Genomic DNA, 57391 nt, shown 5'->3' on the forward strand with positions numbered 1-57391 from the left:
TATGAAATCTCAAAGAGATCATATTGAAGGTGCCCTTATGCTCGGCGCAACACCGAAAGAAGCAACTGCTCCCCTCATAAGGGACGCTTTTGATTCTGCTATTTTACCAACAATCAATTCCATGGTCGGTATGGGAATTATAAGCTTACCCGGTATGATGACCGGTCAAATATTATCCGGTGTATCACCGTTTACAGCAATTCAATATCAAATTGCTATCATACTCGGTATTTCAGGGAGTACTGCTTTCGCTGTCATTATCTTCTTACAGCTTGGATATAAAACATTCTTTAATAAGCGCTGTCAGTTGAAAGAAATTGACTATGATGCGAGGTGAATCGTGCGTAGTTCACGGCGAATGAAATTATATTAACGATTTTTTCAAGATATCTATCATAACTTACAATATATCAACGATTTTTCAAATATATCTATCATAACTCACAATATATCAACGATTTTGTACGAAATATCGATTTACCGACAAAAAGTGACATAATAAAAAGAGGAGGCGAATAGCCTCCTCTTTTTATTTGTCTTACGCCTTCTTAACGAACTGTGATTTTAACTTCATAGCTCCGAAACCGTCGATTTTACAATCAATATCATGATCCCCATCAACTAGACGAATACTCTTTACTTTCGTACCAATCTTCACAACTGAAGAAGTACCCTTTACTTTTAAATCTTTAATTACAGTAACAGCATCACCATCTTGAAGAACGTTTCCGTTTGCATCTTTTACAACTTTTGCACCATCATTATTTTCAGCTTCTGCTTCTTTGCCCCACTCATGAGCACATTCTGGACATACGAAAAGAACGCCATCCTCATACGTATATTCTGAATTACATTTTGGACAATTTGGTAAAGTAGCCATAAATTCATTTCCTCCGTTCATTATTTATACGTAAAAATCAAATTTGATGTTTACATGTCGATAAATAAAATTTGTATAGCATTTCTTTATAGTGCCATAGTCTTACGTTATTGACAAGCCTACCTCAAATTCTCATTTTTTATTGTATTTTACAAAATTTCAATTCGTATGGTGTTTACAATAAAAAAGAAGAACCTTCACAAGATTCTTCTTTTCAAAATGAATGAGTTCTCACTAGAACCCCCAACCATTCTCTTCAATATAAAATTGATACTCTTCTAACTCTTCTTCACTTAACTTCTTATTATTCTCATATACTTCTTGCCATTCAAAGTAACCTTCACTGAAATAAACAGCGAATTTAATTTTCACGTTTTTCTTCTCTGTATAGTCATAACCAGTAAACTCTACTACGTCATACTCTTTTTCTTTCTTCACGAACTTCCAAGTTGGATTATCAGTCATAACCTCTAAAGTAAATCCTTCATCACTTGAACGAACAACATTTTTAATATTCGGCTCAGTTGGTAAAAGAGAAAGTCCGAACATAGCTCCACCAAACACTATCCCAACTATAACTTGTAAACCAATCATACCAGCAGCACTAGCGCCGCCCTTTGATTGTAAGTAATACGCCTTCTTGTGATCCGGCATATCTTCTTCCTTATGTAAAACTCGAATAGCATGCTTATAATATAAACGGTTTCCTTGCCATCCAGTAAATATCATCACTCCTAATTGAAGAACTAAACTAACTGTTAAATAAATCCCATCTGAAATATCTATAAAAGGAGTTACAACGATACTAGGTACCGCCAATAACGTAAGTATAATAAACAACTTATACATTTTACGATAAGCTAACCAAAAAGTTGGGAAGAAAAATGCTACCCAATTCCACGTATTCCCTTGTGCTGGATTTTCTACTTTTCCCCATTTAAAGTCATAATACGCCGTATTCTTTTGAACAATCTTATGTAACTCTTGTGGAGAAATTGTTTCTTGTAAAACAGTGTCTTTCACGTACATCATCCTTTTCTTATTTCTATATACAGGTATTGTATATGTACAAAAAGAAGGAATCTAACAAAAAGTACATATATTTCATAAAAACGAGCGGAATCGAATATATTCCGACAATTATCCGTTTATTATTTCATTTTACTTTAAAATATATTAAAATACTTATGAATTATACGTTTAATACACTAAGTTAAATGTTTTGTATGTTCACAAAAAAAGATGCCCCAAAATCATTTGGACACATCCTACTCCTATTATATAAATTACTATTATGGTATGGTCTAACCTAAAATCTCGACTTAAAAGACTTCACAAATTAACTTTCTACTATTTAAAACATACTTCCACTTACACAACTAATAAATAATCTATCATTAATTTCCTCAATTGATACAATAAAATCTACTTCAACTATATTTTTAGGCAGTTTCATTATTCTTAAATTCCATCTTTTTTTCATATTCATCTAAGAAAATTGTAGCATCATCATATTTAAAAAACTCGACCCAAGCGTCAAAAAACTGACAAATCGGGTCTATTATGTCTGTTTTTTCTTGAAACAAAATACGCTCATCTATACTAAGTATTATTTCTCCAGTATTTTCTATCGGCAGTTTATGTAGTTCCATTTGAAAATTTTTCATGATTCCTCCACTTCTTGATTATATTGAAATACTATTTTTATTTATTCCACACTACCCTTCACTTTCTCAATAACATCTTCTATACGTTCCGCTATACATTCTATCTCCCAATCACCCTCACCGTGCAAAGCTGTATAAACCGGGCATTTTTCATCATTACTATCTACAAAGATTGGATCACCGAGATACGAATCTATTCCAATTACAATCCATCCCTCTTTCCAATCTCCTTCTTCATTCCCGGTTAAGCTTTGCCCTTCTTCATCAAAGCTATAACCAAGTTGTCCTTCTTCTATTTCTTCACTATTAAACAATTCTATCGTCATAGGTTCAGATTCATACTCTAGCTCAATTTCATTATCCTCAGCACGATCTACATATTCTAAAAGTTGTTTAATTTTATTATGGTTAATCATGATATCTTCTCCATTCTCTCTTAAAATAATCTAGCTTTAGTCATACTATAATATATAAAATAAAGTTCATAAAACTACTATTTCAGGTGATTAAATATGAAGTGCATAGTTTGGACAGAAGATGTTTTTTCACAAAACTTCACTACGTTCCATATTGCATAATGTTTCACATGAAACTATCGACATTCCGGATTACCTTTCTACCATTTGCGACTGGTTTCAAACGTGGGCTTCTTATGAAAATTTAACAAAAATAAATATACATTCCATTACTCCGTTACTAGCCGTCGTTCCAATATTATAAGAAAAAGCGTTTCTGCTTCTTACCTGTTCTTCTTTCTACAAATTAAAACAGTACAAACAAGCTAATCTCTACTTACAGCAATATTTACATTGCTCTGTGCATCTTAATAACGAGGAAAAAGAAAAAGTACTCTTTCATGAAGTTGATATGTATATGAAAAAACTAGTAGAAAGCACAATGTAAATGTACATTGTGCTTTCTACTAGTCCTTTATCAAACTTTTTATATTTCCTCCTACAACTACCAAGTAATATTCATTTCTTCAAATGACGCTTTACTCACTTCTAACCTTTCACTATCACCCGTCCCAATCATTGCTACTTCCTCTTTAGACAACTTAATTTTCTCGTTTGGATTTTGGATTTTTCTCTCATACACGAATTGTAAAAGTTCTATTTGTTCCGCTGTCAGTTCATACTCTTCTTCCAGTCTTTCAATTGCTAATTCCGTATCAAGTAATGGAATTTCTAATAAAAATCCACCGTGCTCTTCCATCTCTTCAAATGGATCAATTGAATACGCACCGCTATCCTCAATCCAAAATGCAGTTGTAATAAAAGGAACTGTTTCGCCTTCTACTTCTTCTAATACGTATTGAAGTGCTTCCTCTTTCGCAATGTCTATTACTTCCAAAGGTGCCCCTTCAAAATAATTTGCCGCATCAATCCACTCTTCAATTCTCTCGCTATTCACATCTTGCAGACATACGATCGCATAATCCGGATGAAACGTAATTGTCCCTCTTCCGCCTTGACTATCTTGCATATTATAGTTAAACCCATCCCATGAACTTTCATGCGAGAAATCAGGAGCATGTGCTACAAAAATTGCATCTGCAATCGACTTTAAGATACAACCTTTCCATAGTTGTTCTTTATTTATATGTAATTTATATTTACTCATCTGCTTTCCTCGCCTACATATTTTTTTATATTATCTTTCGAATTCTCATTCCGTGTAAAGTATTTTTTCATTATATAACAATAGTAAAGGCATCCTTCATACAAAGGATGCTTTTACTATTTTCTCTACCATTTCCCCCTACACTCCTCAATTAAACTAAGCAAATATCTCTTCATCATATCAGCCCTTCTCCAAATAGAAAGTTTCTTCTTCTCCTTTGGATCATACCTCATTCGCTCTACTTCTTTTAATAAAGGCTCCCATTCTTTCGCTGAGCGTTCTAACAAGTATTGCAATCCTCTATCTTTTGAAACAATTGTTTTATGATCTAACGTATATAAAATACGCCCCATCGTAACGACAGCTGATTCTATCCATTCTTCTATGAAAAACAAATAAGGACGCTTCGCTTTTTCACTCCAGTAATGTTCTACGTTATATTTCATTGTATTTACTACATCATCCCACTTTATTTGAAATGGAAGGTCTTCTACTTCTTTCCCGATAACTGTAATGCCTTGATTTTTTAATGTCCACCATGTGACCGCATTAATATCCCAATGACCTATATCAGCCTTACCATCTGCACAATACACGTACTCATTTATTTCATGATTGTATTTCCCTAAGTCAGCAAGCGGAATATACATACCGTCCATTCTTTTACCTAGCGTACTTTCACTCATTTTCTTATGCAGCTCTACAAGTTGTTGTTTTTCAGCTTCATTCACGGAATCATTTAGTACTGCAACAAAATCAACATCGCTCGTTTCTATATGAAATGCACCTAGCGCGATAGAGCCGTAAACATATACCCCGACTATTTTTCCATCTAAAAAAATTTCTTTTAACCCTACTATGTACTGCTCCATTAACTGCTTTACTTCTGCTGGTAAAGCTTGTTTTATTCCATTCTCCACATCTATCCCTCCATTAAAAAAAGCCTTCGCAAATTCGCAAAGGCTTCCTGCTTTATAAATATTTCTCGATTTCCTCGTAAACATCCTTCAAACGAGGATTTCCTTCTCCAACAATCTCTCCATTCACAAGAACGACTGGATAAAATAAATCTTCTTCTACTACGCGCTCTGCGAATGCTTTTTTATCTTCATCTTCTTGTTCTTGTTGAAAATCAATATACTCGAAATTAAATTTATTTTCTTGTCCTTCATATTTACGACCAATCGCCGCTTGTAACCACTCAAACGTTTCTGTTGAAGATGGCATTCCGACGCAGCTCGCACAAATTACTTTCGTCCCATACACTTGCACATTAACCATTTCTTCTCCCCCACTTCTTGTTCTAACAGTATATTCAGATGTCTTAGTACATAAGCACATCATTTTACAAACTTATTCCATACCCCTATACTGAAAAAACACGTTGTACACATGATAAAATATTTCGACAATAAAACAAGAACAGAAAAAATAGATTTTCCCCTCTATCTTGATTATAATAAAACTGATGAAAGGAGTCGATAAAAATGGAAAACCCACATATGCAAGAACAAGTACTAGAAGTACTAGATAAATTACGTCCGTTCTTACTTCGCGATGGCGGAGACGTTGAATTAGTAGACATTGAAGAAGGTATCGTAAAATTACGCCTTATGGGTGCATGCGGAAGCTGCCCAAGTTCTACAATCACACTAAAAGCTGGTATCGAGCGCGCGTTACTTGAAGAAGTACCAGGCGTTATTGAAGTAGAGCAAGTATTTTAATTAAAAGCGGAAACGGCTCGTTCAAAATGTACCTCGGCGGAAGAAGCGAAGCCACCGAACATTTTAGCCGCTGGAGCTAGATATTAATTAAAAGCAGAAGCGGCTCGTTCAGAATCGCTTCCTAGAAAGAGACCCCAATGGGTCTCTTTTTTTATTCAAATAACACTTCTACTTTAACATCATAAAACAAAATTGGAAATCCTTCTCAAAAAATGCGATAATTAATACTATATAGTGAATCGTTCACACATATAAAGTGAAACTATAATCAGTGGGTGTTTACGGGCATCCCGATTCCCACAAATAGCGGGATGAAGTAAAAAACATAGGGGGACGACACATGCCAAAAATGGGGAACACTTTTTTAACAATTCAAGAACTAGAAGAGAAAAAAGAATATTTATTAGGCCTTTCGTCCGTTATACCAACATGGAATACAAGCTATCAATTTTTATTTAAAGAAATCCAGCAAGAATTATTGAGTAAAGTAAATGAAAAAATCGAAAGAAATCAATTCATTTTAAATATATGTGCAGATCAACAAGTAGGAGCATAATGTATTACATACAATTGCGGTATAAAAAAGAGACCTCAATCGGTCTCTTTTTTATACTTTTAAGATAGCCAATCTAATTTTCTAATCCCTAACTTATCAATTGGCAAACGAAGTGATCCATAAAAATTCCTCATAAATTGCTCAGAGCGGTTCACATCATGTAAAATAGCTTCTAAGCGATCTCTATATATACTTTTTTGTTCTTCGTTCCCAGTTTGATAATATCGTTCGACCGTTTCAAAATAGTGGAGCGGGAACAGGAGCCTTGCAAATAATAAGCGCCAACCAAATGAGGATAGCGAATAATTGCGTTCATAATCTGTAACAAATTGAACGATTGTTTGCTCCCAGTCTTTCTTCTTTTCAATCATCATATAGCGAATCAATTCTGCTATATCTCGAGTGGGATGATCATACACCCACTCAAAAGGAAGTTTTAGACGCTTCGTTTGATGCCATAATAAAGGTGTAAATCGCTCCTGGCAAATTGTTGCCGCATCGGTCATTTGTGGCGTATCATCCATCTCTGTATCGACAACATACTGAATTGCATTTTCCGCAACTCCTAAATAATACGGGAAGGATTCGATAAACAATTGATCGAATACGTCTGTAGGGTGGTTCATCACTTGTGATTGCCAAAATTTTTCTAATTGATCGAGCCTTTTTTCCCATAACGCTTTCCATTCACCAATGCGGCTTAATTGCTCAATTTCTTCTGGAAAGAATGCACCTCGTTTATGGAATATAGAAAGCTCACTTCCTAATGACATAGCATGTCGTTCTAACGTGCGCATACCTTTTAATAAGCAGTAATTTTGTTCTTCTATCTCACTTACATAGTAGCCGTGTATAGTCGGAACGAAAGTCGCTACAGTCATATCCCCTTGCTGGTTCATATAGTCACTGAGCTTTTTCATCTCTACAAGTACTTCTTCCTCCATTTCTCCAATTGGAACAAGTACATAAATTTTGTTGCGAATCCAAAAGCTTTTATAGGGGCCAAGGGGGATTAATTCTTTAACATGCATGTGATAATGCTCATAAATATGCTGAATCATCGCAGTCGCCACCTATGGTTTTTCTTTATATATATGAGCTTGTGCTCGCCTTTCATTCCTATGCACATGATAAAGCAACGAAACGTATACAAATACTAAAAAGAAAAAAAGGTGATAAACATGAAAGAATCAAATCAACTACAAGAAAGAGCATTACAACTATTACAAGAACGCGGTGTAACAATTGACGATATTGCTGAACTTGTTCATTTTCTTCAAAAAAAATATCATCCAAATTTAGAGATGTCAGAATGCCGTTATAACGTTGAGCGTGTATTATCAAAACGTGAAGTACAAAACGCACTAATTACTGGTATCGAACTCGATGTCCTTGCTGAAAAAGGAATGTTAAGTGCGCCGTTACAAGATATCGTAAAACGTGATGAAGGCTTATACGGAATTGATGAAGTTATCGCACTTTCTATCGTTAACGTGTACGGCTCTATCGGTTTCACGAACTTTGGATATATCGATAAATTAAAACCTGGTATTTTAGAATACTTAAATGATAAATCAACTGGCAAAGTGCATACATTCCTTGATGATATCGTTGGCGGAATCGCTGCCGCTGCTTCAAGCCGTTTAGCGCACCGAGCTGATCACTCGGAATAATAATAATGCTTTCTAGACCGTCAGTTTTATGCTGACGGTCTTTCATATTCCATGAGCATAAATTCTCTTCCGCGGCTCAAAAAGATAGGTCCTTGCTGAAAACCTATATTTTTATATAGCGTAATTGCTCTTGTATTAAATGTTGCTACACTTAATCGAAACATTTTTGCATTAAACTCTTTCGTGGCAAACGCTATTCCAGCTTTGAAAAATTCTTTCCCCATTCCTTTCCCTGTTAACGCCGGCTTCATACCAAGTCCGATATCAATCAGATTTTCTCCACCATATAAATTAGCATCTCTTCCCCCTGGTACTTGTGCATTTTCCCCAAAACAAAAATAGCCGATGAACTCTCCTTGATCGTCACAACAGCCATAATACGTTCCATCTAATAGCTCTTCTATCACTTCTTTCTCGCCTGAAAAACTATATAAATTATATGGTTCCTCGTACGTCCATGTATTTATCTCATTTGCTTCTTCTACCGTTAACTTATGTATATCCATCCTTCTCTCTCCTTATCAATTGTTCTATATACTCATTCATTCTCCGCACCTTATTTCCCTCTAATTGAAATATGCAGAATTGCATGCACACAAACATTACACAAATGGTACAATTTATTTGAATCGCTGTTGCTACACTTCTTGATTAAAGAAAAGGCGTTAAAACGGAAATTAGCGTCTTATCGAACTCAAGCAATTGACACATTTTGTCATCATAAAAGACACTCGAAAGAGTGTCTTTTTTCTATATTTCATAAGGACTTACTCATTCCCCAAAATAAACGCATAAAATAATGTAACTCTTTACACGCATGAATCCCTTTCTAAAAGTTGTGAAGTACGTTACGGGAGATTCAAAATAAAAAGCACTCTGACTAGAGTGCTTTTCACTTTAAAACAAGGAGGTTACATATATGGATAGTACTCTCGTATTTAACTTCGGTATTGGTATTGTCATCATTTTATTTGTCTTCTTTGTTCTTTGTATGAGCGGGGTATAGCAATCTTTTATGCCGATAATTCCTTTAAAGTATCACTTAATTTGAACTTTCTTAATTGTAATGAAGCAATCATCGCTGCCCCTGCTCCAAGCACCACACTAGCAAAAGCTAATATGCAAACTTGATTATACGGAATAATAATAACCGTTAACTCTAAGCTTGATAACACGATATTGCTAAACAAAATCCCACCAAAAATGCCGATACAACCAGCTATCGCTCCAAGTAAAGTTCCCTCTAATAAAACGATCCGTCTCATTTGCTTCGGAATAGCTCCTACCGCACGAATCATACTAATTTCAGCACGTCTTTCATGTAAACTTGAGACAATCGCATTCATTAACCCTATACCAGAAATAATGAAAACAATTACAACTAACAAGCGAATTAACATCATCATTTGCGATAATAACTGCTCTTGTTCTTTCAATAAATCATAACTGTTTATAACTTCTACATTCTCTTTATTCTTTGTAATTTCTTTTACTTGCTTCTTAATCGCTTCAAATGATTGATTAGAATTAGTCATAATTTGAATTGCTTCATATCCTTGTACGTGAAACTTATCGCGAGCCCATTGTTCATTTACGAAAACATCTGATCCTCTTAACCTTAATCCTTGCTCAATAATCGAAACGACTTTAATCGTTTGTTTTTCTTTTCCCTTTCCTTGTACTTCAAACGTATCATGCAACTGAAGCCCTAATTTTTTAGCCGTTTCCTTCGTAATGACTCCCTCACCATCTTGTAATGGCTTATTTAAATCTTTTCCTTCAATCACCTTCGCTCTCGTTACTTTTTGATACGCGACAATATCATTTCCCACAACTTCCATCAAATCAGGTTCAAAATCATTTTTCCTCGCATGTTCATACCACTCTTGATTCGCTTTTATAAAGTCATAATTCACAAGCTTTGCTGTAAAGTCTGTAGCATTCCCAACACTCGCCTCTACACCGTCAATTTTTCTAACCTTCTCCATCCAACTAAACGGTAATGTTTCTATTCCTTGCGACTCTACCGGAATTCTTACTACTAAGTCCGCTGGTAAATGTTTTTGTAATCCTTTTTTCATACCTTCATACATAGAATTTACATACATCGTTCCAACAAGTGCTAACATAAAACCAAATGCTAATATAGCAACGGACACAGCCGCCTTATTTCGATAACGAATGACATTTCGGCTACTAATCGTCGTTTCAATTCGTAATATCATTTGAAGTGGTTTTGCAATCACTGGTGCTATCATCCGAATAAATAACGGAATCGCAAATAACAAACCGACCGCAAATAACAGCGCACCTATCGCACTTGGATTAAAACCGATATACCGCTCTAATACGTTACCCGTTAGTCCAATAACAGTACCAATAATTAAAATGCTACCACTAAAAGCACTCCACCTTTTTTCTTTTTTCTCATTACTAGGCAGACCTGGCCTAAGCGCTTGAACTGGTGGAATCTTTCTAACCATGAAGGCTGGTATAATAGCCCCTATAATAGACATAACAATTCCTAGTAAAAACGTAATGAGTAAAATCTCGCCTGAAATCGAGAATGATTCTTTCCCTGCCCCCTCAATATTCACCCATTTATTAATAAATGATGCAGCGATTGTTTGCGTACCTGCTCCAAGAATAACTCCTGCTAGCGATCCGATTGCCCCAATACATAAAGCCTCTAATAAGACGACTAATATAATTTGATTTGGATTACTACCGAGTGCACGTAATAATGCCCATTGCTTAAATCGACTTCTGACAGATAAGAAGAAACTTCCCATTATTAAAAGAGCTACAACAAATAAGGCAATACCACCTAAACTAAAAATTAATGGCTTCATTACATTTAGTCGTTCAAATGCCTTATCTACATAAGTACGTTGGTCCACCTTTATATTTTCTATCTTCTTATTTACATCAAGAGCAATCGCTCTCTTCACATTTACATCGGCTGTTTTCACTTGAACGAGATTGAACTGATTTAGTAGATTTAATTCTTTTTGAAGCCAATGGATGGGAAAATAAGCCCCATGCCCCATTGCCGCCATTAACGGTGGATTTAAAATACCGACGACTTTCACAGTCTTTTCTCCATGCTGTGGGAATGGCAGTTTAATTGTATCTCCCACCCGTATATTTTCACGGTCTGTATACCCTTTTGTTAGTGCTACTTCAGCCCCTTCTTTCGGATATCGACCTTCAAATATTTTATAAGAATGTATTTCTGGAGAATCTTGCTCAACACCCCAATAGGACGGTTTCCCCGATAACTCTTTATAGTGTGGGAAAGGATATGGTATAAGTACTTTTGATATTTTTTCAGCATTTTCTAAGCCATCTATTCCTTTTAAACTTTCATTATTTAAATACATATCATTTTTTATATAGCCAAATTGTAAATTATAATCTCCATACCGACTTACTACTTGTTCCTTCACACTTTGCTCTACTGATTGATTGCCTAGCAATAACATCGTCGCTAACATAACACCTAAAGCTGCACCGAGGGCAATCAACATATTTCGCAACCAATTTTGTTTCATCGATTTTACCGCATACTTAATTACCCATCGCATCACCTTTACCTCCTACTTTAAAGTGACGATTCATAATCTCTTGAATGTGGATAACTTGTTGCGGGATATTTCGAAATTTCCATCCTTTACTTTCAGCATGCTCATGAATCACCTCACCATCTAATAAGAAAACGACTTTATCAGCATGGGCCGCTACGAACGGATCGTGCGTTACAATGACAGCTGTTTGCCCTAATTCATCACATGCATTGCGAAGTGCCGCAATAATATTTTTGCTGTTTTCTGAATCTAACGCCCCTGTTGGCTCATCAGCTAATATAATAGCTGGCTCATTTGCAAAGGCTCTTGCTATCGCAACCCTTTGCTGTTGCCCACCTGATAACTGTGCTGGTAAATGCTTTTCTTTTCCTTTCAATCCAACGAGCTCTAATAAACGATTTGCTGTCACCGTTGCCTTCTTTTGTGAAACATTATCTAATAATAAAGGCAACCCTACATTTTCCTCCGCATTAAACACTGGAATTAAATTAAACTGTTGAAAAATAAAACCGATTTTATGCCTTCTAAATAAAGCGAGCTCTTTTTCTTTTAATGTTGAAATCTCCGTACCATCAACTCGAATACTACCTACTGATGGAATATCTAATCCACCTAACAGCTGAAGTAAGGTCGTTTTCCCCGATCCACTTGCCCCCATAATACAAACAAAATCTCCTTTTTGAATTTGAAGATTAATATCTTTTAAGATCTTTACTTTACTATCTCCAATATCAAACGATTTTTCTAACCCTTCAATTTCAATAATATTCATCCCGATATCCCCTTCTCTCTCTATTTACCAATCTATATATTCTATTCAAAAATGCAAAATCCCTACTTTTTTGTATTTTTTTGTCACATACTAACATTTATATTAACCGGCATTAAGTGCCCGATTAGTGTAAGCAAATAATCAGTGCGGGATGGATAGCCCCCACCGATTAAAATTTCACTCTATTTCTCACGTCAGAAAAGTTGACTCTCGCAACGAAAGTAACCATAATAGTTACACGAATATATAAAAACTATTCAAATATCCACAAGTAGGAGGAAGAACAATGAAACATGTAATCGTTTATGCACACCCGAATACAGAAAGCTTTAACCATGCAATTTTAGAAACTGTAAAAAGTGAATTAGAAGGAAAAGGTCATGAAGTACGCGTTCGTGATTTATATGAATTAAACTTCAATCCAGTATTAGGTGCTTCCGATTTCATCTCATTTTCCCAAGGAAACACACCAGAAGATATTAAAGAAGAACAAAAGCATATCACTTGGGCTGATAGTATTACATTCATTTACCCAGTTTGGTGGGCAGGTCTTCCTGCTATTTTAAAAGGATACGTTGACCGTGTATTTAGCCACGGCTTCGCTTATGCTTACGGTGAGAATGGTATTGAAAAATTATTAAGCAGTAAAAAAGGATTGTTATTATCTACGATGGGAAATTCGGAAGAAGTATACACAGCAGGCGGTATGTTTGATGCAATGAAAAAAACAGCAGATGTTGGTATTTTTGAATTTACAGGCATTGAAACACTTGAGCATACATTCTATACAAGTGTTCCTTCTGTGGATGACAGTGTGCGTAAACAATATCTTGAAGAGGTTAAAGATGTTGTGAATCGTGCATTTTAATAAAAAAACTCCGGCTTTAACAACCGGAGTTTTTCATTTCATCATTAATTTCGGAATATACCTTTGAAGAATGCTTTCTAATTCATTCATATCTTCCTGTCTAATAAGTAAATTCACATTGTCATTCATTTTTTCTCGCCCTCGATATAAAAATATATTTTCTTTTGGATTTTCCCATGTTGATGTTTTATAGCCTTTCAATTCTTCGTATGAATAAAAGTTTAATCCGTCTACTACACCTTTTTCATATATTTTTACACTTTTAATAAGATGGGTCGCTATTAAAGTCATAAAACAACTTGCTACAGCATAACTACCTGACTGAATGAGAAACTGTTCAAGTGTGCCAATATCACCACTTACGTATTGAGCATATATATACATACATTGTCCGATAAAGTACGCTGGTCCAAGTAAGGCAATCCAACGTCGTTTCACCCGAGGATATGCTGCAATAAGCTTTCCCGCGCTTTTTTTCATTTCATTTATTTTATATATCTTCCATAGAATAAAAAACAAAACACATAATGTAAAAACAAACATAATACATGACATCCAGTACATTCTTATTCTCTCCCCCTTACATCATTACATTTAAATTTTACATTTTATATACTTATAGTACATATGCAATTATGCATAAAAAAACAGGTAACCTCTTCCGGTTACCTGCATTTCATTACATCTTCTCAATCCACTCCGTCAAGTTATGCACAACTTGCGTCGGTTGAACTTCGTATTCTGTTAACTTCTCCACAGTTGTGACTCCAGTGTGGACAAGAAGGGTATGCATACCAGCATTTACTCCCGCTAAAATGTCCGTATCGTAGTTATCCCCAACCATTAATGCCTCATCTTTTCCTATGCCAAGCACTTTTAACGCTTGTTCCATAATGATTGATTCTGGTTTTCCGATAAAGATTGGCTCCACACCTGTTGATACTGTAACAACTGATGTTAATGAACCGTTACCTGGTAATAATCCACGCTCAGTTGGAATAGCAATATCTCCATTTGTAGAAATAAACGTTGCACCATTACGTACAGCAAGACATGCTTTTGCTAATTTTTCATATGTGATGTCACGATCTAAACCAACAACAACGAAATCAGGGTTTTCATCCACAAGTTCAAATCCTTTTTCCACAAGAGCATCATGTAAGCCTTCTTCACCAATCATGTATACAGTTGCATCTTGTTTACGTTCATAAATGAAATTCGCTGTCGCCATACTCGTTGTGAATACTTGCTCTGCTTTCGCTGGAATATCGAAACGAACAAGTTTTTCTGCAACTTGTTCTGGTTTACGAGTTGAGTTATTCGTAACGAATAAATACGGAATGCCACGCTCTCCTAATGCTTTCACGAAGTCGCTTGCTTCTTCAATTTGTTCTTCACCACGATACATCGTACCGTCTAAGTCAATTAGATAACCTTTATACATCTATTATGTCTCTCCTTCTATGCTAGAGTTCTCATCTATCATACCACTCTTATATTACCCCCTTTTCCAAAAGAAAAAAACGCTTTACCTTAAAGCGCCCCAGAACGTTCATTTTTTCTCTTTTACTTGGTAAGAACAACTACAATCACCCTCGCACATGTTTGCTAGCGTATTTACATCTGCATTCGCAAATAAACGCTTATACATCTCTTTTTCATCTGCACATACTTGCGGGAATCTCTCTGCAATTTCCTTTAACGGACAGTTTTGCTTTTCAATTACGAAAGAGTTCTCTCCATCTCTCTTTATTTGAACCATATAACCATTTTTCTCTTGCATTGCTGCTACCTCTTGCACTTTATATGCTAAGTTCTTTTGATTACTGATTCTCTTTTGCAATTTTTCTTCCATTCGCTTCGTTCTTTCTTTCAAAACGTAACGAAGTATTTTTTCATCGCCCATTCGAGCTAAATCTTCTAGCATATCAATCGCAAATTGCTTATATTCTTTCGGGAATGTATCTTCTCCCTTTTCACTTAACCCGTACAAATAAGTTGGTCTTCCGACATGTTGCCTGACCATCTTAGAATAAATGAACCCATCTTTCTCAAGATTACTTAAATGTCTTCGGATCGCCATTTCTGTAATCTCTAAAACGTCAGCTAATTCTGCTACCGTATGCTCTCCCTTTACTTTCAACAATTGGACAATCTCGTCTTTCGTAGTGCGTGCTTCCCCCATGCTTTACCCTTCTCCCTTTTCCCTTTTCTTTCTCACATACAATATAAGATCCCCAAAAGGTATTCCCGGGGATCTCATAAGCATAATTATTCTGGTACAAATGCAGATACAGGCCCTAATTCCTTCTCTAAATAACTGCGAATATTTGCTGGGTAGTTCTCTACCACTGCAATATGTTTTTGAATCGTCTTATATAATTCATCATGATTCATTTGAATATAATCTTGCGTAAGCATTTTTCGAAGAAGGATAACTTCTTTCATTCCTTGTCCTTCTTCTGCACTTATCACTCGCTCATCCATTAAAATATCGATAATATCTTCATAGCTTCCTGGATCGCGCATAATAAATCCATCAATCATCGCATTCCCTACATCTAATACAGTATCAATCATAAGATGGGCTATGCGCTCTAATGCATAAAATTCAAACTCGGTTTCATATATCTTCTTCTCTTGAAATGTATTTGTTGCTCGTTCTAAACATACTAGCATTTGTTCTATTTTTTTTCTGTCTACGAAGTACATTCATGTCACCTACCTGGAAATTAAAGCATTTACATTTTAATTGTAACGCTTTCTTCTGAAAAAATCGACAATTTTTCGAATTCACCTTTTCTCCGTTATTTGTTATAGTTATATTTGTATGATTTTTGAAATTGGAGGAATGAAATCTTGGAACGTGAACTCGCACTAGAAATTGTCCGTGTAACAGAAGCAGCAGCATTAGCATCCGCACAGTGGATGGGCCGCGGAAAGAAAAATGAAGCAGATGATGCAGCAACTACAGCTATGCGTGATATGTTCGATTCAGTAAACATGGCAGGTACAGTTGTAATTGGTGAAGGAGAACTTGATGAAGCACCGATGTTATATATTGGTGAAGAACTAGGAACAGGTAACGGTCCAGAAGTAGATATAGCCGTTGATCCATTAGAAGGTACAAACATCGTTGCAAAAGGTCTTGCAAATGCAATGGCAGTTATCGCAATCGCAGATAAAGGAAACCTTCTTCACGCTCCTGATATGTACATGGAAAAAATCGCGGTTGGTCCAAAAGCAGCTGGTAAAATTAGCTTAGATGATCCAATTGAAAAAACAATTGAAATTGTAGCAGAAGCTAACAATAAAAAGATTCGTGATCTAACAGTTATCATTCAAGAACGTGAACGTCATCAAGATATTATTGACCTTGTTCGTGCAAAAGGGGCTCGCGTGAAATTATTTGGTGATGGCGATGTTGGTGCATCAATCGCAACAGCACTACCTGGAACAGGTATCGACTTATTCGTAGGTGTTGGCGGAGCTCCAGAAGGCGTTATTTCTGCAGCAGCATTAAAATGCCTTGAAGGTGAAATGCAAGCTCGCTTAGTTCCAATGAACGAAGAAGAAGAAGCTCGTTGTCGTGAAATGGGATTAGAAGATCCTCGTCAACTTCTTATGTTAGATGACTTAGTATCTGGTGATGATGCAATCTTCTCAGCAACAGGTGTTTCTGCTGGTGAGTTATTAGACGGCGTGAAATTCCTAGGCGGAGATTTAGCTGAAACATATTCTATCGTTATGCGTTACAAAACAAGAACAGTACGTTTCATTAAAACGCATCACCATTTAGATCATAAACCACACTTAAACTTAGATATTTAATAAAGGAGCCATGTGTATGGAAGAACGTTTCTTTCTGTACGACGATACTGTCGCTACAAAAACTCGTTTCGTTAGCTTTATGGGAGAAAATGAGCGTCATGATTTAGCGCTTTTATACTCCGATCGTCATTACGGTAAAACAATTGTCCTTGATATGCAGAGCAATAAATTTGCAATCATCGGTCCTGACGATTTAAACGAACCAGGCTACTTAGAGCACGCATTTTCTATGACTGAAGAAATTGCAGAAGAATTACGCTCATTTTTATTTGAACTTATATAACTTATCTCAAACACCAGCTATTTTAGCTGGTGTTTTTTCACTGTAATTATTTTGAATTTTCAATCTCTCGTGGTATACTTATGTACAAATCTATTTGGATAGAAAGGACGTTATCTACGTATGCCAACATTTACTTTGTAATGGACCAGCAATTGGATAGCATTACTCTCAAAAAAGCACCGTGCTTTTTCAAGGGAGTAGTCTGCCCATTCCCATTACAAAGGAACGTAACGCATCTGTAGTATGATGTTTACGGAGGTTCCTCTTTGGGGAACCTCCTTTTATTTTTGTCTACTTCTCATGTCTTCATACTACAAGACATCCAAATAGCTGTATTACGTTCCTTTACCACTACTATAAGAGGTGAAGGAAAATGCAGAAAGTACAACTTTCTTGGAGTTTATATGAAAATCAGCAAAACACAATCGAAAAATATTGTAAAAATTGCGGACGTAATACCCTATTTACTGATACGAATATTCGCAGGCATAACGCCAATGGAAAAAACATATACCGCTTTGCCATTTATAAATGCCCGAACGATCATACGTGGAATCAAAAACTGCGCATTTATAAATCATTTACTGATCATGTGGAAACAATCGATATGATTCAGCAAGACCAAACAGAAACGACTACTACCATTTCTATGACACAACATAAAGAAAGTGGCATAGTTGAAATCACGATTGTATTAGACATCGTTTTTGGCTCCCACCGAATTGATAAAGTGTTATCCACATATATTTCAGATTGGAGCCGTACTACCATTGTGGATAAAATTAAAAGTGGGGATATTCAATTGAACGGACAACAAATGAAACCAAATAAACAACTCTCTGAAGGCGATTATATTTCAATTTGTTTATAAGGAGGTGCCTCATGCTAAACGTGAGAAAAGGTACGATGGATTTATTAGAAGGATTAGATAGAATGTATACAGAATGTAAAAAAGCGCTCTTACAAAATCAAATTTACCAATGGGATGATTCTTATCCAGCTCGAGAACATATTTCCTATCACTTAGAACAAGATGAACTCTATTGCTTGTTTGAGGATGATTCACTCGTTGGTGCTGTCGTGTTAAACGAGTGGCAGTCTCCCGAATATAAACGAATTGATTGGTCAGAAACAGACGGACGCTTTCTTATCGTCCACTCTTTCGTTATCCATCCTCTCTCGCAAGGAAAAGGATATAGTAAAGTACTTTTATCTTTTTGGGAAAGTGAAGCAAGACGGAAAGGTTACAATGGCATACGCCTAGATTGCTTTACTCGCAATCCGGTTTCATTAAGTCTATATGAAAAAAACGATTATATTTGCCGAGGTGCTGTTTATTTTGAAAGTAAACAGCCTCCTCACAACTGGTATAATTGCTATGAAAAAATCCTCTTACAATCGTAAGAGGATTTTTTTATTTCTTCACTTTTCGTAATACGAAGTGTGCACAACCGAAGTTACAGTACTCGTATAAATACTCTGATAAAGTACTAATTTTCGTATCATATGTCGCACGTTGGTTACTATCATCAAAGAATCCGCGCAATCTAAGTTGCTCATATCCCCAGTCTCCAACGATATAATCATATTTATTTAAAATTTCTGCATAGCGCTCTTTAAATGCTTCTTCACTAAAACCGTCACGAAAGTTTTTAATTACTTCGTACTGAACATTATTAATGCTCACCGTAGCATGAATTTCTTGCTTTTGCTCCATCATTAACTTCCTCTCTAAGCATTCTTCTTTTTATCGTATCACAAAGCATAACAACCAACAATTTCAAATACAAAAAATTGCAAATTAGTACATGCTATGGAGAAGGAGGTGATACATCGTGAAAAAACAAATTTTACTTTCCCTTCTCACTCTTTCCCTATTTGCAGGCTGCCAATCAACGAATAAAGCCGAAATGGAACGTGAGGAAGGAAGCCGTGTTCTTGTTTCCAACAAAAACGACATGTATCATACGGAAAATACAAATACACGATTAACGAGAGTCGGTTATTCATCTAAACAAAAGCATGAAGTATCTAACAAACAAGTAGGGGCCATTAACCGTGAGAAAGTTGCTGAAATGATTACAAGCATGACAGTCAAACTTCCTGACGTTACAAACGCTGCTACGCTCGTTACCGATGATGAAGTATTTGTTGTATACCGTGCAAACACAACGGATCCGAAACTCGTAGCGGATCAAGTATATAAAGCTGCTTTGTCCATCGTTCCTCGCTATTATAAAGCATATGTATCGACAGACCAAAAGTTGATTTCTCAAATTCAAGGACTGCAATCTGGTGCATTAAATGATACAGAATATACGCAAAGCCTCGATATGTTAAAACGGGAAATGAGTAAAAATCCTCATTTGAACAATACAGAGGATCAGACTTTAAATGATATGATTAAAAAGTAAAACAGGTGGAGAAAACCTCCACCTGTTTTACTTTTTATTTTTTATTACGATCCGCATAAACCTCCATCGCATCACACATAAACTGTGCTAACCCTTCGCCAAACTTATCAATATTTTTCGTGAAGCGCTCATCAGCGACGTACATTTGACCGAGTCCCTTGAAGGCTTCTAATGAATATTCACCAAAGTTTTGCAAGTAATCATACCATACTTTAATAGCTTCTTGTGCCTCTTTAGAATCAGGTGCACCATGTCTAAGCGCCGCTAAATTTCTGTAAATAGTATTAAACTCTTCCTGATTCTCTTTTGACATACCTTTTGCATATTCGTTCGCTTTATCTACAGCTGTATCTCCCCATCTTTCACGCGCTTCTTCTTCATATGGGTTATGGCTAAAATCAAATCCTTCAAATTTCTCTTTGTTCGTCATTTCAATCTCTCCTTTTGTATGCTGAATTGTTTTATCAATCGTCGCAATCACCTTATCTAACCTCGCACGTTTTTCAAGAAGCATTTTCTTATGAAGCTGTAATGCTTCTTCGCGATCAAATGACGGACTCATGATAACTTCTTTAATTTTCTTCAAAGGGAAGCCTAGCTCTTTAAAAAATAAAATTTGCTGCAGTGTCTCTAAATTTTCGTCAGAATACAGACGATATCCAGATTCTGTCGTCTCGTCTGGGGTTAACAACCCAATTTCATCGTAATGATGCAGTGTGCGCACACTAATTCCAACTAAATCAGCTACTTCTTTTACTCTCATTGTCATTTGTATCTCCCCCTTAATACATACGATAAAGTATGACGCAACGTTAGAGTCAATAAGTAAATTCATTTTATCCCTCTATTTGCGAGCAGTAATACCCTCACCTCAAAATTCGGGGAATAGACAACACTCCCATTGATTAAAGTTTCAATTTATCTCTAAAAGTTTCATCTCTCCCATATTTCATGCATAATAGATATGTACATATATTAGAAAGCGGTGAAAGTATGGTTTCAAATACTGTAATTGCCAGCATCATTATGCAACTCGTTGTTTCGGTTCTGGTCCCAATTATTGTACTCGTTTATTTCCGTAAAAAATATAATATTAATTGGAAAGTGGTCGGAGTTGGTGTTCTTATCTTTATCGGATTTACCCAAATTCTCGAAACACCATTTCATCTATTTATGCGCGGTAATCCAGCAATCGCTCCATTTTTAGAAAATCCATTTGTCTTCGCACTTTATGGCGGGCTAACTGCTGGTATTTTTGAAGAATTAGGACGCTTCGTTGCCTTCTTCTTCCTACTAAAAAAATATCTAGAATATAAAGATGGCTTTGCTTACGGAATTGGTCACGGCGGGATAGAATCTATTTTAGTTGGCGGATTCTCTGCATTGCAAACTCTTATATTCGCAAATGCTATTAACGATGGTAGCTTCGCTCAAATGGCAGAAAAACTACCTCAATTAAATCTTGTAAAGGACATGTTAATCGAGCAGCCTGCCTATTTTTACTTCCTTGGTAGCGTAGAAAGAATTATGGCACTCGTATTGCAAATTGCCTTTACAATGCTTGTTTTATACGCAGTAAAACAAAAGAAGTACATCTTCCTTGTATATGCTATATTATTCCACGCATTTGTAGACTTTTTCGCAGCACTTTACCAAACAAAAACGATCAACATCTTTGTTGCAGAAGGGATTACTCTTCTACTAACAATTTGTGCTCTCGTTGTGATTCGCAAAATGAAAGTGAAATTAATGAGTGTGCCGGAGTAAAAAATAACCCACCAGTTGGTGGGTTATTTTTTACTCCGCACTAACGGGCAGTAGGACTCTCACCTCAAAGTTCGGCAAATGCAGAGAAGTTAGGCGGGAGATCAACTACCCGATTGGTTCAACTAATAATCAGTGGACAAATCCCCCACTGATTAAAGTTTCACTTTATAAGGATTATCACAATGATGATAACTTTTGCCCTCTTGCAGCTCCCTCTTTGTTTCTGCATCTATAACGATATACTTATGAAACTCTTCTACTTCATTTTGAGTAAAAGAAGCAAAGAAGTACACTTGGCGATCAGGGTGAACAAAAAAATCTTGAAGCACCACTCTACTTCGACAACCGACAGCTGTTTTTTGTAGGAAAGAAAATTCTTCATCAGGCACTTCTTTAAATGAGATTTTTTTACGAACACTATATGCTACATTTTTGTATTCTTTATAAATTTTCTTATCTAACTGTTTATAAAACACATCCTCACTCACAAATGGCTTATTTCGATTACTTGGATAATCTAACTTTTGATTGGATTCTGCATATGTTGTGGATAATTGCATAAGAAAACAAATAATGAATACAATGCACATCATTTTTTCATAGTGACACCTCAATTTTTTTTATCCACATTACTTTTCCACATACTTAAATCGCTAGTCCGTTTCCAAGAAAAAGGAATTTTTTCCACATTTGTCGAAGTATATAGCGTCAACTTGAAAGATGGGGATGAATTATGAATAAAATTATTGTAATACGACATTGTTCCGCAACTGGACAAAAACGTGATGCCGAATTAACGACTGCCGGAAAAAATCAAGCTAATATCCTTGCTACATTCCTTTTAGAAAATCAGATACAAATAGATCATATTATTTCGAGCCCATTTGTCCGAGCTATCGATTCTATTCGGCCCTATGCGCGCTCCAAGCTAACCTATCTATCGAAGAGGATGAACGATTAGCTGAACGTATATTAAGCAACGTTCCGATGGATGATTGGATGCCAAAACTAGAATCTACTTTTACAAACATAGATATTGCCTTTTCAGGCGGAGAGTCAACAAAACAAGCGACGGACCGTGCTATATCGCTTATCCAAGACGTTTTAAAATTAAACCATACTACAACACTACTCGTTACACATGGAAACTTACTTACACTCATTTTAAAGCACTTTGATCATACGATCGGCTTTAATGAATGGAGAACTTTAACGAATCCTGATGTTTACGAAATTACAATTGGTGAACAAAGTATCATAAAGCGATTATGGGAAGCATCGTCCAAGTAGTATCCCTTTCCAAAACACTCAGTTGACGCCACGAGAAGAGACTGTATTAACAATAGAGAGGGGTATCATTCCATATGTATGAAGATGTACTTTCTTTACTACATAAAACAAATATTTCTTATGAAAAGTTTGAACACGAGCCAGTGCTTGATTATGAGACAGATCGTATCGTGCGTGAAAGACTCGGTTTGCAAGGTACTCCAAGTAAAAGCTTATTTTTAAAATCAAAATCCGGAGATTATTTCGTATTTTTTACGTTAGAGGGTACTCGGCTCGACCGAGGAGAAATGAAAGAAATAACAGGAGAAAGCTTATCACTTTGCTCTCCACATGAGTTACGAGAAAAAACTGGTTGCACCCCTGGCTGTGTAGCTCCTTTCGGTTATTCACAAGATGTAACGATTATTGTGGATAGTTCCATTTATACGTACGATAAAATTTTGATTACACCTGGTGTACCCGAATTTACAATTGAATTATCCACAGAGGAATTAAAAAAAATTGTATTCACATGCCCAAATACTGTTTTAGAGTACAAACAAAAAGAGAGCTAATGGTTAGCTCTCTTTTTTCATTATTTGGCTTCTGCTGTTTTTTCTTTTGCAGAACGTACTTGCTCGTCCGCATGATAAGAAGAACGTACAAGTGGGCCAGCTTCACAGTGGCTAAATCCTTTGCTAAGTGCAATTTCTTTAAGCTCTGCAAATTCTGCTGGTGGGTAATATTTAAGAACTGGTAAATGCTTCTTAGATGGTTGTAGGTATTGCCCAAGAGTTAAAATATCCACATTGTTTGCACGTAAGTCATCCATTGCTTCAATTAAATCTTCTCTCGTTTCACCTAAGCCCACCATAATGCTCGATTTAGTTGGAATATCAGGCTGCATTTCTTTCGCTCGACGTAAAAACTCTAATGAACGATCATATTTTGCTCTAGCGCGAACTCGGTCAGATAATCGACGTACTGTTTCAATGTTATGGTTTAAAATATCTGGTTTTGCATCCATTAACATTTTTAAGTTTTCTTCTACTCCACCCATATCAGATGGTAATACTTCGATAGACGTGAATGGGTTTTTACGACGTACTGCTCGTACTGTTTCAGCAAAAACAGCTGCTCCCCCGTCCTTTAAATCATCACGTGCAACCGCTGTTATAACGACGTGCTTTAAGCCCATTTGTACTACTGAATCTGCTACGCGTTCTGGTTCTTGTAAATCAAGCTCAGTTGGTAAGCCTGTTTTAACCGCACAAAAACGACAAGCACGTGTACAAACCGCACCTAAAATCATAAATGTTGCTGTTTTTCTTACAGCCCAGCATTCATGAATATTCGGACATTTTGCCTCTTCACAAACGGTATGAAGATTTTTAGAACGCATCATTTTCTTTAAGCCTGTATAGTTTTCATTCGTGTTTAACTTAATTTTCAACCATTCGGGCTTGCGCTTATATTCTGTTTGTTTTGTCATGGTTATCAACTCCGCACAATATGAAATAGTTTACCGTGTTCGCTTCTTTCAATGTAACATATCTATTCTAACGTATGAAAGCGATTTGCTCAAATGAAGATTCTAAGATTTTTTCCAATCGTTCCCTATAATGAAATACTCCGTATATCCCACACTAAAAAGAGTGATGTTGTGAAAGGAGTCTATTTCATGCTTCGAAAAATTTCTCTTTTGCTTTCAATTTGCTTTCTTCTCCACCAAAACATCGCTTACGGTGAAGATAATCAGCAAAGCATATACGAAAAGCGCATGGCACTATATAAAGAAACCGAGCAGTCTTCAGGCATTCCGTGGTATTACTTAGCTGCAATGGATCAATATGAAAGAAATATACGGAGCGTAAGAAAAGATATTCCGAAAAAACCAGATGCCATCATTTCCCTTTATTTCAAACCAGAAATATGGGCTGGACCTATTAATAGTAACGATACTCTCCCCCATACAATTTCTCTATTTGGCGGAATAGGTTTAGATGGTGACAAAGATGGATTTGCAAATGCAAGTAGCGACCGTGATCTTCTGCATACCGCAGCGACTATTTTAAGGAAACAAGGAACGTCAGAAGACCGTATTAAAATTATGCTCTGGGAATATTATAGACGTGCAAAAACAGTTGATTTAATTAGTGAATACGCCCGAATTTATAAACATTATGGCCGTATTAATTTAGAGGGAAATGCTTTTCCTCTCCCAATTCGCAGTGACCATAGCTACCGTAGTACTTTCGGCGCTGGAAGAAGTTTTGGAGGAAGAAGAGTTCATGAAGGAACCGATATTTTTGCAGGATATGGTGTACCAGTAAGATCGACTTGCTATGGCATTATTGAGACAAAAGGATGGAACCGTCTTGGTGGATGGCGTATCGGCATTCGCGATCTGCATAATAATTACCATTATTACGCACATTTAGGCGGGTTCTCAAAAGAAATACAGCTTGGACAAATTGTTGAGCCAGGAAAAGTAATCGGATTTGTTGGTAGCACCGGTTATGGACCTCCTGGTACAGCCGGAAAATTTCCGCCCCACTTACATTTTGGCATGTATAAAGACAATGGCTATACAGAATGGGCCTTCGATCCATACATGCATTTAAGCTTGTGGGAACGCAAAGAACGAGCAAATACAAAACGATAACCGTAGCAGATTGCTACGGTTATTTTTTATCCCGCTATTTGCCCGGCAGTAAGATCCCTACCTCAAAATTCAGCGAAAGCAAAGGCGTTCGGTCGGTTGGGGATCAACTGCCCGTAAAAGCCCCCCACTGATTAAAGTTTCACTTTATATTCGCTAACTATCCGTTTTCTTTTTATCCGGTACAACAACGCCACCGCTTCCATAATAAGTAGGCACTTCTCCTTGAACAATGCGCGTTGCAATCGGAACATCTTGTTTCACTTTTATTTCTTTCGTATGAAATGGAATAATCACTTGCAACGTTACTTCCATCTCCATAACAATTTGAATCGCTGTATTATTAATCCCATGCGGCTCAATTTTTTGTTTAATATCCGTGTTTACATGACCGATTGTCGTGAAATCAATCGGAATATCTGGCCCCAGATGTCCGAGAAGCACATTATCCGTTACACGACCAAAAGGAACTGCCATAGTCGCCCCGTTTTTTTCAGAAATACCTAGCTCCTTCAAATTCCCTTGTTCTACTTGCTGTAAATATTTTTCTATGTATGTGGTCGTTGATGTTACGATTTCATTTACTTGCTTTGTATTTAAATTAATTGTAGATACTCTTCCGTTCCGATCCGTTTGTACTTTCATTAATGAATCGACGTCGAATCCTTCATTAATTCTGTCCTTTACCGCCTTCGTCATGACTGCTGTCGCCATTTTATGCGTCTCTACTTCCCCATATTTCATTAACGTTGGCTGAATGCTGTTATTCACAATCCATAATCCTTGCATTAGTAATATCACAAAAAGAATAAACGACATAAGCAGTATGTACCGAAAGGAAATAGGTCCCCTTCGAAACCGCGAATTTTTCGAACGAAATATGCTCATAAAAAAACCTCCTTCTTATATCATTTCTATGCAAGAAGGAGGGACGATATATGCTTATCTCATTTTTAATAACGCTTCTTTTCCAATCGTTCCTACTGGAATACCTAACGCTTCCGCTCCAGTCGTTACGGATTCTAACGGTGCTTCAAGAAGTTGTTCAATGGTTCTTACACCAACCGCACGGCCAGCAATAATTCCCCGATCACCTAACTTCTCATTTAAAAGACCTACATCTAATGCACCACACATAATATATCCTTTATCGCTCATTACAGCTAGCAAATTTGTCTTTGGAAGTTTTACACTAACCGCAATAAACGTATAATTATCGATTATAATTGGCTCCACATTAACCATAGTTCACACTCCTCTCTTTCTTATCTGTATGACAAGAGAAAAATGAGTGTTACAAGTAACTAGCCTATAGTTTGACGGAAGATGTATGAGTTATCAACACGTCTGTTAACACATCTCTAAGTAGTTCCGGCATATAATATTGTTTGTCAGAAAGTGTGGATAGCTCTGGGTATAAGTATCCGAATGTAAACATATCAATCGTTCCAACCGTATATATACGATCTAATTCCAGCGATTCCCCGTTAATCAATACATCTTCGAGTAAAATTTTATTCCCAGGAGTCGTATCTGGAATGACTTCTACACCAGCGTAAATCATTTTCCCCATCACTTTTCCTCGAAATCCGAATCCTTTCACCTCAAGATTCTCCATATTCGGGCGGCGTGCTTTCAAGATCACTTCTCTTAATGTTTTTCCTGACACTTTCAACGCACATGGATTAATTGGATGTGGACAAATTCTGTGAATATCTCCGCGCGTCACAACACCTTCTTCTAATCCCTCAAGAAGTACACCAGCGTTCACCATTCCAATCTCTGCACCGCACCACGTTTTCAGCGCATTTGCTAACATGTGCGAAAATGGTGTCTCATGAAACCAATCAACTGGTAATGATTCCTTTAAATGAACGACAGGCTCTGCCATGATATGCTTACTTTCTTCCTGCAGCATTTCAATTGTGGATAACGGTTTACTATAAGCACCTAACCGCTCTGTCTTAATCGCTCTACCGTCCTTCTTCAACAGTCTCTTCGTCTCTTTATCCACAGTAAGCTGCACGTGCCCAACGTAACGGCCCCACTTTTCACAACAACAAAGTAAAGTATTATTCATATGAACACCGCGCTCAAATAAATGATGCGTATGTGCACCTAAAATAACATCTATATCATAATGCTCCGCCATATACTCATCCATGCTTTTTCCAAGGTGAGATAGGACAACTTTAATATGCGCCTCATCTTTCACTTCTTCTAAAATAGACTCTAAATGCTCGATTGGATCTTCAATGTGCCAGTCTAACATTTGATAAAACTCGGGATATGCTACCGTTAATCCAATAAAAGCAATCGTAATTCCATCTGTCGTTGTATGTAATTTATAAGGCTTTGCCCATGCTGGACGTATACCTTCTTTTTCAAATAAATTCGCGACGAGCACCTCAAATCCAGCATCATCATATAGACGATTCAAATGCTCCTTCGCTAACGTAATTCCTTCATTATTTCCAATCGTTACATAATCATATAACGCCTCATTTAAAAGCTTCGTATTGCCAAGCCCATTCGTCGCTTCCGAAATACTGTGAAAACGATCCACATGATCGCCGATATCAACCGTCAAAACGGTCTCTCCCGCTTCCTGTCTTCGCTTTTTCTCCCCTTGTACAAACCGATAAATTTGCGGCCAATTTTCAAAATGACTATGTATATCGTTTGTATGATAAAGGTGGATGATTGTTTCTTTATTTATATTCAGAGAAAAAACCTCCTCTCAATTCCTTACTGCCATTTACGCTATACGTACGCAATAATCCTGTAAATACTTTTCGTCTTTTCTTGCTATTTTACATTGTACTCGCATTATGAGAAAAAGCAAAAGATTGTCTTTTTTATATGGAAACTTTTGTTTTTTCTAGTTGGTGTGAAAGGATTTTAGATGGTGAAGTGGGGGATTGGTCAAAAAGTTTAATAGAGAATTCAGTGGGTGGTTGTTCAAGTGGATTTGTCAGTATCTTTGTCTTAAATCTAGTCGTTCTCTGTTCTTATAAAATGTTTGGGGTATGTGAGGTTTTTCTTTTGTCTTACTTTGTCGACAAATCGATATTCCTTGTCGAAACGTTGATATATTGAAATAATCGTTGATATATTCCCATTTATGATCGATATATTTGAAAAATCGTTGATATATTTAGCCGAACACCCACCCGGGTATCTCTTTCCCCATCTCCGATTGGTGAAGGCTTTTACGGGCAGCCCGCCCCCACCTAACTTCTTTGCTTCCACTGAATTTTGAGGTGGGGGCCTTACTGCCCGTTAATGCGGGATAAATAACAAATAAAAAAGCGCCCTGCACAGCAGGACGCTTTCTTCATACATATATTATCCAGTTCTAGCGGCTAGAATAAGCTACTTCCACTTTTAAATATTATCCAGCTTCGCCTCCTAGCCCCTCATGTCTAAGAACCTTAGCCAACGGGGCTGAACAGTCGGCTCCGCGTTTCTATTTAACCAATAGAACCTTCCATCTCAAACTTGATTAGGCGGTTCATTTCAACTGCGTATTCCATTGGAAGTTCGCGAGTGAATGGCTCGATGAAGCCCATTACGATCATTTCTGTAGCTTCTTGCTCAGAAATACCGCGGCTCATTAGGTAGAATAATTGTTCTTCTGATACTTTCGATACTTTCGCTTCGTGCTCAAGTGAAACGTAATCGTTTTTGATTTCGTTGTAAGGAATTGTATCAGATGTAGATTGGTTATCCATGATTAACGTGTCACACTCGATGTTAGAGCGAGAGTTTTTCGCTTTTGGTCCGAAGTGTACGATACCACGATAAGTTACTTTACCACCATGCTTCGCAATCGATTTAGAAACGATTGTTGAAGAAGTGTTTGGTGCTAAGTGAATCATTTTCGCACCAGCATCTTGGTGTTGGCCTTTACCAGCAATCGCGATAGATAACGTTAAACCACGAGCGCCTTCGCCTTTTAAGATAACTGCTGGGTATTTCATCGTTAATTTAGATCCAATGTTACCGTCAATCCATTCCATCGTTGCGTTTTCTTCACAAACCGCACGTTTTGTAACTAGGTTGTATACGTTGTTCGCCCAGTTTTGGATTGTTGTATAACGGCAATATGCATCTTTCTTAATGATGATTTCTACTACCGCACTGTGAAGTGAGTTAGTCGTGTAAACAGGCGCTGTACAACCTTCTACGTAGTGTACGTGTGCGCCTTCGTCTACGATGATAAGCGTACGCTCGAATTGTCCCATATTTTCAGAGTTAATACGGAAATACGCTTGAAGTGGTGTATCAACTTTAATACCTTTTGGAACGTAGATGAATGATCCACCAGACCAAACTGCAGAGTTTAATGCAGAGAATTTGTTGTCTGTTGGTGGGATTACTTTTCCGAAATGCTCACGGAAAATATCTTCGTTCTCTTTTAATGCGCTATCTGTATCTTTGAAGACGATTCCTAGAGCTTCTAGGTCTTCTTTCATGTTGTGGTATACAACTTCAGATTCGTACTGTGCAGATACACCAGCTAAATATTTTTGCTCAGCTTCAGGAATACCTAATTTATCAAATGTCGCTTTAATTTCATCAGGTACTTCATCCCAAGACTTCTCAGATTTCTCAGATGGTTTTACGTAGTACGTAATTTCATCGAAATCTAAGTCATTTAAGTCGCCGCCCCATTGTGGCATTGGCATTTCATAGAACTTATCCAGTGATTTTAAACGGAAGTCTAACATCCACTGTGGTTCTTCTTTCATACGTGAAATCTCTTCAACGATTTCTTTTGTTAAACCGCGTCCAGCACGGAAAATCGAAACGTCTTTGTCTTTGAAACCATATTTGTAATCGCCGATATCTGGCAGTTGCTTCGCCATGTTGGTGTGTCCCTCCTTAGATAACCTCGTTTTTAGGAACCTTTAACATTACTTATCTTCGTTTAAGCCCTTTTCTAACGCTTTCCACGCTAATGTTGCACATTTAATACGTGCAGGGAACTTGCATACGCCTTGTAATGCTTCAATATCTCCTAAATCGATGCTGTCATCGTACTCTTTTCCTAGCATCATATCAGAGAAAATTTTAGAAAGCTGAAGTGCCTCTTCAATTTTCTTACCTTTTACTGCTTGTGTCATCATTGAAGCTGAAGACATTGAGATGGAACATCCTTCTCCTTCAAACTTCGCTTCTTGCACAATACCTTCTTCTACTTTCATCGTAAGTTGAATACGATCGCCGCAAGTTGGATTGTTCAAGTTTACTGTAACACTATCTTCTAGCACGCCATTGTTACGAGGATTCTTATAATGATCCATAATAACTTGACGATATAACGTATCTAAATTATTAAATGACATTTGTGAAATACTCCTTTGTCTTGATTAGCGATTCAACAAATGTATCAATTTCTTCTTTTGTATTATATAAATAGAAGCTCGCACGTGCTGTTGAAGAAGCTTTCAGCCACTTCATAAGCGGTTGTGCACAGTGGTGTCCTGCGCGAACCGCAATACCTTCTACATCTAATACTGTCGCTACATCGTGAGGATGTACGTCTTCAATATTAAATGTAACAAGACCAGCGCGATGCTTTGGACCATAAATTGTAACGCCATCTACTTCTGATAGTCTTTCTAAAGCGTATTGCGCTAATTCATGTTCATGCTTTTCAATATTATGAAGACCGATTTCTTCTAGGAAATCAATTGCCGCACCAAGTCCGATTGCATTACCGATAATCGGTGTACCTGCTTCGAACTTCCACGGAATCTCTTTCCACGTAGATTCTTGTAAGTCTACGAAATCAATCATTTCACCACCAAATTCAATTGGTTCCATATTGTTTAGCAATTCTTTCTTACCATATAATACGCCGACACCTGTTGGTCCGCACATCTTATGAGCAGATAATGCGTAGAAATCACAGTTTAAATCTTGTACATCCACTTTCATATGAGGTGCACTTTGTGCTCCATCAACGATCATGATTGCACCGTTTTCATGTGCGATTGCTCCGATTTCTTTTACAGGGTTAATCGTTCCAAGTACGTTTGACACGTGCATAATAGAAACGATTTTTGTATTCGGTGTAACAGTTTGACGAACATCTTCTAAAGAAATTGTACCGTCTAGTTGAAGCGGAAGGTATTTCAAAGTTGCGCCAGTTTTCTTCGCAACTTGTTGCCACGGAATGATGTTACTATGGTGTTCCATGTAAGAAATAACGATTTCATCGCCTTCTTTTACATTTTCAAGACCATAGCTAGCCGCTACTGTATTTAATGCTGTTGTCGTTCCGCGCGTGAAAATAATCTCTTCCATTGATTTCGCGTTAATAAACTTGCGAACTTTCTCACGTGCACCTTCATACGCGTCAGTAGCTTTCGTACCGAGCGTATGAACACCGCGATGCACGTTAGAATTATATTCTTTATAGTAACGTTCTAACGTTTCAATGACTTGAATTGGTTTTTGAGAAGTTGCTGCACTATCGAAATAAACAAGTTGTTTGCCGTTCACTTTTTGATCAAGAATTGGAAACTGTTTGCGTATTTCATGAATATTCATTAGCGAACTTTCCTTTCAATTACCTCAACAAGCTGTGCTTTTACTCCTTCAATTGGAAGCTCATTTACTACAGGTGCTAAGAATCCATGGATGACTAAACGTTCTGCTTCGCGTTTTGGAATACCACGGCTCATCAAGTAGTATAATTGGTACGGATCTACGCGGCCTACTGAAGCTGCGTGACCTGCCATTACATCATCTTCGTCAATTAAAAGAATTGGGTTTGCATCTCCGCGAGCTTTCTCATCTAACATAAGAACGCGAGAAGATTGTTGTGCATTTGATTTAGATGCACCGTGTTCAATCTTACCAATTCCGTTAAAGATAGATGTTGCACTATCTTTTTGTACACCGTGTTTTAAAATCCAACCTTCAGAGTGTTTACCGAAGTGAACAACTTTAGTTGTAAAGTTTTGTGTTTGGTTACCACGGCCAATTGTTACTGTTTTCGTATCAGCATATGAACCGTCGCCCATTAAGTTCGTAACGTTCTCTGAGATTGTGTTTCCGTCATTCATAAGGCCTAGAGCCCAATCAATGCGGCCGTCGCGTCCTACAATGCCGCGGCGGTTAACGTAAGTTGTTACGTCTTTTGCTAATAAATCAACCGCACCGAATTTCACTTGTGCGCCTTGTTCCACGATTACTTCTGCTACGATATTTGCAATACCTTTAGCATTTTCATTTGCAACATAGTTTTCTACATAAGTTGCAGTACTGTTCGCATCAGCTACGAATAATACGTGGTTATATACGTTAGCTTCTTCGCCGTCTACTAAGAATACAGCTTGAAGTGGAGTTTCAAGAACAACGTTTTTCGGAACATATACGAATGCACCGCCGTTGATTAATGCAGCATGAAGTGCAGTTAGACGATGCTCGTCTACTTTCACGCCGTCTTTCATTAAATACTTTTGTAATAGTTCAGCATGCTCTGTTGCAGCTGTTACGATGTCTGTAAAAATAACACCTTTTTCTTTTGCTTCGTCTGCTAAAGAAACGAACGCAGTTGTACCAGTACGTTGTACTAATACGCTGTTATTTTCATCGATTAAGTTTTTCACTGCTTCTGGAAGCTCTGTTAAAGAACTTACAGGCTCTTGCTTAGCAGCGTCGCCTTTTCCGATAAAGTCCCATTTTTCAATTTTCGTTTTATCAGGCGTTGGCATTGGAAGTTCTGTTGCTTGTGCAAGAGCTTGTAAGCGGAACTCAGTCAACCAAGCAGCTTCGTTTACTTCGCTAGCGCGCTGACGGATTGTTTCTTGATCGAAAGGTAATGTACCGATTGTCATGTTTATGCTCCTCTCTTACGCTTCTTGCTCTGCTGTTTCGTCTTCAATACCTAATTCTTTTTTAATCCAGTCGTAACCTTCAGCTTCTAGACGTTGTGCAAGCTCAGGTCCACCAGATTTAACGATACGACCGTTCATCATAACGTGAACGAAGTCTGGAGTGATGTAGTTTAATAAACGTTGGTAATGCGTAATCATTAGGCAACCGAACTCTTCGCCGCGCATTTGGTTAATACCTTTAGATACAACTTTTAACGCATCGATATCAAGACCAGAATCGATTTCGTCTAAGATTGCAATTTTTGGCTCAATCATCATTAATTGAAGAATCTCATTACGTTTTTTCTCACCGCCAGAGAAACCTTCATTTAAGTAACGTTGTGCCATTTCTGGATCCATTTCTAGGAATTCCATGTTTTTATCTAACGTACGGATAAATTTCATAAGAGAAATTTCATCGCCTTCTTCACGACGTGCGTTAATCGCAGAACGTAAGAAGTCAGCGTTTGTAACTCCGCTAATTTCACTTGGATATTGCATTGCTAAGAATAGACCTGCTTGTGCGCGCTCGTCTACTTCCATTTCTAATACATCTTCACCGTCAATGATGATGCTACCTTCTGTTACTTCATACTTTGGGTGACCCATAATTGCAGAAGATAAAGTTGATTTACCTGTTCCGTTAGGTCCCATAATTGCGTGGATTTCTCCACCTTTTACTTCAAGGTTTACACCTTTTAAAATTTCTTTGCCGTCAATTGATACGTGTAAGTCTTTAACCGTTAATGTAGAACCAGCCATCTCAATACCTCCATTAATCCTATATATACATTTTAAAAATTCCTAAAACGTTCATATTCTCATTTTATTCTCATTCTAATCTTATATCAAATAAAATGATATCGCAAACGACGAAAAAAAGTAACAATTTTTTCACAAATGTATATAAGTATTTCCTTTGCATCCTTATATGATACACCTTTCTTCTTATATATATAAAGAAAAAAGGACTGATAAATTCCCAGTCCTTTCCTTACGTTTATTCACTTACCGGAAGTACAGCACCTTTATATTCTTTAATAATAAAATCCTGAATTTCTTTTGAATGCAATACTTCTACCAGTTCTTTAATTTCTTTTTTCTTCTCGTCACCTTTACGAACTGCAATAATATTTGCATACGGAGAGTCTGATCCTTCAATCGCAATTGCATCCTTTGTTGGATTTAATTTCGCATCAATTGCATAGTTTGAATTAATAAATAAAGCATCTCCCTCATTATTTTCATACAGCTTCGGTGACAGTCCAGGTTCAACATCTGTTTTAAACTTTAAGTTTTTCGGATTTTCTACAACATCTTTTACTGTCGCCTTAACAACATCTACTCCATCTTTAAGCTTAATAACGCCACCTTTTTGTAATAGTGCTAACATACGGCCGCGCTCAGCCACGTTATTACTCATAATAACTGTTCCGCCCTCTGGCAGGTCTTTTAAGCTTTTATATTTCTTAGAATAAATGCCCATTGGTTCTAAATGAATTTTTCCTGCGTTTACAATTTTATATCCTTTTTCTTGAATTTCTTTATCTAAATATGGAATGTGTTGGAAGTAATTCGCATCAATTTCTTTATCCGCTAACGCTTTATTCGGTAACACATAGTCCTGGAACTTTTTAATCTCTAATTTAATACCCTTTTTCTCTAATATTGGCTGTGCTTTCTCCAAAATGACAGCGTGCGGCACGTTAGAAGCTCCAACGACAAGCTTATTTTCCTCTTTTCCCCCGCAAGCAGCTAATGTAAATACAGATAGCGCTGTAACAACTGACAGTATAATCTTTTTCATCTGATATCCCCTTCTCCCCTATAGGTATGTAGTTAGAAAAAAAGAGCCGGCATACACCAGCCCTTCTTCAAACAATTATTCTTTTACAGGAACAACTGCCCCTTTATACTCTTTAGTAATAAAGTCTTCAATTTCTTTAGAATGCAACACTTCTACAAGAGCTTTAATTTCTTTCTTATCTTTATCCCCTTTACGAACTGCTACGATGTTAGCATACGGAGAATCACTACCTTCAATTGCAATCGCATCTTTTTCTGGGTTTAATTTCGCATCAATTGCATAGTTAGAGTTAATTAGAACAGCGTCGCCTTCTTTATTGTTATACACTTGTGGTAATAAACCAGGCTCGATATCCGTTTTGAACTTTAAGTTTTTCGGATTATCTGCAATATCTTTCGGAGTTGCACTAACTGGATCTACTCCGTCTTTAATTTTTAAAATACCTTCTTTTTGTAAAATTGCTAAACCACGTCCATGGTCAGTAACGGAATTACTCATAATGATTGTTGCCCCGTCTGGCAGTTCTTTTAAGCTCTTATACTTTTGAGAGTATACACCAATTGGTTCTAAATGAATTTTCCCCGCTATTTCAAAATCATATTTTTTATCTTTAATTTCTTTTTCTAAATACGGAATGTGCTGGAAGTAGTTTGCATCTAATTCCTTATCCGCTAACGATTTATTTGGCAACACGTAATCTTGGAATTTTTTCACTTCTAATTCAATTCCTTTTTTCTCAAGCAACGGTTTTGCCTTTTCTAAAATTTCAGCGTGCGGTACGTTAGAAGCCCCAACAACTAGTTTCTTTTCATCTTTATCTTTCCCGCCACAAGCAGCTAACCCAAAAATTGAAGTTGAAATAAGTGCTGTAAGTAATAATTTTTTCATTTGAAATACCCTCCTGTTTTCATTATCTTTTATCTATTCGAGTCGTTACACTATCACCAATCCACTGAATGAAAAATACAACTAGTAACACACAAATTGTCGCAACGATTGTTACATCGTTATTTCCACGCTGGAATCCTTCTAAGTAAGCAAGTGTTCCAAGACCACCAGCACCAACAACTCCCGCCATTGCTGTATAGCCTACTAAAGCAATTGTCGTTACCGTAATACCAGATACTAACGCTGGTAATGATTCTGGAATTAACACTTTTAAAATGATTGTGCTTGTTTTTGCCCCCATTGCTTTTGAAGCTTCGATTACACCTTTATCAATTTCACGAAGTGCGATTTCAACCATTCTTGCGTAAAATGGTGCCGCTCCAATAATTAAAGCTGGCAATGCTGCACTAGCCCCGAGAATTGTTCCAAGGATAATCTTTGTGAATGGAATTAATAAAATGATTAAAATGATGAACGGTATAGAACGGAATATGTTTACAAAGGCTCCAATCCCTGTATTAACCGCTTTGTTTTCCCATAAATTATCTTTCGATGTCATAAAGAGTAACAATCCTAAAATGAGTCCTAAAACAAATGTGGCAAGCGCTGCGATTGCCGTCATATATAACGTTTCACCAGTCGCTTCTAACATTTGATTCCAATCAACATTTGCGAGTAACTTATCCATGTGCAATCACCTCCAGCTCTACTTGATCTTGATGTATTCCCTCTATCGCTTGCTGGATTGCTGTTTCCTCACCATTTAAATGAACAACTAAACTTCCGTAAGAACCGTTATTCGTTTGTGCGATATTTCCTTGCAAAATGCTAACTTCTATATCACTGCGTTGCATTAATCTTTGAAGTACTGGTCTTTCTACAGCCTCGCCGACAAACTGCAAGCGAATTACTTTGCCATCTGGATATTTTTCAATTAAACTTTCAATTGTTTCGTTTGTATCTTCAGAATCTGTTAACTGCTGTACAAAGCGTTTCGTAATGTCTTGCTGTGGATTACGGAATACGTCAAGTACTGGACCTGTTTCTACGATTTTCCCTTTCTCCATTACCGCAACACGATTACAAATCTTTCGAATTACGTGCATCTCATGTGTAATCAATACAATTGTTAAACCGAGACGCTTATTAATATCAAGTAGTAAATCTAAAATTTGATCTGTCGTTTCCGGATCCAGTGCTGACGTTGCTTCATCACATAAAAGCACTTGTGGGTTGTTAGCTAACGCTCTAGCAATCCCAACACGCTGCTTTTGTCCACCACTTAACTGGGATGGATACGCGTCTCCTCTTCCTTCTAATCCAACGAGATGAATTAACTCATCAACACGTTTTCTTCTCTTCTCCTTATCAACACCTGCAATCTCAAGTGGAAATGCGATATTTTCGCGTACAGTTCGTGACCAAAGTAAGTTGAAGTGCTGAAAAATCATTCCAATTTCTTGCCTTGCCTTACGAAGTTCACTTCCTGTAATTGCTGAAATGACACGATTTGCAATTGTAATTTGGCCAGAAGTTGGTTTCTCTAACTGATTAAACAGCCTTATTAAAGAACTTTTCCCAGCACCACTATATCCGATAACACCAAATATTTCGCCTTTTTCTATTTTTAAATTGGCGTTATCTACAGCAGTGACATCACCGCTTTTTGCCTTATATATTTTCTTTACATTTTCTAATAAGATCATGATGTTCACCCCTTTTTTAAGTAAAAAGCGCAAGCGGCTCGTTTAGAACAAGAGGACGCCCGAATCCCTGACGTAGAGGCGCTTTTTGCCTCATAGGAAGGGATGAAACGACCGACTGTTCTAGCCGCTGGAGCTGGATTTCATAAAACTTTGGATAGACTCCGCAATTTTTTTATTTTTCATGCGTGTAATCTATCGCCATAGCTCCTCTTATTATTTGAATGTCCTCCACATTCAAACAACAAAAAAACCTTTCCGCTTTAGAGAAGCAGAAAGGTTTATATGCGTATATAACAACATTATCCCTCTCTCTCATCTCTCAAAGCATTCGCTTTGCAGGAATTGGCACCATTTCAACATAAGTTGACGGTTGCCGGGCTTCACAGGGCACAGTCCCTCCACCTCTCTTGATAAGAGAAATCAGATTTAATTTTCGTCTGATTTGTAATTTATGAAATTGTCTATATTTTATGAATTGAATTGTATCAATATCCACACGTCATGTCAACAAGAATTTTCACAAAACAAGAAACTTCAGAATTTTAAGCACCTACTGACATCGGTTTACATATATGAAACATCGATTCAACTAATAGCATCGTTCGATATGTTCCCGAATATTGCACACGTCCATCGTTCATTAACGTTTGCAATCTTACATTTCCGTTCACTAATTGTTTTACATCCTCTTCATCTAAGCACACAATTTGTTCCGTTCCTCTTGCCTCTTGTGACAATTCTATATAATCTCTTGAAATTTGTAATGAACAACTTTCATCTCCAAAGCGGAAATTAACAGTTTTTTCTCCTTGTCTTAAAAGCGGTTCTAAATGATATTGACCGTTAGCGTAATTTACAAATGATTGAAGCAAAGAATATAATTTCACCCTAAATCACATCCTTCATATCACTTTCTATTACATACCATTTCCCTCTCACTAAAGAGCAATCCTGTTACTTTCGCTCGACAAATACTGTATCCATCCCGCATGTCGACATATTTCCCAAGAAATATGTCGAGGCGGCAAAAACTTTGCCGCCTACTTTAATTCCGTATATAAATATTCAACCGAATGAAATGCATATATCTTCTTCATGAGTGTCCCATTTTCAAAAACAAGTAAACAAGGCACACTTTCGATTCCATACTCTTTCGCTAAATGCGGAGCATAATTTAAATCTAACATTCCAATTTTCAACTCTTCAATCGTCATCTCGACAACCGTTAACATCTTCTTTGCTAATTGGCATGTTCCACACATCGGTGTATATACATATAGCACTGTTTTTTCTTCATTCTCTATTAGGGCTGTAGCTTCGGCTCCTGTCCAGTCAATCACTTCTATCATTCCTTACCGTAAATATTCTGTATAAACGTCAATGTCAGCTCCCCATAATACATTTGCTAAATGTGAAGAAGGTGCAGTCGCCACTTCTCGGTACGAGCGATCAATATAAATATGCTCTGCTTGCGGAAATTCTTTACGAAACTGTTTCCTTAACTTTTCCCCTGCATCATCAGCATCCACTAGCACATATACGTCCTTATCAAAAAACTGATCAATGAGCTCATCCATTTTCGACAAACCAATTGTACCATTTGTACAAACAATTTCCACCGGTTCACGAATAATAGATTCAATCTTTCTTCTGTCTGATTTACCTTCTACAATAATGACTTTTTCTACATAAATCATATGTCATCACCCGATCACCATATACTATACAACCTTTAACTTAGTATATAGTATATTCGTTATTTTCATGTTGTTTCCTGTTTATTTTTGCAAAAGAAAAGCGGAAGCGGCTTGTTTAGATTGTAAAAAGCATGAAACTTCACTAAATAGATTTCCCATTAATGTACTCTCACATGATAATTGATTCATATATATGTGCTTTTCAACTCATTATGTAGCACAAAATAAAAAGGACAGCACAAAGGCTGTCCTTCAGTTGACTAAAATTAGTCTTGGTTTGTCATTTCTGCATATTTTTCTGCAGTTAATAACTTCTCAACTTGGCTTGCATCAGAAAGTTCAACTTTAACCATCCATGCACCCTCGTATGGAGATTCGTTTACAAGTTCTGGTTGGTCACTTAATTCTTCGTTTACTGCTACAACTTTACCGCTTACAGGTGCGTATAATTCAGAAACTGTTTTAACAGATTCTACGCTTCCGAATGGCTCGTCAGCTTCGATTGTTGCACCTACTTCAGGAAGTTCAACGAATACGATATCGCCTAGCTCACCTTGTGCAAAGTGAGTAATACCGATTACAACTTCATTACCTTCAGTTTTTACCCATTCGTGTTCTTCAGAGTAACGTAAATTATTTGGAATGCTCATGACTGTACCTCCAGTGAATGTATTAATTATGTAAAAATACCTTATTGGTACTTTTTCCACACACTTTCAAACTGCTCTTCGTTAAAACCAAGTGTTACATTCGTTCCATCTGTTACAATTGGACGTTTAATCAACATGCCATCAGATGCTAAAAGCTCATACATTTCGTCTTCGCTTGCATCTTTCAACTTATCTTTTAGACCAAGTTCGCGGTAACGCATTCCACTTGTATTAAAGAATTTTTTTAATGGTAATTCACTTTTTACATGTAAATTACGTACATCTTCTTTTGACGGTGGATTTTCAACAATATGAATCATCTCATATGCTACATCGTTTGCCTCAAACCATTTCTTTGCCTTTTGACATGTGCCACACTTTGGATATGAATAAAATGTTACTGTCATAAATTCACCTACTTTTTTACTAACCTTTACCTTTATCATATAGAAAACGTTTTATTATTTCAAACGATTATTCGCTAAACTTTTACTTATTTCGTGATAAATTTTAATAATCCTGCGAATTTTTCTTATTTTTCCGCCATTTGTTAAGAAAAAAATAAATATATAATTTTTTTCGATTCTTCTCTCATTCTGCATCGAACATATATCTTAAACAAACGTTTGATTAATTTTCTATTTTTCTATGTGAGCCTTTGTGCTGCATCAATTCTTTCCTACCGAACATACATCTTAAACAAACGTTTGATTAATTTCCTATTTTTTTATGTGAGCCTTTAAACTGCATCGATTTCTTCCTACCGGACATGCATCTTAAACAAACGTTTATTCAAAAAAGAAGAAGCCCCTTTTACGGCCTCCTCCATCATCGACTTAAATAATCTGAAATTGTTTGAAACACTACTATATACATATTATGAATATTTTGATTGGAAACCGTATCTTTATATAATCCCATACCCCAATACTGTCCTTCAGGGTTTCCCATATTTACAAATCCTTGCGTATACATCATAGCTCTATCCTTTGGGGCATTGTCATAATCTAAATCTTTTTCAGTAAAAATTAAGTATGGTTTATCTTGTAAGCCAATAAAAAACACTGGCTTCTTTAACGATAAAAATAAGTCCGTATACCGCTCCTTTGATGCCTCTTTAAAATATTCTTTCATAACGAAAAAACCATCAACTTTTGCTGATTTCTCCTGCATCTCTTCTAGCTTTACACTTTCAAACTTTATATTTCTAAACGTATCTTTCGGTTTTTCTCCAACAACTCCAATTACGAGTGCTCTCCCGTTATATTCTAATTTCTCTCCTTCTTTATCCTTTGCACACCCAGCACTCACTAGGCATATCAATATAAAAAATAAGAAATACGATAAACGCTTCATATAGCACTCTCCCCTTCTTTTAAGTCAAGTGACAAAAACGTAAGGTTAATTCAAGAAAATGTAAGTAAAATCGATAGCCCAATTTACGTTTCTATATTATAATCAATTGAATTTACCTACATTACTAAACATAGGAGATTATCATGAAGAAATTTAAACTTTCATCTTTTCTTCCGTTAAGTTATATACTTCTACTCGTACTCGTAAGTCCCCTTTACGACGTATTAAATCAATCAACTGTTCACGCAGTAGATGTCACAACTGTAGTAGATGATTGGATTCCATTTGTAAAAGCATTTATTATTCCTTATTTACTTTGGTTTCCTTACTTATACGGCGCACTTATTTATTACTGCTTTGCTGATCGAAAGCAATATTACGTTACTTTAAGTAGTGTAATTCTTGGCAAACTTACTTGTTTTTCTATTTATTATTTTTGGCAGACAACTGTACCACGTCCAACTGTCGTTGGAACAGACGTATTTTCTGAACTAGTTCGCTATATTTATAGTATTGATCAACCGGTAAACTGTTTCCCTAGCATTCACGTTCTTACGACATTTGTAATTATGTTAGCTGCCTTTAAGCGTAGAGAGCAACATGCTTTTGAATATTATATCCTTACTTTCTTCGGTACACTTATCATTTTATCAACACTATTTACGAAGCAACATGCATTTGTAGATGCTGTTTCTGGAATGACGCTCGCGAGTATATTATACTTCGGCGTTCAGCTCTTATTAGCAAAAGAAACAGTACGCATTCCAGTAAAACAAAATCATAAGATGTAACATAACAAAAAAGCAGACTGTGGCTTCTTCAGTCTGCTTTTATCTATTATTAAGGAGATTTTCAAATTAAGATTGCGGTACAGTCATATCACCAGAATGAATACGACCTGCTTTTTTAAGAGCAATGTAAAGTATATAAGAAACAGCTACTGGAATGATGATATAAGTGATTGCCATAGCTGGAAGAACTCCCCATCCTTGACTGGAAATTAAATTAATTGGTGCGATAAGAGAACTTAATCCAAGACCAGCGATTTCTTTCCCTGCTTCTAATTGGAAAATTAATGCCGATACTGGGCCGACTATCGCACTAGCGACGACAGTCGGGACGAGAATCATTGGATTTTTAGTAATGTTTGGCAACTGTACTTTCGGAGTACAAAGCGCCTGAGCTAATATGCCACCTAAATTATTTTCTTTCGCTGAGATTACAGAGAATCCGATAAACTGAGCAACGCATCCTGCTAGAGCTGCACCACCTGCAACGCCATCTAAGCTAAGTGCGATCGCTAATGCAGCTGATGAAGCTGGAGAGATAAGTAATAGCCCCCAAACTACTGCAATGACGATAGAAGCGATAAACGGGCTACCAGCTGAACTATCTTTAATAAATGCTCCAACTGTATTTAAAACAGGAGTAATATTATGAGATAACCAAATACCAACTAAACCAGAACCTAATATGGCCGCAAATGGAACGAGCATCATATCTAACGCAGTTTTTCCACTTAAACGTTTACCGATATATACAGCTAAAGTTGCTGTTAATAATGCACCGATTGGCTCACCTGTTTTAATGATTAGACCCGCTTCAGTAATTGAAATGGATCCGGCACCAATCGCTCCAGCTACCATCGCTGAAAAGATAACAAGACCGTTTGCACCGAGCATAAAAGCAATGCCGGCACCAATGGCTGGTGCCATAAGTGATTTTGCAACAACTCCGATTGTAATAAGTAATGGAATATCAACAATTCTTCCTATATTTTCGATCAGTAAACCAATTCCGAGGGATACGAAAATACCTTGTGCGATTCCAGCAGATGCTTTAAATACACGAGACATTATATATTCCTTCATTTGTTTCACCTTCTCCTATAAGTTAGTAACCAATTGTTTTCATATAATCACGTAAAATATCGTTTGATTTTGCGAATCGAGATTCTTCGTCCTCTGTTAAGTTTAGTTCTACAACTTCTTTCATACCATCTCTAGTAATAATAGCTGGCACTCCTGTACAAATATCATACTCACCGTACTCTCCATCTAAAATGGCTGATACAGCAATAACACGGTGATCATCGTTAAAGATTGAGCTCGCAATATACGCTAGAGAATTTCCGATTCCGTAATAAGTAGTACCTTTTCGTTTATAAATTTCCCATCCTGCTTTTGCAGTCTTCTCAACAATTTCATCTAAATCTATTTCACCAAATCGTTCTTTTTGCTCCTCTAAAATTTGTAGAATTGGCTTTCCACCAACAGTTACGTGAGACCAAGCAACCATTTGAGAATCACCATGTTCTCCTAATGAATACCCATGAATACTACGAGGATCTACATGTAACATTTCAGATAAAATTGTTCTTAAGCGAGAAGAATCTAGTGATGTACCAGTACCGATCACACGATTTCTAGGTAATCCAGATAATTTCCACACTTCATATGTAATAATATCAACTGGGTTCGATGCAAGTAAGAAAATACCGTCAAATCCACTTTCCATTACGCCGCCAACAACACTTTCCATAATTTTCGCACTCGCTCCTAAAGTATCTAAGCGACTTTGTCCAGGTTTTGGTGCTGGTCCCGCTGTAATAATAACGATGTCCATATCTTTGCAGTCTTCATAGCTTCCTGCATATACTTTTGTTCTTGTATTTGTAAAGTTAATGCAATGTGATAAATCCATCGCTTCCCCAACTGCACGTTCATGATTTATATCAATTAATAATAGCTCTTCGCAAATGCCTTGATTTACAATGGAATATGCACAACTTGATCCAACTAATCCAGTACCGATAATTGCAATTTTTCTTGTATTTCTTTTCATAGCAATCTCTCCTAATTGATCATATAATCTATTTCTTTTGTTCTTTACACTCTTAATTATAGAGATTCCCACGATAGAAACCATGGATACTTTGTGAAATATTGAGCAAAGTTTTTGTCCTTTTTGTGAATTGTTATATTTAATTTTCGTCATATTTGTTACAACTGAAAAAATATTTATTATGTATTTATTGATATATATAAATTGAAACTTCAATCAACCTTTATCCATTGGGCTTTTACGGGACAAAACAAAAAAACGAGCGACTTCATTCGCTCGTTTTTTTCATCCCATTATTCCGCACTTAATTGGCCTTTTAATTGCTGCACAATCATTGGATTCGCAGGTGCTGCCGGTTTGTAATAACTCTTTTGCTTTGCGTACTCATACATATTACGTTGGCGCATTTCATCTTGATTACGAATTTGAATTAATGTTTGGTGTAACTGTTCATTATCAGACTGAGCAATATAATTTGCATAACTTGTTAAACTTGCATTTAATCCTGCTAAATAATCATTTACCATATCTTTTTCATTCATTTCTCTCTTCCTCCTATCCTAAAAAAGTCATTAATTGTTGCTTCGTATTTCGTGCATCTTGCGCATCCTTTTGTAGCATTTGTTTCAACTCTGGATCTGTACACGTCTGTGCATACTGCTCCAACTTGTTAATAATTGTTGCGTGTCCACCGATTAAATGACGTAAGTTTTCTACTTCAAGCTCTGTTAAATTTTGCATGGAATACTCCTGCCTTTCTTTGTTCATTCGTCATTAGTATTTGGTTCTTTTTGGATTATATACATGCATGAATTAACTTCTCCTACCTATAAACAAAATAAATGATGCATAGCTATGCCATCCATCTTTTATGCTAAATATTCGTTCAATTTTATAGAGATACAATCATACTTATACTCACAAGTAAATTCCATACAATGTGTAAAATAATACTAGGTATAATAGATTGCGTCTTTTTGTATAACATCGCAAACACAATCCCCATAATCGTCGCCGTAATTAGAAGACCTCCATGAAGAATTCCAAAAATGAAGGAAGAAATAATGATACCAACTAAAAAATTATATTTCTTTTCTAAAAATCGATATAAAATACCTCGAAATAGAATTTCTTCTTTAACCGGTGTAATTATAGCAACACTTAACACATATATAATACTTTGTAGACTATTTTGAAGTCCTAAGCTCCCTAATTGTTTCTGTTGTTCTGCTGCACTTTCAAAACTAAACACATGTAACATTAAATATTGTGATAACGCAATAACCATAAAACCAATTAATAGATATAAATATGTCTTCCCATTCTTCAAAACGGATAAATCCCAAATATATTTAATAAAATGAAGAACTGGTTTATAAGCTAATAAAACGATAGCAACAACAGCTGCATCTAATAAAAGGAAATAGTACCCTTCTAAATTATCACGCAACGCTTCCTCACCATAAATCCCAAAAGCTAAACCAAGGAATAACCCTCCTAGAAGTAAGAATCCTAAAATGATTGCTATCATTACAAATAGATTTTTATATGTTATATTATCTATTTTCCTTTCCACACTATACGCTTCTAACACCGTTTTACTCATACTATTCCTCCATTTGTTTTCATTACCTTAACAAAAATCCTTTAATATAAATATAAGGATAATATAACAAAAATTTCAAAAAGAATAATATGCAATTTTACATATTATGAACGCTTTGTATTCTATAGTTTTAGGAATTATATTATTATAAAATAAAAATTTCTTACTTCCACATCATGATCCCCACTTCATACTAAACCTTATGAATAAAAGGAGAGGTAAACATGAAAACACATGATTTTCTTACTAAGGTGCAAGATAGCTATGACCCTAACCCAAGCCAAGACCCTTTTATATTTATGTTTTTCGGTTTCCTATTAGCGATATACACATACTTAAAACCCACAAAATAATATCATTTAGCAAAAAAGAGCCTCTAAACAATTAAAGGCTCTTTCTAGTTAAATTCCTTTCCGCTTCTTCAATCGCCCGTTGCATTTGCACTAACGGATTTTTAATCATCTTCCCATGCCCTGTCGCTAATATAGACGGCTTATACTCTAGCAATTTCTGAGCGCTTTTTAATGAAACTTCTGCATCCCACGTACCAAACATAGGAAACGGAAAAAGCCACATCAACTGTCCTGCTACCGCCACTCCTCCTCTCGTTTGAAATGCATCTCCAACAATGAGCGCATCATTTCTCGTGTCTAAAAACGCCATTGATCCTGGTGTATGGCCTGGGGCTGCAATTGCTACAAGTGAACCAATTTGATCTCCCTCTTGAAGAAGGATATCTGGAATCGTCTTTATCCTTTTTGACACACTCACTTTTACTTGCGTGCCTGGTTCTCCGAATTGCAGTGACAAATCCCCTTCAAGTAAACGAGCATCTCTTTCAGAAATATAGACCGAGACATTCGGCAGTTCTTGTTTTATAGCATCAAGCGCTCCTACATGGTCATCATGTGCATGTGTTATAACGATATTCGTAATCGGTTTTCCTAGTTTTCGAGCCGCTTCTAAAATCTTCTTTGCACAAAATGGCAAAGCTGCATCAATTAACGTTAATCCTGTTTCTTCTTCGACAAAGTAACAGTTAATCGGAAATAGACGCGGTAAAAATGCGATTTGATGAACTGTTCCTACTTTTATTAACTTCATCTCCTATCCCTCCATGAAAAAGAGCTGTTTACAAATACATATGTAAAACAACCCTTTTCAAGAATCCATCAATAAAAAAACCAGCAGCCAAACGGCCACTGGTTCCTTTTCATCTATTAAACTGTATAACGCTCATCTTCTAAAATTTTCGCAGCGATTTCACGTTTCTTCGGAATTACGTTAAGTGGCGTGTGACGAGTTAATTTACGTAATGATGATAACATCATGCGCAGCATGTCGCCGTTTTCAACTGCGATAAGTGTTTCTTTCGCATCTGCTTCGATTTCGTTGAATGCTTCTTGGCAGAATACTTCAGTGTATAACACTTTTTGTTTATTCTTTTCAAGACCAGTTGTTTTAATTGCTTTTTCTGTACGAAGAACAGCTGATTCCATTGCATAAAGGTTGCTTACGATGTCAGCGATATTCACAAGAATTTCTTGCTCTTTATCTAATGCTTTACCGTATTTTTGAGCCGCTAATCCAGCTACCATTAAGCCGATTTTCTTCGCGTTAGTTACTAAATATTTTTGAAGTGCTAATGGCTCATCGCCTACTTCTTCTGGCATCATCATCATTAACTCTTCTTGTAATTTTTGTGCTTTTTGAAGAAGTGGTAATTCACCTTTCATCGCTTTACGTAAGAACGTACCTGGTACGATTAGGCGGTTAATTTCGTTCGTTCCTTCGAAAATACGGTTAATACGAGAATCGCGGTACATTCTTTCAATCTCGTATTCTGCCATAAATCCGTAACCACCGTGAATTTGAACACCTTCATCTACTGTATAGTCTAATACTTCAGAACCGAATACTTTATTTAAAGAGCACTCGATTGCATATTCAGCGATAGAAGCTGCTACTGCTTTACCGTCTTTCACTTCTTCTTCAGATAATGTGCTCATGCGGCTTTCGAATAAACCTACTGTACGATATACAGAGCTTTCAGCTGCATATGTTTTCGCTGCCATATTCGCAAGTTTCTCTTGAATTAATGGGAAGCGAGCGATTGGTTGTTTGAACTGTTGACGTTGGTTTGCATATTGTGCTGAAATTTCTACTGCACGTTTCGCAGATCCAACTGTACCAACACCTAATTTATAACGACCGATATTTAAAATGTTGAACGCGATAATATGACCTTTACCGATTTCACCAAGTAAGTTCTCTTTTGGTACTAATGCATCTTCTAAAATTAACGTACGAGTTGAAGAACATTTAATACCCATTTTCTTTTCTTCTGGGCTTGTAGATACGCCAGCATATTCTTTCTCTACGATAAATGCTGAGAAGTGCTCTCCATCGATTTTTGCATATACGATAAATACGTCAGCGAATGCAGAGTTTGTAATCCACTGTTTTTCACCATTTAATACGTAATGTGTACCTTCTGCATTTAAACGTGCAGTTGTTTTTGCACCTAATGCGTCAGATCCTGAACCTGGCTCTGTTAATGCGTATGCAGCTAATTTTTCACCAGTTGCAAGTAATGGTAAATACTTTTTCTTTTGCTCTTCGTTACCGAATAATACGATCGGTAACGATCCAATACCTACGTGAGCACCGTGAGTAATTGCAAAACCACCAGCGCGAGAGAATTTCTCTGCGATTAACGCTGAGCTTACTTTATCAAGACCAATTCCACCGTACTCTTCTGGTACGTCAGCACCTAATAAACCAAGTTCCCCAGCTTCTTTTAAAAGACGAACAGAACGATCAAACTCATGTTGCTCTAAATATTCAAGCTCTGGAAGAACTTCATTTACGATAAAGTCCTCTGTCGTTTTTGCAATCATTTTATGCTCAGATGAAAAATCTTCTGGCGTAAACACTTGATCAATCGTAATCTCATCAACTAAAAAGCTACCGCCTTTAACCGCATTTCCTACTGTTTTTTCCATGAAAATTTCCTCCTTCATATTTTCATGAGCCGCTTCTCTCTTTTTGAAAGAAACTGGCTCTCCCGTTTATTTTTTATAAACCTTTGTTGCTTCCATTCTTTTTTTCATAATCCAGTTCCAGTGGCTAAAACAGTCGGTCGTTTCACCCCTTCCTGTGAGGCAAAAAGCGCCTCTTCGTCAGGGCTTCCAACGCCCTCCTGTTCTGAGCGAGCCACTTCCACTTTTTTTATAATCCAGTTCCAGCGGCTAGAATGTTCGGTGGCTTGCACTTTTTTTATAGTAATTCAAACACTCCCGCTGCTCCCATTCCGCCGCCGATACACATTGTTACGATACCGAATTGTTCGTTGCGGCGTTTCATTTCGTGAATAAGAGATAGTGTTAGTTTTGCTCCTGTACAGCCAAGTGGATGTCCAAGTGCAATTGCACCACCGTTTACGTTTACTTTTTCTTCATCTAAACCAAGTTCACGAATAACTTGGATCGATTGAGAAGCGAATGCTTCGTTTAGTTCGAATAAGCCAATATCAGATAGCTCTAAGCCAGCTAGTTTTAACGCTTTTGGAATTGCAGCGATTGGGCCGATTCCCATTACTTCTGGTGGTACGCCAGCTACTGCAAATGAACGGAATTTCGCAAGTGGCTTCATGCCATCGCTCACTGCTTTTTCACGATCCATTAATAGTACAGATGCTGCACCGTCACTCATTTGTGAAGAGTTACCAGCCGTTACAGAACCGCGAACGTTAAATGCTGGACGTAATTTACCTAAAATGTCTAGCGTCGTCTCTGCTCTTACACCTTCGTCTTGTGCGAAAATGATTGTTTCTTCTTGCAATTTATTGTTTGATCCAACCGAGCGTAACGTCACATCTACAGATACTGTTTCATCAGCAAAGTTCCCTGCCGCTAATGCTTTTGCAGCACGTTGATGACTTCTTACTGCAAATGCATCTTGCTCTTCACGAGAAATTCCATATTTCACAGCAACTTGCTCTGCTGTATGTCCCATGCCCATATAATATTCTGGAGCCGCTTCTACAAGGCGACTATTCGGACGAACGACGTGTCCCATCATCGGAACTAAGCTCATTGATTCCGCTCCGCCTGATAATACAGCTTCAGAGTGTCCAAGCATAATGCGCTCTGCTCCATAAGCGATACTTTGTAAACCAGAAGAACAGTAACGGTTAATTGTAATAGCTGGAACATCGTAAGAAAGCCCTGCTAATCCGCCGATATTACGAGCCATATTTAAACCTTGCTCTGCTTCTGGCATCGCACAACCGAAAATTAAATCATCTATTGGTCCTTCATAATTCGCACGCTTTAACGTTTCCTTTACTACTAACGCCCCTAGATCGTCAGGACGAACTGTTTTTAATGAACCCCTCTTTGCTTTTCCAATTGGTGTTCTTGCTCCCGCAACAATGACAGCTTCTCTCATGAACGATATCTCCCCTCGTTATTAGTTACGTAATGGCTTTCCTTTTACAAGCATGTGCTGCATTCTTGCTTGTGATTTCATCTCACTTACTAAGCTAATAAATGCTTCACGTTCTACATCTAATAAATACTGCTCATCAACTTCTGTTCCGTACGGCACTTTTCCGCCCGCAATGACATATGCAAGTTTCTTCGCAATGTGAAGATCATGTTCAGAAATGTAACCAGATAAATGCATTGCTTCTGCACCAAGTACAAGAGTTGCATATCCTGTTTCGCCAACAACTGGTATCTTTTTACGAATCGGTGCTTTATAGCCAGCTTCATATAAAGCAAGTGCTTTCTGTTTCGCATCATATAGTAAGTGATCACCATTCACACTAATACCGTCTTTATCGCCTAAGAAGTTGTTCGATACAGCTTCTTGTGCTGATGTAGAAACTTTCGCCATCGCTACAGATTCGAACACTTTATTCGCAACTTTTTGCAGATCAAACTCTACACCGTTTGGCATTTTATTTAAGTGTTTAATGTATAGCTCTTTATTACCGCCTCCGCCAGGGATTAAGCCAACACCAACTTCTACTAAGCCCATATACGTTTCACTAGAAGCTTGAATGCTAGCAGCCGGTAAGCAAACTTCTGTACCACCACCAAGTGTCATACCGTATGGAGCTGCTACAACTGGCTTAGAAGAGTACTTAATTTTCGTCATTGCATCTTGGAAGTTTTTCACAACCAACTCAATTTCAAAGTAATTGTCGTCTTGTGCTTCCATTAAAATCATTGCAAGGTTAGCACCAACACAGAAGTTCTTCGATTGGTTCCCGATAACAAGACCTTTATAATTCTTTTCTACTTCATCAACAGCGTAGTTAATCATTTGTGTAATATCCATACCGATTGCATTGCTCTTCGAATGGAATTCTAAGCAAAGGATGCCGTCACCTAAATCAATTAAGCTCGCGCCGCTATTTTTCTTTAATACGCCATTTTTCTCTTTTAATTGTTTAAGAGAAATTGCTTTTTTATTACGCTCGATTAGCTTATATTCACCATTATCGTAATAGTAGCTATCGCCGTTATCATGTTTATAGAAAGTAGTAAAACCTTTCTCTACCATTTCTTTTACCCAAGCTGGTACATTTACGCCGTTTTCTTCCATCTTTTGAATCGATTTTTCAACGCCGATTGCATCCCAAATTTCAAATGGTCCTTGCTCCCAACCGAAGCCCCATTTCATCGCTTGATCAATTGCCACGATATCGTCAGCAATTTCTTTATGAAGCTTTGCAGAGTATAAAAGAGTTGGTGTGATGATATTCCATAACAACTCACCTGCGCGGTCTTTCGCGTATACAAGCGCTTTCAATTTATTCGCTAATCCTTTTTCTTGCTTACTTAACTCTACGGATGCAGCTTTTAATTTTTTGCGCGCTTCGTATTCCATCGTTTCAGGATTTAATTCTAAAATTTCTTTTCCTTGTTTTAAGAAGAAGCCTTGACCAGTTTTACTTCCAAGCCATTTTTTATCAAGCATGTCATGCATGAAAGTTGGTACTTTAAATACATCACGCTCTTCTTCTTGTACGTTTTCATATACGTTATTTGCAACGTGTACGAATGTATCTAAACCAACAACATCTAATGTGCGGAACGTTGCGCTCTTCGGACGACCAATTAATGGACCCGTTACAGAATCAACTTCTCCAATGCTATAGCCGCGCTTAATCATTTCTTGAAGCGTTACAAGCAAGCCGTACGTACCAATGCGGTTTCCAATAAAGTTTGGTGTATCTTTTGCGATAACAACGCCTTTTCCAAGAACGTCTTCGCCAAATAATTTCATGAAGCTTAATACTTGTGGATCAGTTTCTTTCGTCGGTATTACCTCTAGAAGTTTTAAATATCGTGGTGGGTTAAAAAAGTGTGTTCCTAAGAAGTGTTTCTGGAAGTCGTCTGAACGACCTTCTGCCATTTTTTCAACGGAAATGCCTGACGTATTTGAGCTAACAATAGAACCTGGTTTACGAACAGCATCTACTCTTTCAAATAATTTCTTTTTAATATCTAAGTTTTCAACTACTACTTCAATAATCCAATCTACATCAGCTAGACGCTCAAGATCATCTTCTAAGTTACCTGCTTCAATCAGTGCTAAATTTCCTTTCACTGTCAGAGGAGCTGGTTTTTGCTTCAATAGTTTTTGCAGTGCCGTATTACTAAAACGATTTCTCACACTTTTATGTTCTAATGTAAGTCCCTTCGCTTCCTCTTCTTTTGTTAGCGCAGGTGGTACAATATCAAGCAATAATGTCGGAATACCAATATTAGCTAAGTGTGCCGCAATTCCTGAACCCATTACGCCTGAACCTAGAACAGCAGCCTTTTTAATTTGGAACATCCAATTCTCCCCCTATTCTTGAATGAATGCTCATTCAATTTTTCGACATAAGTCGCAATCAATGAGTGAGCCTCTACTAATAAATATATGATACAGTTTGAATTTTCGCAATATATTTATTGATAAAATTTTCTGAAATAAATATTTTTCTTTTATTTGCCCATGCTATATATATGTATTTTCTTCACTCAAATACACTTTTCCTTTTTATAATCTGACGAAACTGGAGGAATATATATGGCAAAACTTAAGAAGAACCCTTCAAAAGCTGGAATTAGCGCAGCAAGCGTAACTGGAAATGCAGGTCCACATAATCACGGTGTGGAAAAGGGCCGTCAAGGTAATAACCAACAATATAAGAAGCATAATATGGGCGAAAAATAACGGTATATTTTTGGGCAGAAAACGTGGCATAATGATTAATGGCTGCTTTTTCTGCCCAATTTATTTGTACATATGGAAAACAAAAGAGGGAACGATGATGAAACGAACAATAGTTATGATTGTAATGATTGCTACACTATTTACAGGGATGATTTTCTTCTCTTATGCACAAAGACACCAAACTGTAAGAGGTGATCAGCCTAGTATCACGGGGCAATACGGAATTACAATCGATGCAGACACAGGTGAAATTTTGTATGGAAAACGCGAAGATGAACGCTCTTATCCGGCTAGTATAGCCAAAATGATGACAACCCTTCTCTTACTAGAGAATGTAAAAGAAAATGAAGAAATTACAGTTACAGAAAACGCAATAAAAACAGAAAGTCAAAGTAAAAAAATTAAGCTGCGTGCTGGGGAAAAATTAAAACGGGATGAGGCATTAAAACTTATGCTTATCATTAGTGCAGACCCAATCTCTGAGTCAATTGCAGAACATATCGCAGGATCAAAAAATGAGTTTGTGAAAATGATGAATGCTAGAGCGAAGGAACTTGGTACAAAGCATGCAACTTTCAAAAACGCAAGTGGTGCTGATGCACTTGGAAATAAAGTATCACCATATGACATTGCCATTATTACGAAAGAAGCATTAAAATACCCAATCGTTTTACAATATATGAATTCAGTACATACAACTCTACATACTTCTGAACGCTCTCCAAAAATCGCAAACTATGGACGAGAGGAACTATATGACGATCCATATGCGATTGGAAGTAAAAGCGGTTTATCTGCACTCGGAAAATATACGGTCGTAACTGTTGATGAGAAAGACGGTAAACGCGTTATTAACGTCGTATTATCTTCTACTCGCGCGCAACTATATCCTGATACGAAGAAAATGGCACATTACGCATTTAAGCAATTAAAATAACCAAGGAGTATGTTCTCCTTGGTTATTTTTTAACCATACCTTTTAATACGAACGCAACGTTCGCTGGACGCTCTGCTAGACGGCGCATGAAATAGCCATACCAGTCGTTTCCATAAGGTACATAAACACGCATCTTGTAGCCTTCTTTTACAAGCTCAAGTTGACGCTCATTACGAATACCATATAACATTTGGAATTCAAATTGGTCTCTTGGAATATTGTGTTCTTCGGCAAGTTTTTTCGTATATTCAATAATTGCTTCGTCATGTGAAGCAATTGCAGTATAATTTCCATTTAATAAGTGCATTTTAATAATTTTTTTATAGTTATCATCTACATCTTTCTTATCCGGGAACGCTACATCTTCAGGTTCTTTATAAGCTCCTTTTACAAGACGTAAATTAGGACTATAAGCATTTAATTCTTCCATATCTTTTTCTGTACGATATAAGTAAGCTTGAATAACTGTACCAATATTATCGTATTCAGATTTTAATTGTTTAAAGATCTCAATTGTTTTCCCGCAGCGCGTATAGTCTTCCATATCAATTGTAATAAACACACCATTTTCTTTTCCAGCTTCTAAAATACGGCGCATATTGTTCATTACGATTTCATCAGAGATATCTAATCCCATAGAAGTCATCTTTAAAGAAAGCTGCGAATTAAGACCTTCTCTTCCAATTGCACGAATCGCTTCAATCGATTCGCTAGCCATTTCATTTGCTTCCGCTTCGTTATCAACAAATTCACCTAAATAATCGATCGTTACACAAAGGCCTTGCTTGTTCAATTGTTTAATAGCTGCTGTCGCTAATTCGATTGTCTCCCCTGCGACAAAACGACCTGCTCCAAAGCGTAAACCGTACTTTTTAGCTAACTTTGTTAGCGCTTTATTTTTTGACAAGAAAAGAAACGAATTTCGCATTAATTGTTCCATGTAATTCACCCCTATGACTGTAATTTATCTGTTTTTTACCCCTCTTCGAAATTATATCATTCTTTAAAATTATTTGATACAAATAATTATTTAGACAATTTATAAAATACTATAAAAACATTTAAAACCTTATATTCTTGCTTACAAATATAAAGGGAATATTTTTCGACATTTAGAAAAAACGGGTTTACTGGGCCTCAAATAGACATGTCGAAAATATTCGACATGTCTATAAAACCCTTTATATTCCATATAAATTATATAAAGATATTAATAAAGTGAAAATTCAATTAGAATAAGGCGGGCCCTCCCCCTCTGATTATTAACCCTCACCAATCGGGCTTTTACGAGATAAAAAAAGCTTAAGGTGACATTCACCTCAAGCTCTCTTATTTTTCATTTCGCTTCTCTTCATTTATCTTTTTTATATCCGAGATTAACTGTACCATTTCTTCTTTCGCATCGGGATACGTCTCATTCCAATGCTTAACTAAAGCCGGCATCGTCTTAGCTATGTAAGAATACAGTGCCCACTTCTGCACCTGTTCTTTTCTTTCTTCATTGCTCTCTCCAAGTAATAGTTCCGTGTATTTCTCTAACAACCCATCAAATTGTTCGTTAAACTTTTCACTCATCTTATCTACCTCCTATATGAAAAAAGCAGCGAAGATCGCTGCTTTTTCTTATAATTTTGATCGAACAGAGTTTAATTTCTTCTCCATTGTGCTTACTTTATCACGACGATCATCGATACGAATTGTTGTCGCAACGCGCTGTGCACCTTTCGTATATGGAACTTCATGCATTTGTTGAATGACTTCTAGAATGACAGGAAGATCTCCTTCAATAATTGTATTCATTGGTGTTAATTGATACTTCACGCGATCTGCATTTTTCTCTAGCACCTTTTGTACTTCTGCTACATATTCACTAACACTTGGATTACCTGTTCCTACTGGAATAATCGAAACGTCAACAATTGCCATAGTAGTTTTCCTCCTATAATTGCTTCTTATATATCCATTGTCTATTTTACCGAAATCCTCATCATTTTACTAATATGTTACTCTTCCACTTTAAACTGCTCGACTAATCTTTCTAAATCTCTCATATGCTCTGTCAAGCTTTCCATCGTATGAGCTACCTTTTCTAAATGATTCACTTGCGATTCAGTTGCAGCATTTACCTCTTCAGATACAGCTGCACTTTCTTGACTCGTACTAGCAATTGTATGCATTACCTCTGTAATTTCACCTTGCTCGTGACCTATATTGTTTACTTCTTCTACAATTTTTTCAACTGAGATACTAATCGTATTTACAACCGACATAATTGTACGGAATTCCGCCTCTGCCTCTGTCGTCACTTTATTTTGTATATCAGCAATATCTTTCAATTTACTTACGACCTCTACAACTCGTTTTACTTCTAATTGGACATCGCCAATCATCGTTGCGATTTCTCCTGTTGCCTCTTTTGATTGTTCCGCTAACTTTCGAACTTCTTCAGCCACAACTGCAAATCCCTTACCTTGCTCACCTGCACGTGCTGCTTCAATCGAAGCGTTTAAAGCAAGTAAGTTCGTTTGATCGGAAATACCTTTTATAAGCTCTACAACATTTTGAATCGATCCGACTTTTTGCTCTAACTTACCAGATGCTTCCTCTGTATGAACAACAATCGAAGATGACTCTCCTCTTGTACGAACTAAATTTTGCATCGTATTTAACCCTTGCTTAGATGCCTTTTCCGCTTTACCAGCCACTCCTTTTATTTCACCAACGGAGCTATTCATTTCTTCCACTGACTGCGCCATGTTCTCAAGCTGAGCTGAAACTTCATCTACACTATTGGCAAGAGTAGATGCTCCCCCGCTCACATCATCCATTGCACCTGACACTTCTCTACTAGCGGCCACCGTTTCATTCGTTAAATAATGGAGATTATTCGTTGATTGCTGCACTGTTGATACACTATTTTTAATTTTACTTACCATTTCATTCATTTGCCCAACCATATGATTAAAATGGTTCGTCAGCTCTCCAACCTCATCTTTACTTGTCACTTTCATTTGCAGTGTTAAATCTCCTTCTGCTACTTTTTGAACGTGATTCGTTAATAATTGCAGTGGTCTTGCTAATCTTCTTGAGAATAAATAAGAAGCTACTATTCCAACTAATAAACTAATACATCCCATTATAATGACTGTATTTCTCATACTACTTAACAATCCATCAATCGTTTGTTTCGGAT

At 36.9% G+C, this 57391-nt stretch carries 65 protein-coding genes, 3 pseudogenes and 1 riboswitch (2 of these 69 running past the window's edge); of the genes and pseudogenes, 18 read left to right on the forward strand and 50 right to left on the reverse strand.

Translation table 11 applies throughout. From position 1 onward, the window contains the following. On the forward strand, positions 1-337 hold the end of the coding sequence (locus tag MHB70_RS23265; protein ID WP_000679276.1) for an ABC transporter permease. It extends 461 nt beyond the left edge of the window; 337 of the gene's 798 nt are visible here — the last part of the coding sequence; its start codon lies off the left edge, out of view; it ends in the stop codon at positions 335-337. A gap of 201 nt (positions 338-538) precedes the next feature. Here the strand turns inward: MHB70_RS23265 and phnA are convergent, their stop codons facing one another. The 4 genes and pseudogenes from phnA to MHB70_RS23285 all read right to left on the reverse strand — a co-directional run bounded on the left by phnA (position 539) and on the right by MHB70_RS23285 (position 2963). Then, a complete protein-coding gene (gene phnA, locus MHB70_RS23270; RefSeq protein ID WP_000212733.1) occupies positions 539-880 on the reverse strand; it encodes an alkylphosphonate utilization operon protein PhnA in 342 nt (113 codons plus the stop codon). 234 nt (positions 881-1114) lie between these two features. After that, positions 1115-1909 (reverse strand): DUF2628 domain-containing protein, encoded by a 795-nt coding sequence (locus MHB70_RS23275; RefSeq protein ID WP_033657288.1) that lies wholly within the window; start codon positions 1907-1909, stop codon positions 1115-1117. Positions 1910-2331: 422 nt separating this feature from the next. After that, a pseudogene (locus MHB70_RS23280) lies at positions 2332-2547 on the reverse strand (hypothetical protein); the annotation flags it as partial. A 41-nt stretch (positions 2548-2588) separates the two neighbouring features. Continuing rightward, positions 2589-2963, reverse strand: a complete 375-nt coding sequence (locus tag MHB70_RS23285) for a hypothetical protein (protein WP_000607087.1) — start codon at positions 2961-2963, stop codon at positions 2589-2591. A gap of 151 nt (positions 2964-3114) precedes the next feature. Here MHB70_RS23285 and MHB70_RS23290 point away from each other — a divergent pair. Further along, a pseudogene (locus MHB70_RS23290) lies at positions 3115-3450 on the forward strand (DUF4304 domain-containing protein); the annotation flags it as partial. A gap of 57 nt (positions 3451-3507) precedes the next feature. Here MHB70_RS23290 and MHB70_RS23295 read toward each other — a convergent pair. From MHB70_RS23295 to MHB70_RS23305, 3 genes are all read right to left on the reverse strand, one after another. Next, a complete protein-coding gene (locus MHB70_RS23295) occupies positions 3508-4170 on the reverse strand; it encodes a hypothetical protein (RefSeq protein ID WP_061530575.1) in 663 nt (220 codons plus the stop codon). A gap of 125 nt (positions 4171-4295) precedes the next feature. Next, positions 4296-5090, reverse strand: a complete 795-nt coding sequence (locus tag MHB70_RS23300; RefSeq protein ID WP_061530596.1) for a nucleotidyltransferase domain-containing protein — start codon at positions 5088-5090, stop codon at positions 4296-4298. A 52-nt stretch (positions 5091-5142) separates the two neighbouring features. Continuing rightward, entirely contained in the window at positions 5143-5451 is a 309-nt protein-coding gene (locus MHB70_RS23305; protein WP_000248598.1) for a YuzD family protein, read from the reverse strand. Between the two features lie 206 nt (positions 5452-5657). Between MHB70_RS23305 and MHB70_RS23310 the strand changes: the two genes are divergently transcribed. Continuing rightward, positions 5658-5894, forward strand: coding sequence for a NifU family protein (locus MHB70_RS23310; RefSeq protein ID WP_000431159.1), 237 nt, complete (start codon positions 5658-5660; stop codon positions 5892-5894). A gap of 340 nt (positions 5895-6234) precedes the next feature. Next, positions 6235-6450, forward strand: coding sequence for a hypothetical protein (locus MHB70_RS23315; RefSeq protein WP_001125484.1), 216 nt, complete (start codon positions 6235-6237; stop codon positions 6448-6450). Between the two features lie 59 nt (positions 6451-6509). Here MHB70_RS23315 and yutH read toward each other — a convergent pair whose 3' ends face one another. Further along, positions 6510-7511 (reverse strand): spore coat putative kinase YutH, encoded by a 1002-nt coding sequence (yutH, locus tag MHB70_RS23320; protein ID WP_000614220.1) that lies wholly within the window; start codon positions 7509-7511, stop codon positions 6510-6512. Between the two features lie 120 nt (positions 7512-7631). On the opposite strand from yutH, the gene MHB70_RS23325 reads away from it, so the two are divergent. After that, complete coding sequence (locus MHB70_RS23325) at positions 7632-8123, forward strand: phosphatidylglycerophosphatase A family protein (RefSeq protein ID WP_000665097.1); 492 nt, start codon at positions 7632-7634, stop codon at positions 8121-8123. 26 nt (positions 8124-8149) lie between these two features. On the opposite strand, the gene MHB70_RS23330 is transcribed toward MHB70_RS23325, so the two are convergent. The 3 genes from MHB70_RS23330 to MHB70_RS23340 form a co-directional block, all read right to left on the reverse strand. After that, positions 8150-8629 carry a GNAT family N-acetyltransferase gene (locus MHB70_RS23330; RefSeq protein WP_000351182.1) on the reverse strand — a complete coding sequence of 160 codons (480 nt, stop codon included), beginning with the start codon at positions 8627-8629 and terminating at the stop codon, positions 8150-8152. A 507-nt stretch (positions 8630-9136) separates the two neighbouring features. After that, positions 9137-11710, reverse strand: a complete 2574-nt coding sequence (locus tag MHB70_RS23335; protein ID WP_061530576.1) for an FtsX-like permease family protein — start codon at positions 11708-11710, stop codon at positions 9137-9139. Then, a complete protein-coding gene (locus MHB70_RS23340; protein ID WP_001021168.1) occupies positions 11694-12482 on the reverse strand; it encodes an ABC transporter ATP-binding protein in 789 nt (262 codons plus the stop codon). The genes MHB70_RS23335 and MHB70_RS23340 overlap by 17 nt, the downstream gene beginning before the upstream one ends. Positions 12483-12768: 286 nt before the next feature. Between MHB70_RS23340 and MHB70_RS23345 the strand changes: the two genes are divergently transcribed. Further along, a complete protein-coding gene (locus MHB70_RS23345) occupies positions 12769-13350 on the forward strand; it encodes an NAD(P)H-dependent oxidoreductase (RefSeq protein ID WP_000683445.1) in 582 nt (193 codons plus the stop codon). A gap of 33 nt (positions 13351-13383) precedes the next feature. On the opposite strand, the gene MHB70_RS23350 is transcribed toward MHB70_RS23345, so the two are convergent. From MHB70_RS23350 to MHB70_RS23365, 4 genes are all read right to left on the reverse strand, one after another. Then, on the reverse strand, positions 13384-13914 hold the full coding sequence (locus MHB70_RS23350) for a hypothetical protein (RefSeq protein WP_000289891.1): 531 nt from the start codon (positions 13912-13914) through the stop codon (positions 13384-13386). 115 nt (positions 13915-14029) lie between these two features. After that, positions 14030-14794 carry a TIGR01457 family HAD-type hydrolase gene (locus MHB70_RS23355; protein WP_000276473.1) on the reverse strand — a complete coding sequence of 255 codons (765 nt, stop codon included), beginning with the start codon at positions 14792-14794 and terminating at the stop codon, positions 14030-14032. A 108-nt stretch (positions 14795-14902) separates the two neighbouring features. Continuing rightward, a complete protein-coding gene (locus MHB70_RS23360; RefSeq protein WP_000503334.1) occupies positions 14903-15535 on the reverse strand; it encodes a helix-turn-helix transcriptional regulator in 633 nt (210 codons plus the stop codon). A gap of 86 nt (positions 15536-15621) precedes the next feature. Next, a complete protein-coding gene (locus MHB70_RS23365; protein WP_000273998.1) occupies positions 15622-16062 on the reverse strand; it encodes a DUF86 domain-containing protein in 441 nt (146 codons plus the stop codon). Between the two features lie 147 nt (positions 16063-16209). On the opposite strand from MHB70_RS23365, the gene glpX reads away from it, so the two are divergent. The 4 genes from glpX (at position 16210) to MHB70_RS23385 (ending at position 18868) form a co-directional block, all read left to right on the forward strand. Continuing rightward, a complete protein-coding gene (glpX, locus tag MHB70_RS23370) occupies positions 16210-17181 on the forward strand; it encodes a class II fructose-bisphosphatase (RefSeq protein WP_061530577.1) in 972 nt (323 codons plus the stop codon). Between the two features lie 16 nt (positions 17182-17197). Beyond that, complete coding sequence (locus tag MHB70_RS23375) at positions 17198-17464, forward strand: DUF3055 domain-containing protein (RefSeq protein ID WP_000392613.1); 267 nt, start codon at positions 17198-17200, stop codon at positions 17462-17464. 373 nt (positions 17465-17837) lie between these two features. Next, positions 17838-18335 (forward strand): hypothetical protein, encoded by a 498-nt coding sequence (locus MHB70_RS23380; protein WP_001174592.1) that lies wholly within the window; start codon positions 17838-17840, stop codon positions 18333-18335. Positions 18336-18346: 11 nt separating this feature from the next. Beyond that, complete coding sequence (locus MHB70_RS23385) at positions 18347-18868, forward strand: GNAT family N-acetyltransferase (protein WP_000935789.1); 522 nt, start codon at positions 18347-18349, stop codon at positions 18866-18868. Positions 18869-18878: 10 nt separating this feature from the next. Here MHB70_RS23385 and MHB70_RS23390 read toward each other — a convergent pair whose 3' ends face one another. After that, a complete protein-coding gene (locus MHB70_RS23390) occupies positions 18879-19181 on the reverse strand; it encodes a YutD family protein (protein WP_000435941.1) in 303 nt (100 codons plus the stop codon). Between the two features lie 118 nt (positions 19182-19299). Here MHB70_RS23390 and MHB70_RS23395 point away from each other — a divergent pair, with 118 nt between their 5' ends. Beyond that, the gene (locus MHB70_RS23395; RefSeq protein ID WP_000744137.1) at positions 19300-19878 is read left to right on the forward strand and encodes a YhcN/YlaJ family sporulation lipoprotein; all 579 of its coding nucleotides are present in this window, start codon (positions 19300-19302) and stop codon (positions 19876-19878) included. A gap of 34 nt (positions 19879-19912) precedes the next feature. On the opposite strand, the gene MHB70_RS23400 is transcribed toward MHB70_RS23395, so the two are convergent. Beyond that, positions 19913-20647: a MerR family transcriptional regulator gene (locus MHB70_RS23400; protein ID WP_061530578.1), complete on the reverse strand. Its 735-nt coding sequence runs from the start codon at positions 20645-20647 to the stop codon at positions 19913-19915. A gap of 182 nt (positions 20648-20829) precedes the next feature. Between MHB70_RS23400 and MHB70_RS23405 the strand changes: the two genes are divergently transcribed. After that, positions 20830-21645, forward strand: coding sequence for a YhfC family intramembrane metalloprotease (locus tag MHB70_RS23405; RefSeq protein WP_002039875.1), 816 nt, complete (start codon positions 20830-20832; stop codon positions 21643-21645). A 152-nt stretch (positions 21646-21797) separates the two neighbouring features. Here MHB70_RS23405 and MHB70_RS23410 read toward each other — a convergent pair whose 3' ends face one another. Next, positions 21798-22238 (reverse strand): hypothetical protein, encoded by a 441-nt coding sequence (locus MHB70_RS23410; protein ID WP_002104427.1) that lies wholly within the window; start codon positions 22236-22238, stop codon positions 21798-21800. A gap of 140 nt (positions 22239-22378) precedes the next feature. Between MHB70_RS23410 and MHB70_RS23415 the strand changes: the two are divergent. Both MHB70_RS23415 and MHB70_RS23420 read left to right on the forward strand, forming a co-directional pair. Then, positions 22379-22935, forward strand: a pseudogene (locus MHB70_RS23415) (histidine phosphatase family protein). A gap of 74 nt (positions 22936-23009) precedes the next feature. After that, positions 23010-23489, forward strand: coding sequence for a YbaK/EbsC family protein (locus MHB70_RS23420; RefSeq protein ID WP_000272757.1), 480 nt, complete (start codon positions 23010-23012; stop codon positions 23487-23489). 20 nt (positions 23490-23509) lie between these two features. Here MHB70_RS23420 and lipA read toward each other — a convergent pair whose 3' ends face one another. Then, complete coding sequence (lipA, locus tag MHB70_RS23425) at positions 23510-24406, reverse strand: lipoyl synthase (protein ID WP_000166369.1); 897 nt, start codon at positions 24404-24406, stop codon at positions 23510-23512. A 189-nt stretch (positions 24407-24595) separates the two neighbouring features. On the opposite strand from lipA, the gene MHB70_RS23430 reads away from it, so the two are divergent. After that, a complete protein-coding gene (locus MHB70_RS23430) occupies positions 24596-25579 on the forward strand; it encodes a M23 family metallopeptidase (RefSeq protein WP_000944667.1) in 984 nt (327 codons plus the stop codon). 153 nt (positions 25580-25732) lie between these two features. On the opposite strand, the gene yunB is transcribed toward MHB70_RS23430, so the two are convergent. From yunB to MHB70_RS23520, 18 genes are all read right to left on the reverse strand, one after another. Beyond that, positions 25733-26464: a sporulation protein YunB gene (gene yunB / locus MHB70_RS23435; RefSeq protein WP_002093086.1), complete on the reverse strand. Its 732-nt coding sequence runs from the start codon at positions 26462-26464 to the stop codon at positions 25733-25735. Positions 26465-26518: 54 nt separating this feature from the next. Next, positions 26519-26821: a YunC family protein gene (locus tag MHB70_RS23440; protein ID WP_000248467.1), complete on the reverse strand. Its 303-nt coding sequence runs from the start codon at positions 26819-26821 to the stop codon at positions 26519-26521. Between the two features lie 64 nt (positions 26822-26885). Then, a complete protein-coding gene (locus MHB70_RS23445) occupies positions 26886-28301 on the reverse strand; it encodes a bifunctional metallophosphatase/5'-nucleotidase (protein WP_306472057.1) in 1416 nt (471 codons plus the stop codon). 748 nt (positions 28302-29049) lie between these two features. Continuing rightward, the gene (gene sufB, locus MHB70_RS23450; protein ID WP_001118824.1) at positions 29050-30447 is read right to left on the reverse strand and encodes a Fe-S cluster assembly protein SufB; all 1398 of its coding nucleotides are present in this window, start codon (positions 30445-30447) and stop codon (positions 29050-29052) included. Between the two features lie 48 nt (positions 30448-30495). Continuing rightward, positions 30496-30927 (reverse strand): Fe-S cluster assembly sulfur transfer protein SufU, encoded by a 432-nt coding sequence (gene sufU / locus MHB70_RS23455; protein ID WP_000009525.1) that lies wholly within the window; start codon positions 30925-30927, stop codon positions 30496-30498. Further along, positions 30917-32137 (reverse strand): cysteine desulfurase SufS, encoded by a 1221-nt coding sequence (gene sufS / locus MHB70_RS23460; RefSeq protein ID WP_061530580.1) that lies wholly within the window; start codon positions 32135-32137, stop codon positions 30917-30919. The genes sufU and sufS overlap by 11 nt, the downstream gene beginning before the upstream one ends. Beyond that, positions 32137-33429, reverse strand: coding sequence for a Fe-S cluster assembly protein SufD (gene sufD, locus MHB70_RS23465; protein WP_000152176.1), 1293 nt, complete (start codon positions 33427-33429; stop codon positions 32137-32139). The genes sufS and sufD overlap by 1 nt, the downstream gene beginning before the upstream one ends. A 15-nt stretch (positions 33430-33444) precedes the next feature. Continuing rightward, positions 33445-34230: a Fe-S cluster assembly ATPase SufC gene (sufC, locus tag MHB70_RS23470; protein WP_000929162.1), complete on the reverse strand. Its 786-nt coding sequence runs from the start codon at positions 34228-34230 to the stop codon at positions 33445-33447. Positions 34231-34468: 238 nt separating this feature from the next. Then, a complete protein-coding gene (gene metQ / locus MHB70_RS23475; RefSeq protein WP_000720647.1) occupies positions 34469-35275 on the reverse strand; it encodes a methionine ABC transporter substrate-binding lipoprotein MetQ in 807 nt (268 codons plus the stop codon). Between the two features lie 75 nt (positions 35276-35350). Further along, positions 35351-36163, reverse strand: coding sequence for a methionine ABC transporter substrate-binding lipoprotein MetQ (gene metQ, locus MHB70_RS23480; RefSeq protein WP_000735098.1), 813 nt, complete (start codon positions 36161-36163; stop codon positions 35351-35353). 22 nt (positions 36164-36185) lie between these two features. Continuing rightward, a complete protein-coding gene (locus MHB70_RS23485) occupies positions 36186-36851 on the reverse strand; it encodes a methionine ABC transporter permease (RefSeq protein WP_000359403.1) in 666 nt (221 codons plus the stop codon). Then, positions 36844-37869 carry a methionine ABC transporter ATP-binding protein gene (locus MHB70_RS23490; protein ID WP_000601773.1) on the reverse strand — a complete coding sequence of 342 codons (1026 nt, stop codon included), beginning with the start codon at positions 37867-37869 and terminating at the stop codon, positions 36844-36846. Before MHB70_RS23490 ends, MHB70_RS23485 begins: the two co-directional genes overlap by 8 nt. 309 nt (positions 37870-38178) lie before the next feature. Continuing rightward, a riboswitch (SAM riboswitch) is annotated at positions 38179-38286 on the reverse strand. Between the two features lie 125 nt (positions 38287-38411). Beyond that, positions 38412-38756, reverse strand: a complete 345-nt coding sequence (locus tag MHB70_RS23495; protein ID WP_000781225.1) for a hypothetical protein — start codon at positions 38754-38756, stop codon at positions 38412-38414. A 153-nt stretch (positions 38757-38909) separates the two neighbouring features. Next, positions 38910-39218 carry a thioredoxin family protein gene (locus MHB70_RS23500; protein WP_002039867.1) on the reverse strand — a complete coding sequence of 103 codons (309 nt, stop codon included), beginning with the start codon at positions 39216-39218 and terminating at the stop codon, positions 38910-38912. A gap of 3 nt (positions 39219-39221) precedes the next feature. Continuing rightward, on the reverse strand, positions 39222-39566 hold the full coding sequence (locus MHB70_RS23505) for a toprim domain-containing protein (protein ID WP_000640865.1): 345 nt from the start codon (positions 39564-39566) through the stop codon (positions 39222-39224). Positions 39567-39832: 266 nt separating this feature from the next. Next, entirely contained in the window at positions 39833-40216 is a 384-nt protein-coding gene (gene gcvH / locus MHB70_RS23510; protein WP_000026896.1) for a glycine cleavage system protein GcvH, read from the reverse strand. Positions 40217-40257: 41 nt separating this feature from the next. Further along, a complete protein-coding gene (locus MHB70_RS23515) occupies positions 40258-40623 on the reverse strand; it encodes an arsenate reductase family protein (protein ID WP_000218973.1) in 366 nt (121 codons plus the stop codon). 421 nt (positions 40624-41044) lie between these two features. Beyond that, the gene (locus tag MHB70_RS23520) at positions 41045-41572 is read right to left on the reverse strand and encodes a hypothetical protein (RefSeq protein ID WP_000826884.1); all 528 of its coding nucleotides are present in this window, start codon (positions 41570-41572) and stop codon (positions 41045-41047) included. 143 nt (positions 41573-41715) lie between these two features. Here MHB70_RS23520 and MHB70_RS23525 point away from each other — a divergent pair, with 143 nt between their 5' ends. Further along, positions 41716-42363, forward strand: a complete 648-nt coding sequence (locus MHB70_RS23525) for a phosphatase PAP2 family protein (RefSeq protein WP_061530581.1) — start codon at positions 41716-41718, stop codon at positions 42361-42363. Positions 42364-42429: 66 nt separating this feature from the next. Here the strand turns inward: MHB70_RS23525 and MHB70_RS23530 are convergent, their stop codons facing one another. The 9 genes from MHB70_RS23530 to MHB70_RS23570 all read right to left on the reverse strand — a co-directional run bounded on the left by MHB70_RS23530 (position 42430) and on the right by MHB70_RS23570 (position 52877). Then, complete coding sequence (locus tag MHB70_RS23530; protein ID WP_000666180.1) at positions 42430-43443, reverse strand: PTS transporter subunit IIC; 1014 nt, start codon at positions 43441-43443, stop codon at positions 42430-42432. 22 nt (positions 43444-43465) lie between these two features. Beyond that, positions 43466-44416, reverse strand: coding sequence for an L-lactate dehydrogenase (locus MHB70_RS23535; RefSeq protein WP_000828231.1), 951 nt, complete (start codon positions 44414-44416; stop codon positions 43466-43468). A gap of 293 nt (positions 44417-44709) precedes the next feature. After that, entirely contained in the window at positions 44710-44958 is a 249-nt protein-coding gene (locus tag MHB70_RS23540; RefSeq protein ID WP_001002985.1) for a spore coat protein, read from the reverse strand. 13 nt (positions 44959-44971) lie between these two features. Next, the gene (locus MHB70_RS23545) at positions 44972-45157 is read right to left on the reverse strand and encodes a hypothetical protein (RefSeq protein ID WP_001180553.1); all 186 of its coding nucleotides are present in this window, start codon (positions 45155-45157) and stop codon (positions 44972-44974) included. A 151-nt stretch (positions 45158-45308) separates the two neighbouring features. Continuing rightward, complete coding sequence (locus tag MHB70_RS23550) at positions 45309-46022, reverse strand: CPBP family intramembrane glutamic endopeptidase (RefSeq protein WP_000048028.1); 714 nt, start codon at positions 46020-46022, stop codon at positions 45309-45311. A gap of 384 nt (positions 46023-46406) precedes the next feature. Then, entirely contained in the window at positions 46407-47126 is a 720-nt protein-coding gene (locus tag MHB70_RS23555) for an MBL fold metallo-hydrolase (RefSeq protein WP_000767044.1), read from the reverse strand. 116 nt (positions 47127-47242) lie between these two features. Then, positions 47243-49027 (reverse strand): acyl-CoA dehydrogenase family protein, encoded by a 1785-nt coding sequence (locus MHB70_RS23560; protein WP_000416287.1) that lies wholly within the window; start codon positions 49025-49027, stop codon positions 47243-47245. Positions 49028-49301: 274 nt separating this feature from the next. Then, positions 49302-50474 (reverse strand): acetyl-CoA C-acetyltransferase, encoded by a 1173-nt coding sequence (locus MHB70_RS23565; protein ID WP_001206331.1) that lies wholly within the window; start codon positions 50472-50474, stop codon positions 49302-49304. 21 nt (positions 50475-50495) lie between these two features. After that, on the reverse strand, positions 50496-52877 hold the full coding sequence (locus MHB70_RS23570) for a 3-hydroxyacyl-CoA dehydrogenase/enoyl-CoA hydratase family protein (RefSeq protein WP_000486351.1): 2382 nt from the start codon (positions 52875-52877) through the stop codon (positions 50496-50498). Between the two features lie 237 nt (positions 52878-53114). On the opposite strand from MHB70_RS23570, the gene MHB70_RS23575 reads away from it, so the two are divergent. Together MHB70_RS23575 and MHB70_RS23580 are read left to right on the forward strand one after the other, a co-directional pair. Beyond that, positions 53115-53261 carry a YuzL family protein gene (locus MHB70_RS23575; protein ID WP_001096344.1) on the forward strand — a complete coding sequence of 49 codons (147 nt, stop codon included), beginning with the start codon at positions 53115-53117 and terminating at the stop codon, positions 53259-53261. Positions 53262-53358: 97 nt separating this feature from the next. Beyond that, the gene (locus MHB70_RS23580) at positions 53359-54198 is read left to right on the forward strand and encodes a D-alanyl-D-alanine carboxypeptidase family protein (protein WP_000831453.1); all 840 of its coding nucleotides are present in this window, start codon (positions 53359-53361) and stop codon (positions 54196-54198) included. A gap of 22 nt (positions 54199-54220) precedes the next feature. On the opposite strand, the gene MHB70_RS23585 is transcribed toward MHB70_RS23580, so the two are convergent. From MHB70_RS23585 to MHB70_RS23600, 4 genes are all read right to left on the reverse strand, one after another. Beyond that, positions 54221-55138, reverse strand: coding sequence for a proline dehydrogenase family protein (locus tag MHB70_RS23585; RefSeq protein WP_000436777.1), 918 nt, complete (start codon positions 55136-55138; stop codon positions 54221-54223). Positions 55139-55527: 389 nt separating this feature from the next. Further along, positions 55528-55773, reverse strand: coding sequence for a YusU family protein (locus MHB70_RS23590; RefSeq protein ID WP_001290590.1), 246 nt, complete (start codon positions 55771-55773; stop codon positions 55528-55530). A 48-nt stretch (positions 55774-55821) separates the two neighbouring features. Continuing rightward, entirely contained in the window at positions 55822-56124 is a 303-nt protein-coding gene (locus tag MHB70_RS23595) for an MTH1187 family thiamine-binding protein (RefSeq protein ID WP_001018860.1), read from the reverse strand. A 77-nt stretch (positions 56125-56201) separates the two neighbouring features. Continuing rightward, on the reverse strand, positions 56202-57391 hold the 3' portion of the coding sequence (locus MHB70_RS23600) for a methyl-accepting chemotaxis protein (RefSeq protein ID WP_061530582.1). It continues 811 nt past the right edge of the window; 1190 of the gene's 2001 nt are visible here — the last part of the coding sequence; its start codon lies beyond the right edge, outside the window; its stop codon occupies positions 56202-56204.

It is taken from the genome of Bacillus sp. FSL M7-1020 (genome assembly GCF_038050415.1).
In the GTDB taxonomy this organism is placed as follows: domain Bacteria; phylum Bacillota; class Bacilli; order Bacillales; family Bacillaceae_G; genus Bacillus_A; species Bacillus_A toyonensis.

Bases quoted from the DNA above. Each gene is read 5' to 3' on its own strand.
- metQ (WP_000735098.1), bottom strand. From the start codon at position 36,163: ATGAAAAAATTATTACTTACAGCACTTATTTCAACTTCAATTTTTGGG.
- MHB70_RS23390 (WP_000435941.1), bottom strand. From the start codon at position 19,181: ATGGAGCAAAAGCAAGAAATTCATGCTACGGTGAGCATTAATAATGTT.
- MHB70_RS23535 (WP_000828231.1), bottom strand. From the start codon at position 44,416: ATGAAAAGAAATACAAGAAAAATTGCAATTATCGGTACTGGATTAGTT.
- MHB70_RS23515 (WP_000218973.1), bottom strand. From the start codon at position 40,623: ATGACAGTAACATTTTATTCATATCCAAAGTGTGGCACATGTCAAAAG.
- sufD (WP_000152176.1), bottom strand. From the start codon at position 33,429: ATGACAATCGGTACATTACCTTTCGATCAAGAAACAATCCGTCAGCGC.
- sufC (WP_000929162.1), bottom strand. From the start codon at position 34,230: ATGGCTGGTTCTACATTAACGGTTAAAGACTTACACGTATCAATTGAC.
- MHB70_RS23345 (WP_000683445.1), top strand. From the start codon at position 12,769: ATGAAACATGTAATCGTTTATGCACACCCGAATACAGAAAGCTTTAAC.
- MHB70_RS23540 (WP_001002985.1), bottom strand. From the start codon at position 44,958: ATGAATGAAAAAGATATGGTAAATGATTATTTAGCAGGATTAAATGCA.
- MHB70_RS23350 (WP_000289891.1), bottom strand. From the start codon at position 13,914: ATGTACTGGATGTCATGTATTATGTTTGTTTTTACATTATGTGTTTTG.
- sufB (WP_001118824.1), bottom strand. From the start codon at position 30,447: ATGGCGAAGCAACTGCCAGATATCGGCGATTACAAATATGGTTTCAAA.
- MHB70_RS23400 (WP_061530578.1), bottom strand. From the start codon at position 20,647: ATGACAATGAGAGTAAAAGAAGTAGCTGATTTAGTTGGAATTAGTGTG.
- MHB70_RS23355 (WP_000276473.1), bottom strand. From the start codon at position 14,794: ATGTATAAAGGTTATCTAATTGACTTAGACGGTACGATGTATCGTGGT.
- MHB70_RS23365 (WP_000273998.1), bottom strand. From the start codon at position 16,062: ATGTACTTCGTAGACAGAAAAAAAATAGAACAAATGCTAGTATGTTTA.
- MHB70_RS23505 (WP_000640865.1), bottom strand. From the start codon at position 39,566: ATGATTTATGTAGAAAAAGTCATTATTGTAGAAGGTAAATCAGACAGA.
- MHB70_RS23325 (WP_000665097.1), top strand. From the start codon at position 7,632: ATGAAAGAATCAAATCAACTACAAGAAAGAGCATTACAACTATTACAA.
- MHB70_RS23525 (WP_061530581.1), top strand. From the start codon at position 41,716: ATGAAGAAATTTAAACTTTCATCTTTTCTTCCGTTAAGTTATATACTT.
- MHB70_RS23310 (WP_000431159.1), top strand. From the start codon at position 5,658: ATGGAAAACCCACATATGCAAGAACAAGTACTAGAAGTACTAGATAAA.
- MHB70_RS23340 (WP_001021168.1), bottom strand. From the start codon at position 12,482: ATGAATATTATTGAAATTGAAGGGTTAGAAAAATCGTTTGATATTGGA.
- MHB70_RS23530 (WP_000666180.1), bottom strand. From the start codon at position 43,443: ATGAAGGAATATATAATGTCTCGTGTATTTAAAGCATCTGCTGGAATC.
- MHB70_RS23375 (WP_000392613.1), top strand. From the start codon at position 17,198: ATGGAAGAACGTTTCTTTCTGTACGACGATACTGTCGCTACAAAAACT.
- MHB70_RS23485 (WP_000359403.1), bottom strand. From the start codon at position 36,851: ATGGATAAGTTACTCGCAAATGTTGATTGGAATCAAATGTTAGAAGCG.
- MHB70_RS23335 (WP_061530576.1), bottom strand. From the start codon at position 11,710: ATGCGATGGGTAATTAAGTATGCGGTAAAATCGATGAAACAAAATTGG.
- MHB70_RS23440 (WP_000248467.1), bottom strand. From the start codon at position 26,821: ATGGTTAATGTGGAGCCAATTATAATCGATAATTATACGTTTATTGCG.
- MHB70_RS23295 (WP_061530575.1), bottom strand. From the start codon at position 4,170: ATGAGTAAATATAAATTACATATAAATAAAGAACAACTATGGAAAGGT.
- gcvH (WP_000026896.1), bottom strand. From the start codon at position 40,216: ATGAGCATTCCAAATAATTTACGTTACTCTGAAGAACACGAATGGGTA.
- MHB70_RS23315 (WP_001125484.1), top strand. From the start codon at position 6,235: ATGCCAAAAATGGGGAACACTTTTTTAACAATTCAAGAACTAGAAGAG.
- MHB70_RS23305 (WP_000248598.1), bottom strand. From the start codon at position 5,451: ATGGTTAATGTGCAAGTGTATGGGACGAAAGTAATTTGTGCGAGCTGC.
- MHB70_RS23330 (WP_000351182.1), bottom strand. From the start codon at position 8,629: ATGGATATACATAAGTTAACGGTAGAAGAAGCAAATGAGATAAATACA.
- MHB70_RS23560 (WP_000416287.1), bottom strand. From the start codon at position 49,027: ATGGAAAAAACAGTAGGAAATGCGGTTAAAGGCGGTAGCTTTTTAGTT.
- yutH (WP_000614220.1), bottom strand. From the start codon at position 7,511: ATGATTCAGCATATTTATGAGCATTATCACATGCATGTTAAAGAATTA.
- phnA (WP_000212733.1), bottom strand. From the start codon at position 880: ATGGCTACTTTACCAAATTGTCCAAAATGTAATTCAGAATATACGTAT.
- MHB70_RS23360 (WP_000503334.1), bottom strand. From the start codon at position 15,535: ATGGGGGAAGCACGCACTACGAAAGACGAGATTGTCCAATTGTTGAAA.
- MHB70_RS23570 (WP_000486351.1), bottom strand. From the start codon at position 52,877: ATGTTCCAAATTAAAAAGGCTGCTGTTCTAGGTTCAGGCGTAATGGGT.
- MHB70_RS23380 (WP_001174592.1), top strand. From the start codon at position 17,838: ATGCAGAAAGTACAACTTTCTTGGAGTTTATATGAAAATCAGCAAAAC.
- MHB70_RS23430 (WP_000944667.1), top strand. From the start codon at position 24,596: ATGCTTCGAAAAATTTCTCTTTTGCTTTCAATTTGCTTTCTTCTCCAC.
- metQ (WP_000720647.1), bottom strand. From the start codon at position 35,275: ATGAAAAAGATTATACTGTCAGTTGTTACAGCGCTATCTGTATTTACA.
- lipA (WP_000166369.1), bottom strand. From the start codon at position 24,406: ATGACAAAACAAACAGAATATAAGCGCAAGCCCGAATGGTTGAAAATT.
- MHB70_RS23500 (WP_002039867.1), bottom strand. From the start codon at position 39,218: ATGATAGAAGTGATTGACTGGACAGGAGCCGAAGCTACAGCCCTAATA.
- MHB70_RS23580 (WP_000831453.1), top strand. From the start codon at position 53,359: ATGAAACGAACAATAGTTATGATTGTAATGATTGCTACACTATTTACA.
- MHB70_RS23585 (WP_000436777.1), bottom strand. From the start codon at position 55,138: ATGGAACAATTAATGCGAAATTCGTTTCTTTTCTTGTCAAAAAATAAA.
- yunB (WP_002093086.1), bottom strand. From the start codon at position 26,464: ATGAGCATATTTCGTTCGAAAAATTCGCGGTTTCGAAGGGGACCTATT.
- MHB70_RS23550 (WP_000048028.1), bottom strand. From the start codon at position 46,022: ATGAGTAAAACGGTGTTAGAAGCGTATAGTGTGGAAAGGAAAATAGAT.
- sufS (WP_061530580.1), bottom strand. From the start codon at position 32,137: ATGAATATTCATGAAATACGCAAACAGTTTCCAATTCTTGATCAAAAA.
- MHB70_RS23285 (WP_000607087.1), bottom strand. From the start codon at position 2,963: ATGATTAACCATAATAAAATTAAACAACTTTTAGAATATGTAGATCGT.
- MHB70_RS23385 (WP_000935789.1), top strand. From the start codon at position 18,347: ATGCTAAACGTGAGAAAAGGTACGATGGATTTATTAGAAGGATTAGAT.
- MHB70_RS23490 (WP_000601773.1), bottom strand. From the start codon at position 37,869: ATGATCTTATTAGAAAATGTAAAGAAAATATATAAGGCAAAAAGCGGT.
- MHB70_RS23555 (WP_000767044.1), bottom strand. From the start codon at position 47,126: ATGAAGTTAATAAAAGTAGGAACAGTTCATCAAATCGCATTTTTACCG.
- MHB70_RS23545 (WP_001180553.1), bottom strand. From the start codon at position 45,157: ATGCAAAATTTAACAGAGCTTGAAGTAGAAAACTTACGTCATTTAATC.
- sufU (WP_000009525.1), bottom strand. From the start codon at position 30,927: ATGTCATTTAATAATTTAGATACGTTATATCGTCAAGTTATTATGGAT.
- MHB70_RS23565 (WP_001206331.1), bottom strand. From the start codon at position 50,474: ATGAGAGAAGCTGTCATTGTTGCGGGAGCAAGAACACCAATTGGAAAA.
- MHB70_RS23275 (WP_033657288.1), bottom strand. From the start codon at position 1,909: ATGTACGTGAAAGACACTGTTTTACAAGAAACAATTTCTCCACAAGAG.
- MHB70_RS23590 (WP_001290590.1), bottom strand. From the start codon at position 55,773: ATGAGTGAAAAGTTTAACGAACAATTTGATGGGTTGTTAGAGAAATAC.
- MHB70_RS23575 (WP_001096344.1), top strand. From the start codon at position 53,115: ATGGCAAAACTTAAGAAGAACCCTTCAAAAGCTGGAATTAGCGCAGCA.
- MHB70_RS23520 (WP_000826884.1), bottom strand. From the start codon at position 41,572: ATGAAGCGTTTATCGTATTTCTTATTTTTTATATTGATATGCCTAGTG.
- MHB70_RS23595 (WP_001018860.1), bottom strand. From the start codon at position 56,124: ATGGCAATTGTTGACGTTTCGATTATTCCAGTAGGAACAGGTAATCCA.
- MHB70_RS23405 (WP_002039875.1), top strand. From the start codon at position 20,830: ATGCATAATAGATATGTACATATATTAGAAAGCGGTGAAAGTATGGTT.
- MHB70_RS23420 (WP_000272757.1), top strand. From the start codon at position 23,010: ATGTATGAAGATGTACTTTCTTTACTACATAAAACAAATATTTCTTAT.
- MHB70_RS23410 (WP_002104427.1), bottom strand. From the start codon at position 22,238: ATGATGTGCATTGTATTCATTATTTGTTTTCTTATGCAATTATCCACA.